General features: G+C 71.9%; 39 protein-coding genes, 2 pseudogenes and 1 other annotated feature (1 of these 42 cut by a window edge). Of the genes and pseudogenes, 20 read left to right on the top strand and 21 right to left on the bottom strand.

The features are described from left to right. Positions 1-549: the end of a hypothetical protein gene (locus EQG70_RS12505; RefSeq protein ID WP_138976476.1), read on the top strand. Its footprint begins 924 nt before the window's first position; 549 of the gene's 1,473 nt are visible here — the last part of the coding sequence; its start codon lies off the left edge, out of view; it ends in the stop codon at positions 547-549. 342 nt (positions 550-891) lie between these two features. Beyond that, positions 892-2,073 carry a lipopolysaccharide biosynthesis protein gene (locus EQG70_RS12500; RefSeq protein ID WP_138976475.1) on the top strand — a complete coding sequence of 394 codons (1,182 nt, stop codon included), beginning with the start codon at positions 892-894 and terminating at the stop codon, positions 2,071-2,073. 430 nt (positions 2,074-2,503) lie between these two features. Here EQG70_RS12500 and EQG70_RS12490 read toward each other — a convergent pair whose 3' ends face one another. The 3 genes from EQG70_RS12490 to EQG70_RS12480 all read right to left on the bottom strand — a co-directional run bounded on the left by EQG70_RS12490 (position 2,504) and on the right by EQG70_RS12480 (position 5,125). Continuing rightward, complete coding sequence (locus EQG70_RS12490; protein WP_126346459.1) at positions 2,504-3,514, bottom strand: IS481 family transposase; 1,011 nt, start codon at positions 3,512-3,514, stop codon at positions 2,504-2,506. A gap of 228 nt (positions 3,515-3,742) precedes the next feature. Continuing rightward, positions 3,743-4,572 (bottom strand): IS5 family transposase gene (locus tag EQG70_RS12485; RefSeq protein ID WP_109269537.1). Its coding sequence is split into 2 segments (ribosomal slippage): positions 3,743-4,230 and positions 4,230-4,572, totalling 831 coding nucleotides; the frame shifts between segments, so codons are not numbered across the junction. Positions 4,573-4,699: 127 nt separating this feature from the next. Continuing rightward, positions 4,700-5,125, bottom strand: coding sequence for an IS3 family transposase (locus EQG70_RS12480; protein WP_109269536.1), 426 nt, complete (start codon positions 5,123-5,125; stop codon positions 4,700-4,702). 155 nt (positions 5,126-5,280) lie between these two features. On the opposite strand from EQG70_RS12480, the pseudogene EQG70_RS12475 reads away from it, so the two are divergent. The 3 genes and pseudogenes from EQG70_RS12475 to EQG70_RS12465 all read left to right on the top strand — a co-directional run. Continuing rightward, positions 5,281-5,832: pseudogene (locus EQG70_RS12475) on the top strand (helix-turn-helix domain-containing protein); the annotation flags it as partial. A 2-nt stretch (positions 5,833-5,834) separates the two neighbouring features. Further along, complete coding sequence (locus EQG70_RS12470; RefSeq protein WP_208746208.1) at positions 5,835-6,125, top strand: helix-turn-helix domain-containing protein; 291 nt, start codon at positions 5,835-5,837, stop codon at positions 6,123-6,125. Positions 6,126-6,130: 5 nt separating this feature from the next. Next, a protein-coding gene (locus EQG70_RS12465; protein ID WP_244296552.1) for an IS3 family transposase occupies positions 6,131-7,365 on the top strand; the annotation gives its coding sequence in 2 pieces (ribosomal slippage) (positions 6,131-6,410 and positions 6,410-7,365; 1,236 coding nt in all). Continuing rightward, positions 6,409-6,522 (top strand) — a sequence feature (AL1L pseudoknot). Its footprint overlaps the gene before it by 114 nt. An 18-nt stretch (positions 7,366-7,383) precedes the next feature. On the opposite strand, the pseudogene EQG70_RS18340 reads toward EQG70_RS12465, so the two are convergent. Then, positions 7,384-7,853 (bottom strand): annotated as a pseudogene (locus EQG70_RS18340) (transposase); the annotation flags it as partial. Between the two features lie 385 nt (positions 7,854-8,238). Here EQG70_RS18340 and EQG70_RS12455 point away from each other — a divergent pair. Next, positions 8,239-9,147, top strand: a complete 909-nt coding sequence (locus EQG70_RS12455) for a PIG-L deacetylase family protein (protein WP_109268652.1) — start codon at positions 8,239-8,241, stop codon at positions 9,145-9,147. A gap of 126 nt (positions 9,148-9,273) precedes the next feature. Here the strand turns inward: EQG70_RS12455 and EQG70_RS12450 are convergent, their stop codons facing one another. Further along, positions 9,274-9,771, bottom strand: coding sequence for a DUF2505 domain-containing protein (locus EQG70_RS12450; protein ID WP_109268653.1), 498 nt, complete (start codon positions 9,769-9,771; stop codon positions 9,274-9,276). Positions 9,772-9,979: 208 nt separating this feature from the next. Between EQG70_RS12450 and mfd the strand changes: the two genes are divergently transcribed. Further along, positions 9,980-13,699: a transcription-repair coupling factor gene (gene mfd / locus EQG70_RS12445; protein ID WP_109268654.1), complete on the top strand. Its 3,720-nt coding sequence runs from the start codon at positions 9,980-9,982 to the stop codon at positions 13,697-13,699. 122 nt (positions 13,700-13,821) lie between these two features. Here mfd and EQG70_RS12440 read toward each other — a convergent pair whose 3' ends face one another. The 5 genes from EQG70_RS12440 to cobA form a co-directional block, all read right to left on the bottom strand. Next, the gene (locus tag EQG70_RS12440) at positions 13,822-14,265 is read right to left on the bottom strand and encodes a hypothetical protein (protein WP_109268655.1); all 444 of its coding nucleotides are present in this window, start codon (positions 14,263-14,265) and stop codon (positions 13,822-13,824) included. A 177-nt stretch (positions 14,266-14,442) separates the two neighbouring features. Further along, entirely contained in the window at positions 14,443-14,883 is a 441-nt protein-coding gene (locus EQG70_RS12435) for a hypothetical protein (RefSeq protein WP_109268656.1), read from the bottom strand. Between the two features lie 219 nt (positions 14,884-15,102). Continuing rightward, positions 15,103-15,756 (bottom strand): deoxyribose-phosphate aldolase, encoded by a 654-nt coding sequence (gene deoC, locus EQG70_RS12430; RefSeq protein ID WP_109268657.1) that lies wholly within the window; start codon positions 15,754-15,756, stop codon positions 15,103-15,105. A gap of 375 nt (positions 15,757-16,131) precedes the next feature. Continuing rightward, entirely contained in the window at positions 16,132-16,983 is an 852-nt protein-coding gene (locus EQG70_RS12425; protein ID WP_109268658.1) for a uroporphyrinogen-III synthase, read from the bottom strand. After that, complete coding sequence (cobA, locus tag EQG70_RS12420; RefSeq protein WP_109268659.1) at positions 16,973-17,995, bottom strand: uroporphyrinogen-III C-methyltransferase; 1,023 nt, start codon at positions 17,993-17,995, stop codon at positions 16,973-16,975. Before cobA ends, EQG70_RS12425 begins: the two co-directional genes overlap by 11 nt. A gap of 143 nt (positions 17,996-18,138) precedes the next feature. On the opposite strand from cobA, the gene EQG70_RS12415 reads away from it, so the two are divergent. Further along, positions 18,139-18,861 carry a sirohydrochlorin chelatase gene (locus EQG70_RS12415; RefSeq protein WP_109268660.1) on the top strand — a complete coding sequence of 241 codons (723 nt, stop codon included), beginning with the start codon at positions 18,139-18,141 and terminating at the stop codon, positions 18,859-18,861. A 155-nt stretch (positions 18,862-19,016) separates the two neighbouring features. On the opposite strand, the gene EQG70_RS12410 is transcribed toward EQG70_RS12415, so the two are convergent. Then, positions 19,017-20,516: an amino acid permease gene (locus EQG70_RS12410; RefSeq protein WP_419095462.1), complete on the bottom strand. Its 1,500-nt coding sequence runs from the start codon at positions 20,514-20,516 to the stop codon at positions 19,017-19,019. A 155-nt stretch (positions 20,517-20,671) separates the two neighbouring features. Between EQG70_RS12410 and EQG70_RS12405 the strand changes: the two genes are divergently transcribed. The 7 genes from EQG70_RS12405 (at position 20,672) to EQG70_RS12375 (ending at position 34,254) form a co-directional block, all read left to right on the top strand. After that, entirely contained in the window at positions 20,672-21,712 is a 1,041-nt protein-coding gene (locus tag EQG70_RS12405; protein ID WP_244296550.1) for an alpha/beta hydrolase family protein, read from the top strand. A 430-nt stretch (positions 21,713-22,142) separates the two neighbouring features. Next, complete coding sequence (locus tag EQG70_RS12400) at positions 22,143-26,117, top strand: Pls/PosA family non-ribosomal peptide synthetase (RefSeq protein WP_109268662.1); 3,975 nt, start codon at positions 22,143-22,145, stop codon at positions 26,115-26,117. Then, positions 26,107-27,327: a heparan-alpha-glucosaminide N-acetyltransferase domain-containing protein gene (locus tag EQG70_RS12395; protein WP_109268663.1), complete on the top strand. Its 1,221-nt coding sequence runs from the start codon at positions 26,107-26,109 to the stop codon at positions 27,325-27,327. Before EQG70_RS12400 ends, EQG70_RS12395 begins: the two co-directional genes overlap by 11 nt. Positions 27,328-27,656: 329 nt before the next feature. Further along, positions 27,657-29,066, top strand: coding sequence for an MFS transporter (locus EQG70_RS12390; protein WP_109268664.1), 1,410 nt, complete (start codon positions 27,657-27,659; stop codon positions 29,064-29,066). A 47-nt stretch (positions 29,067-29,113) separates the two neighbouring features. Beyond that, positions 29,114-31,267 (top strand): molybdopterin oxidoreductase family protein, encoded by a 2,154-nt coding sequence (locus EQG70_RS12385; RefSeq protein ID WP_109268665.1) that lies wholly within the window; start codon positions 29,114-29,116, stop codon positions 31,265-31,267. After that, a complete protein-coding gene (locus tag EQG70_RS12380; protein WP_244296548.1) occupies positions 31,264-32,865 on the top strand; it encodes an FAD-dependent oxidoreductase in 1,602 nt (533 codons plus the stop codon). Before EQG70_RS12385 ends, EQG70_RS12380 begins: the two co-directional genes overlap by 4 nt. A 165-nt stretch (positions 32,866-33,030) precedes the next feature. Next, positions 33,031-34,254, top strand: a complete 1,224-nt coding sequence (locus tag EQG70_RS12375) for a heparan-alpha-glucosaminide N-acetyltransferase domain-containing protein (protein WP_109268666.1) — start codon at positions 33,031-33,033, stop codon at positions 34,252-34,254. Here the strand turns inward: EQG70_RS12375 and EQG70_RS12370 are convergent. Beyond that, a complete protein-coding gene (locus tag EQG70_RS12370; RefSeq protein WP_109268667.1) occupies positions 34,236-35,378 on the bottom strand; it encodes a uroporphyrinogen-III synthase in 1,143 nt (380 codons plus the stop codon). The genes EQG70_RS12375 and EQG70_RS12370 overlap by 19 nt on opposite strands. Before the next feature lie 284 nt (positions 35,379-35,662). Between EQG70_RS12370 and EQG70_RS12365 the strand changes: the two genes are divergently transcribed. After that, complete coding sequence (locus EQG70_RS12365; RefSeq protein WP_109268668.1) at positions 35,663-36,853, top strand: heparan-alpha-glucosaminide N-acetyltransferase domain-containing protein; 1,191 nt, start codon at positions 35,663-35,665, stop codon at positions 36,851-36,853. 82 nt (positions 36,854-36,935) lie between these two features. On the opposite strand, the gene nirB is transcribed toward EQG70_RS12365, so the two are convergent. Further along, positions 36,936-39,554 (bottom strand): nitrite reductase large subunit NirB, encoded by a 2,619-nt coding sequence (gene nirB, locus EQG70_RS12360; protein ID WP_109268669.1) that lies wholly within the window; start codon positions 39,552-39,554, stop codon positions 36,936-36,938. A 226-nt stretch (positions 39,555-39,780) separates the two neighbouring features. On the opposite strand from nirB, the gene nirD reads away from it, so the two are divergent. From nirD to EQG70_RS18780, 3 genes are all read left to right on the top strand, one after another. After that, on the top strand, positions 39,781-40,206 hold the full coding sequence (gene nirD, locus EQG70_RS12355) for a nitrite reductase small subunit NirD (RefSeq protein ID WP_109268670.1): 426 nt from the start codon (positions 39,781-39,783) through the stop codon (positions 40,204-40,206). A gap of 48 nt (positions 40,207-40,254) precedes the next feature. After that, complete coding sequence (locus EQG70_RS12350) at positions 40,255-41,292, top strand: alpha/beta hydrolase family protein (RefSeq protein WP_109268671.1); 1,038 nt, start codon at positions 40,255-40,257, stop codon at positions 41,290-41,292. A 203-nt stretch (positions 41,293-41,495) separates the two neighbouring features. Beyond that, entirely contained in the window at positions 41,496-42,761 is a 1,266-nt protein-coding gene (locus EQG70_RS18780; protein ID WP_109268722.1) for a heparan-alpha-glucosaminide N-acetyltransferase domain-containing protein, read from the top strand. Positions 42,762-42,773: 12 nt separating this feature from the next. Here EQG70_RS18780 and EQG70_RS12340 read toward each other — a convergent pair whose 3' ends face one another. Both EQG70_RS12340 and EQG70_RS12335 read right to left on the bottom strand, forming a co-directional pair. Beyond that, on the bottom strand, positions 42,774-44,531 hold the full coding sequence (locus EQG70_RS12340; RefSeq protein WP_109268672.1) for a phospho-sugar mutase: 1,758 nt from the start codon (positions 44,529-44,531) through the stop codon (positions 42,774-42,776). Between the two features lie 70 nt (positions 44,532-44,601). Then, positions 44,602-45,423, bottom strand: coding sequence for a purine-nucleoside phosphorylase (locus EQG70_RS12335; RefSeq protein ID WP_109268673.1), 822 nt, complete (start codon positions 45,421-45,423; stop codon positions 44,602-44,604). An 86-nt stretch (positions 45,424-45,509) separates the two neighbouring features. Here EQG70_RS12335 and EQG70_RS12330 point away from each other — a divergent pair, with 86 nt between their 5' ends. Further along, positions 45,510-46,934, top strand: a complete 1,425-nt coding sequence (locus EQG70_RS12330) for an NAD(P)H-quinone dehydrogenase (protein WP_109268674.1) — start codon at positions 45,510-45,512, stop codon at positions 46,932-46,934. Positions 46,935-47,013: 79 nt separating this feature from the next. Here the strand turns inward: EQG70_RS12330 and EQG70_RS12325 are convergent, their stop codons facing one another. The 6 genes from EQG70_RS12325 to sbnA all read right to left on the bottom strand — a co-directional run bounded on the left by EQG70_RS12325 (position 47,014) and on the right by sbnA (position 57,174). Further along, complete coding sequence (locus EQG70_RS12325; protein WP_109268675.1) at positions 47,014-48,426, bottom strand: MFS transporter; 1,413 nt, start codon at positions 48,424-48,426, stop codon at positions 47,014-47,016. 187 nt (positions 48,427-48,613) lie between these two features. Next, positions 48,614-49,693, bottom strand: coding sequence for a 2,3-diaminopropionate biosynthesis protein SbnB (gene sbnB, locus EQG70_RS12320; protein ID WP_109268676.1), 1,080 nt, complete (start codon positions 49,691-49,693; stop codon positions 48,614-48,616). Continuing rightward, the gene (locus tag EQG70_RS12315) at positions 49,690-50,688 is read right to left on the bottom strand and encodes a TauD/TfdA family dioxygenase (protein WP_109268677.1); all 999 of its coding nucleotides are present in this window, start codon (positions 50,686-50,688) and stop codon (positions 49,690-49,692) included. Before EQG70_RS12315 ends, sbnB begins: the two co-directional genes overlap by 4 nt. A 20-nt stretch (positions 50,689-50,708) precedes the next feature. Beyond that, the gene (locus tag EQG70_RS12310; RefSeq protein WP_109268678.1) at positions 50,709-53,234 is read right to left on the bottom strand and encodes a non-ribosomal peptide synthetase; all 2,526 of its coding nucleotides are present in this window, start codon (positions 53,232-53,234) and stop codon (positions 50,709-50,711) included. Beyond that, positions 53,231-56,104 carry a Pls/PosA family non-ribosomal peptide synthetase gene (locus EQG70_RS12305; protein ID WP_232035326.1) on the bottom strand — a complete coding sequence of 958 codons (2,874 nt, stop codon included), beginning with the start codon at positions 56,102-56,104 and terminating at the stop codon, positions 53,231-53,233. Before EQG70_RS12305 ends, EQG70_RS12310 begins: the two co-directional genes overlap by 4 nt. Next, complete coding sequence (gene sbnA / locus EQG70_RS12300; RefSeq protein WP_109268680.1) at positions 56,101-57,174, bottom strand: 2,3-diaminopropionate biosynthesis protein SbnA; 1,074 nt, start codon at positions 57,172-57,174, stop codon at positions 56,101-56,103. The genes EQG70_RS12305 and sbnA overlap by 4 nt, the downstream gene beginning before the upstream one ends. Positions 57,175-57,671: the final 497 nt, after the last annotated feature.

Genomic DNA, 57,671 nt, shown 5'->3' with positions numbered 1-57,671 from the left:
CCGGACGGCACGGCACGTACCATGATGACCCGTGACGCGGCGCTCATTGCCGTGAGCTATTTTCCCTTAGGCGCTGGTTTGGGACGATATGGGTCCTATCCAGCTCGACAGGACTACAGCCCCGAATATTCCGATAGAGGCTACCAGTTCGTGTATGGCATGGGCCCAGGGGAAGATGGCATGTTCCTCACAGACACGTTCTGGCCGGCGGTATTGGGGGAATCTGGGTTCATTGGTCTTACCTGCTATATGGCCGGGATGCTTTTACTGGCCCGCCCCGCGTGGCAACTGATGCGCCGTGAGACCGAACCCTATGTGCGATGGATTGGAGCCGTCGGTGTAGCATGGCTTGCGGCTTTGCTTATAGAGTCATGGGTGGCGCCGGTCTTTTCGTCACCTCCTATGTTCGGATTGTTTCCCGTTGTCGCAGGTATCTGCAGCGCACTCATTTTGTCCGGCCACGTAGCAGGAAGGCGCCCGGATGAACAAGTTGATAGGCATGTTCCTGCCTCGAAATCACCACATGCTGTTTGGGGTGGATGGCGGTGAGACGGACGAGGATGCGCCCGGAGATTGCCGTTGCGTGTACAACAAACCACGGTCTATTTGGTGCACTGGTACGAGTAATGGTTATGTCACCACATTCGGCGAATTTGAATAGTTGCGCATCAACGCTGTCTGAATCGATGTGCCTAAACACTGTACGTCCATTAAACGTTGCCGGTTTAAGGCTGGGGGTCATAAATTTGGAATGTAAGACCCAGCCTTGTTCGCCGATCGTCGGATGCTGCCGTGCGTAAGGGGAGATTGCGCGACGTTGGTCGATCCTCAGCGGCATCTTCCGTTGTCTTGGTGATTCGCGTCGGTGGGGCTCTTCTACAAATGAGTCTGGTGGCAACAGTCGCGTTGCGTTTTTCGCCGTACGAAGTAGGGCTGAATGGCGTCCTCTGGTCTGTCGCTTTGGTGGCTCGCATGACCGGAGCTATGGGCCTGGAAACGCTGGGCCTCAAAATGCAGGCCCCTCTTTGGGCAAAGGGCAACAGTCAAGCCGCCTCATCCCTTGCATTGAGGGATTTTCGCGTACTTTTCATCGGCTGGAGTTGCCTTGCCCTTCTTGTCGGGCTCGTGGCATTGGCAGGTGGGCTCGCTTACGGCTGGCCCGGGTGGTGGATGGTGGCTCTTGTTCTAGTGGCCGCCAATTCGGGGGTTCATCGTTTGTTAGTGCTCCAACTGCAAGCTAAAGACCAGCCGATATTTGGCCAGTTCACGGAATCCATAGTTCTTCCGGGTCTGGCCTTGGTTGCTGCCCTTTTAGCCGCGACATTTGTGCCAGAACATTTTATCACCCTGCAAGTAGTGCCTTTCGTCTTGGTGTCAATATTGTTATATTTTGCCTCACCCTGCTTTCGGTGTCGGGAAGATCCTTCGGGGGAGCGCATTGTGTGGCGAACGGCGCTTGTCATGGCCGCGGGTTCCCTGTTGACGTCCCTGACATCCCGTGCTCCAATCTTTTTTCTGGGAATGAACTCGCTAGCCATTGCAGGAACCTATGACATAGCCTTGAGAATACAGTCCGTCGGTACATTGGGGACAAGCGCGGTTACAACCGTATATTTGGCCAAAATATCTGTGGCCCTACACCAGGCACGCACACTGGTGCGATTTATTGTCGAAGCGGCGATACTTTCACTCCCCATTCCGGCATTTCTACTCGTCTTTTTCGTCGCGGTCGGCCAGGATGGCCTTGTTTCCATTCTGGGGCCAGAGTACTCGGGCGCTTGGTCGGCAGCGATTTTGCTGGTCGTGGCCTCGATTATCAATGCGGTAACATCTGCGATGAGTCATGTGCTTATACTTGCAGAGCGAGAGCGGATGTATCTTTGTATATGCGCCGCCCAAATTTTCTTGGTGATAGGCGGGGCGGTCTTGTTTGATGCGAATACAGCTGCAGAGATGGCTGTTTGGGTCCTCATGGGAGAAATGCTCCGAAGTATGGCGATGGTGGTTGGTTTTATTGTTTACTGGCGTGTCCTTTCTACCCAGTCAAGGCAAAAGATGCGCGTTCGAACATGACGCACGCCGATTACCGGTCCATCGGAGGATTCCCCGTGACGGGTTCAAAAAAGGTTCTGCATTGATGCTATGGCGGTCGCTGTGCGGCGTGGTGACGATAGTGGGTATTCGCGTACTCGGCCGGGGCCACAGGCCAGATTTCGCCGTGCAGGCGCTGGTGACTGAACGAGTCGATGTACTCTGCCAGCGCGAGCTCCAGGTCGTTGATCGTCTTCCAAGGATCCCTCCTGCGGATCACGTCGGCACTGAATAGCGAGTGGAAGGCCTTGGCTTCGTGAAAGATGTCACATGAAGCTCCGGTAGAGCCCACCGAGGCCACCGCTCCGGCCGCCTCCAATCGCGGATCTAGCGCGCGGCGACGTACTGGGCGGATTCAACTCGTTGTCGTAGCACCGCCTTATTGGAGACGCTTTAGCTGCCGGTCGAAGGCCTAGGTGTAAGAGGGCATGACGTTATTGGCACGGGCCGGGGTGCGTGAGGCCGGGGGCTGATCGCCGCAGGCGGTATGGGGCCGATGGTAGTTGAAGTGGTTCACCCAGACCCCGATGGCGTACCGGCGGGCCTGCTCGCTGGCGTAGGGGCGGGCGTAGAGCACCTCGTCGGCCAGCAGGCGGTTGTACCGCTCCACCTTCCCGTTGTGCCGCGGCGTGTAGGGGCGGATGCGCTGGTGGCGGCCGGCCAGGGCTTCCACGCAGCGGGTGAAGTCCTTGGCCCGGTAGTTGGCGCCGTTGTCGGTCACGACGCGGTTCAATCGGGTGATGCCGTGGGCGGCGAAGAAGGCTCTCGCCCGGCAGAAGAACCCGATGGTGGTCACCGCCTTCTCGTCCTCGAGGGCCTCGGTGTAGGCCAACCGCGAGAAGCCGTCCACGGCCGAGTGCAGGTAGGTGTAGCCGACCTTGGCCCCGGCCCCGCGCTTGGCCGCCTTCGCGGCGGTGGAGCCGCGGCCGTGGGCCCGCCAGCCGCCGCCGTCGGGGATCCTGCCCACCTTCTTCACATCCAGGTGGACCATGTGCCCGGGCCAGGCGGCGCGGATCCGTCCCGGGGTCCTGCGGGTGTTCTCGCCGGCGGGGGTGAGGTCGCGCAGGCGGGAGATCCCGAGCCGGTGCAGCCAGCGGCCGACGGTGCGCAGGCTGATCGCCACGGCGCGGTCGACCAGGTGGCGGTGGATGCGCCGCGCTGACCACTTGTGCTTGCGGCGCCAGCGCTCGATGAGGTCCACGACCGCCGCCGGGGTGCGGGTGCTGCTGTGCCGCGGGGTCGAGGGACGGTCGGTGAGCCCGGCTTCGCCGGACTCGAGGTAGCGGGCCACCCAGGTCGCCACGGTGGGCCGGCTGACGCGGAACTCCGCGGCCACGTGGGCCTTGGGGATGCCGTCGTCGAGGTGGCGCAACACCATGCGCAGCCGGCCGGTCGGGGTCAGGGGTGCGTTAACGTGGGTCATGAACGGGCTCTCTCGCGCGGACGGACGGTGTAGGAACTTCCATCCTGTGACGAGGAGCCCGTTCCTCATCTCATCGACGCACCCACGCCAAGAACCTCATGACCCACAACACCTAGGCGGTTGTCTTCCAGCCGAGGACCTCCCTCGGTCTGTTGTTCAGGGCCAGAGCGAGGGCTTGAAGTGACCCCCGTCATGTGGATGCCTCGTTCTCTGTCATAAGACCTGGTCTCATAACTCCACTGCCTGACGCAGTCGGCGGAGGTTGATGAGCGTGACGGCAAGCAGGAGCAGCGGCAACAGCGTGGCTTCGGTGCGGTCATAGCGCAGCCCGAGTCGCTTGAACCGCAGGACCCAGGAGATGGTGCGCTCCACGACCCAGCGGTGTCGACCCAGGTGAGTCTTGGACTCGGTCCCGCGGCGGGCGATATGCACCTTGATGCCCCGCCGGTGCAGGTAACGCCGGCGCCTCGGATAGTCGTAGCCCTTGTCCGCGTGCAGCTTCTCCGGCCTGCGACGGGGCCGTCCCGGACGCCCTCGACGGCCACGCACAGCCGGATTGGTCTCCAACAGCGGCTCGAAGAGTTTGCTGTCATGCGTGTTCGCCGCCGAAGCCAGGATGTGCAGGGGCAGGCCGTTCCCATCGGTGAGCAGGTGGTACTTCGTGCCCGATTTCCCGCGGTCGGTGGGGTTGGGGCCGGTCAGCTCGCCCCCCTTTTGGCCCGGACCGACACCGCGTCGATGCTGGCTCGCGACCAGTCGAGGATCTCCTGCTCGGAGAGCTCCTCGAGCACGGCCCGGTGCAGCTTCTCCCACACCCCGGCCTCCTGCCAGTACCGCAGCCGGCGCCAGGCGGTGTGCCCGGATCCGCACCCCAAGGCCGGGGGCAGGTCCCGCCACCGGCACCCGGTGTGAAGCACGAACAGGATGCCTTCCAAGGCGGCGCGGTCGTCGATCCGGGGCCGCCCACCGGGCCCCCGAGGCGGTGGCTGAGCCGGGATCAGCGGGGCGATCAGCTCCCACAGACGGTCATCGACCATCCACGACTGCTTCCTCGTCATGCAGGCACTGTGAACCAACAGCAGAAGGGCCGGCAACGACAGATCAGGTTTTGAGACCAGGTCTAAGCTGCTGCTCGTACTCGGTGGGGCTGAGGTTACCGCGCCGGGAGTGGCGTCGGCGAGGGTATTAGAAGCCTTGGAGGTAGGAGAAGACCTTCATCTCGAGCTCGTGCCGTGTGGGCCAGGAGCGGCGGTGGACGAGCTCGGTCGTCAGGGTGGCGAAGATCGTCTCGGCCATCGCGTTATCAAAGGCCGAGCCGACCCGGTCCATCGAGGCCAGGATGCCTGAGGTGCGCAGCGTCCGGCCGAACTCGTAGGCCGTGTACTGGGACCCTCGGTCGGTGTGGTGGATCAGTCCAGGATCGGGTTTCCGAGTGAAGATGGCCATGCCGACCGCGTCCAGTACCAGCTCGGTGCGCAGGTGGTCGGCCCCGGCCCACCCGACGACCTTGCGGGAACAGGCATCGATCACCACGGCGAGGTACAGGACTCCCTCCCGGGTCCGCAGATACGTGATGTCAGCGACCCACTGCTTGTTCGGCGCCCCGGCGATGAACTGTCGCTCAACGAGGTTCGGGGCGGTGGCCGTCTAGGTGTGATGTCCAGGGAGGTTGTGCCGCCTCGCGGCGGTGAGTCGGGCTGACAGGTGAGGACCTCCGGTTGTGAAGTGGAGCTGTCTAGGAACCGCTTCACCGACCGGAGGTCCTCGTGTCCCACGCTAACGCCGCCCTGACCCCACGCGCCCGTCTGCGGCTCGCACAACTCATCGTTGATCGTGGATGGAGCTGTGCCACGGCCGCCAGGATGTTCATGGTCGCCCCACGCACCGCGAGGAAATGGGCCGACCGGTACCGGGCCGAAGGCCGGGCCGGGATGGCCGATCGCAGCTCGCGTCCGCGCACCAGCCCGACCCGGACCACGCCCGCGGTGGTTCGTCGGATCGTGGCCCTGCGCTGGCGGCACCGGCTGGGCCCGGTCCAGATCGCCGGCCGGCTGGGCATGCCGGCCTCGACCGTGCACGCGGTGCTGGTGCGCTGTCGGATCAACCGGCTCTCCCGTATCGACCGGGTCACCGGCGAACCTCTGCGCCGCTACGAGCACCCGCACCCCGGTGCGCTGATCCACGTCGACGTGACCAAGTTCGGCAACATCCCCGATGGCGGCGGGTGGCGTTATCTCGGTAAGCAGCAAGGCGATTGTCGACGCCGGGCGAATACTGAGCAGATGCGACGGTCGAAAAGTGAGCACTCGACGATTGGAGTGTGATCACTGTGGAAGATTGGGCGTTGATCCGTCGGCTGCATGCCGAGGGGGTGCCGAAGTCCCAGATCGCGTCGCGGCTGGGGATCTCGCGGAATACGGTCGCCAAGGCGGTGGCCGCCTCCCGGCCACCGCGCTACGAGAGGTCTGCGGGGCCCAACGCGTTCACCGATGTCGAGCCGGTCGTGCGGGCGCTGCTGGCCGAGCACCCGTCCATGCCGGCCACGGTGCTGGCCGAGCGGGTGGTGTCCCGTGACGGGTCTGTTGGAGGCTTTCATTCCACGGAAGGATGAGAGTCATGGGAGCACCGAGGAAGTACCCGGATGAGTTGCGTGAGCGCGCCACCCGGATGGCGGTGGAGGCCCGACGGGACCCAGCGACGAAGGCCGGGGCGCTGGCGCGGATCGGGCAGCAGCTGGGGATCAACCCGGAGACGCTGCGGAACTGGGTCAGACAGGCCGAGGTCGACGAGGGATACCGGCCGGGCACCACCACTGATGACGCCCAGCGGCTGGCCGAGCTCGAAAGAGAAGTTCGGGAGCTCCGCAGGGCCAACGCCATCCTGCGGTCGGCCTCGGCTTTCTTCGCGGCGGAGCTCGACCGCCCACACCACAGGTAGTGGCCTACATCGACGCCCACAAGGGCGAGTACGGGGTCGAGCCGATCTGCAAGGTTCTGCAGGTCGCCCCGAGCACCTATTACGCCGCCAAGACCCGCCCGCCCTCAGCGCGATCGGTCAGCGACGCGGCCACGACCGCGGTCATCGCCAAGGTGCATGCGGAGAACTACGGGGTGTACGGGGTCACCAAGGTCCACGCCGAGCTGCGCCGGAACGGCCATCAGGTGGCCAGGTGCACGGTGCACCGGCTCATGAGGGCGGCGGGTCTGCGTGGGGTCATTCGGGCCAAGGGCCCGCGCACCACGGTGGCCGGCACCGGACCGGAGACCCGCCCGGACCTGGTGGAACGATCTTTCACCGCCGCCGCCCCGGACCGGCTGTGGGTCGCCGACATCACGTATTGCAGAACGTTCGCCGGCTGGGTATACGCCGCCTTCGTCATTGACGTGTTCTCCCGGCGGGTGGTGGGGTGGCAGCTGTCGACCTCCCTGCGCACGGACCTGGCTCTGGACGCCCTCGAGATGGGGTTGTGGACCCGATCCCATGACGGCCATGACACCAGCGGGGTCGTGCATCATTCGGATAAGGGCGTTCAGTATGTCGCGGTGCGCTACACCCAGCGCCTGGCCGAGGCGGGGGCGGTGGCCTCGGTGGGATCCACTGGCGATTCGTACGACAACGCCCTCGCTGAGGCGTTCAACTCGCTGTTCAAGGCCGAGCTGATTCGCAACAAGGGCCCCTGGAAGTCGATCGAGGACCTGGAGATCGCGGTGGCCGAGTACGTCGACTGGTTCAATTACCGGCGCCTGCACGGAGAGATCGGGCTCGTGCCCCCGGCCGAGTTCGAGGACGCCTACTATCGTCACCACACCGCCCCGGCGACCGCCGGAGCGGCACTATCAAGCCTCCACTGAACCCGTCACGGGACACTTGGGGTCGTCCCGGTGGGCGTCGAACAGGGCGTTCGCCCGGTATGCCTCGGCCAGCTCGGCAGCGGTGACCGGGTCCGCCAGCCAGCGGTAGTAGGGCTGGCGGGAGAGCTTGAGCACCCGGCACGTCACCGCGACGGGGACCCCGTCGGCGGCGAGCTCACTCACGAGCGGGTAGAGCCTTTTCCCGGCAGGTTCGCCTGCGAGAGGTAGGCGGCCGCCCGGCGCAGGACCTCGTTCTCCTGCTCGAGCAGGCGGATCCGCTTCTTCAGCTCACGATTCTCCGCGGAGTCGGCTCTCGTCACGCCGGGCCTCTCACCGTCCTCGACGTCGGCCTGGCGCATCCACTTCGACAGCGTCATCTCGTGGATGCCGAAGTCTTTGGCGATCTGCGCGAGCGTCACACCCTCTTCGCGGGTGCGGGCCACGCGCACGACGTCGTCTCGGAACTCTTGGGGATAGGGAGCGGGCACAGCAACATCCTTCCAGGCCGCCCTAGGGGCAAGCCAGATCAGGTGTCACCTATTCGTGCGGCAGTCCCGTGAATCACGATCCGGTCGAGAGAGGAACGGCGATCGGTGCGGCGGCCGTGGACGCCCCGAAGTGCTTTGCGTCCCTGGCGGATCCTGCCGCCTCGTGATCATTACTCCTGACCTCTGTCCTCGCGCCTTCGATGTACCCGTCGGATCGATGGTGTGAACGGGGCAATGTTACCTCGGACAGACGCCAACGTTCGCGGGAAGTGTCGATTGCTGGTGATATTGACTCGTTGGTCATAGTTGCAGCGGCGCCTTGGGGGACCGCGGAACAAGAACTGCAGTCATTTCGACACCGACCTCGGCCGTCTTTGGGGGAAACATGTTGCTGTCCATGGCGGGCGTGCTACTGAGCGTGATCGTTCTCGGATACATCGTTGTGGGTGCGCGGCCAGGGCAGCACACACGATTGGTACGTGGGGCCAAGCGGTTGCGCAATGCCATCATCGTCACTTACGTGATCCTGCTTGGGCTCAACCTGTGGTGTGTACTGTCGCCTCCGGGTGAGTTCGCGGAGGACGTAGTGGCGCTCATGACTTTGACCGCCACCGGGGCATGGGGATTGGTAGTCACCAAACGCCGCATCCCCATCGCAGTTCGTGCCCGGAGGCGCAAGATCCTGGCAGTGGGCGCCCACCCGGACGACCTCGAACTCGCCTGTGGCGGAACCTTGGCCAAGTTGGTCGATGCGGGCCATGAGGTGCGGGGTCTGGTCATGAGCTCCGGGGAAGTCGGCGGAAATTCCGGTATGCGTCCAGATGAAGCTCGGCAGGGCGCGTCGTTCCTGGGACTGAGCGACATGTGCGTGTTGAATTTCCCCGATACCAAGCTGGAAACAGTCAACAACGACATGGTGAAGGCAATTGAAACCGCCGTGACCGAGTTCGGTCCGGACGTGATCTTCACCCACTCCGCCCACGACCAGCACCAGGACCACTATGCGGTGCACCAGGCCACCCTGCGCGCCGCGAGGGCCCACCACTCGATCCTGTGCTTCGAGTCCCCGTCGGTGACCCGCGACTTCGACCCATCCGTGTTCGTGGACATCGACGGCTACGTCGACGTCAAGGTCGAGGCCGTGCTTACACATCGCAATCAGGCGGGCAAGCCCTACATGACCCCGCAACGGGTCAGAGCCATGGCTGCCTTCCGCGGGGCGCAGGCCAAAAACACCAACGCGGAGGCCTTCGAACCGGTCCGCCTGCTCGGCTCCGCGATCGGCGACCTCTGACCCCACGGGCACTCGCAGTCCAGGAGATAGTCCGGCAAGGGCTGGTCGAGGCGGCCCGCTTCCGGGAGCGCCTCCGGCGACGTGAAGACGCCGGGATCGCTCCGTGCTCTCGGCGGCCTGGTGAGCTCAGCGGTTTGCGAGCCAGGCCTCGGCCTCCTGGGACTGCAGGGACAGGGCCTTGCCGATGAACGGCTCGGCGGCCTCGGCGACCATCTTGCCCACGAACGGGATGTTGGCCTTGACCACGCAGTGCACGTGCACGTCGGTGGTCTCGCCCTTTGGGGTGAGGGTCTGGGTGGCGGAGCCTGAGACCGGCAGGGCGCCCACGGAGATCTCGGTGCGCACGATCCGGATCCCGTCGGCGTCCGGGGTGTGGTAGGTGTCCACCTGGGTGAGCTGCACCGAGGAGCCCACGAACTTCCGGGCCATCTCCGGCAGCCGGTCCGCGGCCATGGTCCGCACCGTGGTCACGGCGAACCGTGCCTCCACGTCTCCGGCGACCTCCACCGAGTCCAGGGTGGCCCCGGCGCGGTGGGTCACGTGCCGGATGAACTCCTCGTCGGTGAAGGTCACCACGACCTGGTCGAGGGGAGCGGGGACGGTGGTGGAGGCGGTGACGGCCATGGAGGACTCCTCGGTAGCGGCGGATCGGCAGCGGCGGTTGCGTGCTCCCATGGTAGGCGGGGCCCGGGGTCCGGGCTGTGGCGAGAGCTGTGGGTCCGGACGGGGCCCTGTCGGGGCCCGGGAGTAAGCTGGGACCCGCGAACGTTGGCTCCGACAGCCTCTGTGCTCCACCAGCACCCCACTCAGCGTCCCAGGAGACTGCTCACCCATGACCTTGTCCGGACTGCTCGCCGCCCTCGGGGCGGAGCGCTCCTTCGCCAATCTCCGCACCCAGGCCGGCCTGGCGCCGGGGGAGCGCAGCGCCGAGACCGTGATCAGCGCCCCGGACGGGATGCGCGCGGTGCTCACGGCTCAGCTGTGCGGCGCCCTCGACGACGCCCCCGCGCCGGCGGACTCCCGCGCCCCGGTGCTGCTGGCCGTCACCGCGACCGGCCGCGAGTCCGAGGACCTCGCCGCGGCCCTGGGCGCGTACCTGCCGGCTCAGGAGGTCGCGGAGTTCCCGGCCTGGGAGACCCTGCCGCACGAGCGGCTCTCGCCCCGCTCGGACACTGTGGGCCGCCGCCTGGACGTGCTGCGCCGGCTGGCCGGCAAGGATGCCGAGCGCCCGCTGCGAGTGGTCACGGCCCCGGTCCGCTCCGTGCTCCAGCCCGTCGTCGAAGGCCTGGGGGACATGGCCCCGGTGCGCTTCGCCCGGGGCGAGGAGCTCGACTTCGACGCCGCCGTGACCTCGCTCGCCGAGGCCGCCTACGCTCGGGTGGACATGGTCACCCGGCGCGGGGAGTTCGCCGTGCGCGGCGGGATCATCGACGTCTTCTCGCCGGTCGAGGACCACCCGGTGCGCATCGAGTTCTTCGGGGACGAGGTCGACGAGCTGCGCTGGTTCGCCGTGGCCGACCAGCGCACCCTGACCACCGGGGACCACCCGGAGCGGCTCGTGGCCCCGCCGTGCCGCGAGGTGCTCATCACCCCGTCCGTGATGTCCCGGGCCGCGAAGCTCAAGAACTCCCTGCCGGGCGCGGAGTCCATGCTCGAGCGGATCGCCGGCGGCATCTACGTGGAGGGCATGGAGTCCCTCGCGCCCCTGCTGGTGGACGGCCTGGTGCCCATGCTGTCCCTGCTCCCGCCCGGTTCGCTCGTGGTGGTCATGGAGCCGGAGAAGGTCCGCACCCGCGCCCACGACCTCGTGGCCACCAACGAGGAGTTCCTCCTCGCCGCGTGGGACTCCGCCTCGGACGGGCAGTCCGCGCCCATCGACATCACCTCCGCCGAGCACGTCGTCCGGAACGACGACGGCGAGGGTCGCACCCTGGCCTCCGGGTCCTTCCAGACCCTCGCCGAGGCCCGGGCCACCGCGCTGGGGACCGGCCTCGGCTGGTGGGCCGTCACCGCGCTCAACGTCAACGCGGTGGCGGGTCAGGACGTGGACGCGGACACCGCCGCGGAGGACATCGCCCTCATCGACTCGGACGCGGACACCCTCACCGTGGCCGCCCGGGACCCGCTGGGCTTCCACGGGGACGTCGAGGCGATGCTCGAGTTCCTGCAGGGGCGGGTGGCCGACGGCTGGCGCGTCGTCGCCGTCACGGAAGGGCCCGGTCCGCTGGCCCGGATCGCGGAGCTGCTGCACGAGGCCGGGGTCCCCGCCGCCCGCCGCGAGACCCTCGCCGAGCAGCCGCAGCCCGGGATCGTGGAGCTCACCACCGCCGTGGCCGGCAAGGGCTTCGCCCTGGACGGGCCGCGGATCGTCCTGCTCACCGAGGCGGACCTGCTGGGCAAGGCCAGCCCCTACACCACCAAGGACATGCGCAAGCTCCCGGTGCGGCGCAAGCGCAACGCCGTGGACCCCCTGGCGCTGAGCCAGGGCGACTTCGTGGTGCACGAGCAGCACGGCATCGGCCAGTTCGTGGAGCTCATCCAGCGGCCCATCGCCGGGGCGATGATCAAGCCCGGCCAGCCGAAGCCCGTGCGCGAGTACCTGGTGCTCGAGTACGCGCCCTCCAAGCGCAACGGCCCGCGGGACCGCCTGTTCGTGCCCACCGACCAGCTGGACCAGGTCACCAACTACGTGGGTGGCGAGACCCCCACCCTGTCCAAGATGGGTGGCACGGACTGGAACAAGACCAAGCGCGCCGCCAAGAAGGCCGTCCGGGACATCGCCAACGAGCTGATCCGCCTGTACTCGGCGCGGATGGCCTCCCGCGGGCACGCCTTCGCGGAGGACACCCCGTGGCAGCGCGAGCTCGAGGAGGCGTTCCCCTACATCGAGACGCCGGACCAGCTGACCACCATCGACGAGGTCAAGGCGGACATGGAGCGGGAGGTCCCCATGGACCGGCTGATCTCCGGGGACGTGGGCTACGGCAAGACCGAGGTGGCGGTGCGCGCGGCGTTCAAGGCCGTGCAGGACGGCAAGCAGGTCGCCGTGCTCGTGCCCACCACGCTGCTCGCCCAGCAGCACGCCGAGACGTTCACCGAGCGCTTCTCCGGCTTCCCGGTGCGCCTGGCCGCGCTCTCCCGGTTCCAGACCGCCAAGGAGACCAAGGAGACGCTCGCCGGTCTGAAGGACGGGACCGTGGACGTGGTGATCGGCACCCACCGGCTGCTGTCCAAGGAGGTCCAGTTCAAGGACCTCGGCCTCGTGGTCATCGACGAGGAGCAGCGCTTCGGCGTGGAGCACAAGGAGAAGCTCAAGGCGATGCGCACCAACGTGGACGTCCTGGCGATGTCCGCGACCCCTATCCCGCGCACCCTGGAGATGTCCCTGACCGGCATCCGCGAGACCTCCACCCTGGCCACCCCGCCGGAGGAGCGCCACCCCGTGCTCACCTACGTGGGCGCCTACACCGACAAGCAGGTCTCCGCCGCCGTCCGGCGCGAGCTCATGCGCGAGGGCCAGGTCTTCTACATCCACAACCGGGTCTCCTCGATCGAGCGCAAGGCCAAGGAGCTCGCCGAGCTCGTGCCCGAGGCGCGGATCGCCGTGGCGCACGGGCAGATGTCCGAGTCCCGGCTCGAGCAGATCATCGTGGACTTCTGGGAGAAGAAGTTCGACGTCCTGGTCTGCACCACCATCGTGGAGACCGGTCTGGACATCGCCAACGCCAACACCCTGATCGTCGACGGCGCGGACCGCTACGGCCTCTCGCAGCTCCACCAGCTGCGCGGGCGCGTGGGTCGCGGCCGGGAGCGGGCCTACGCCTACTTCCTGTACCAGGCCGAGAAGCCGCTCTCCGAGACGGCGCTGGAGCGGCTCAAGGCCGTCGCCGCCCACAACGAGCTCGGCGCCGGCATGCAGCTGGCCGTCAAGGACCTCGAGATCCGCGGCGCCGGCAACCTGCTGGGCGGTGAGCAGTCCGGGCACATCGCCGGGGTGGGCTTCGACATGTACCTGCGCCTGGTCGGCGAGGCCGTCGCCGAGTACCGCGGCGAGGAGGACGAGCGGCCCACCGAGATGAAGATCGAGCTGCCCGTCAACGCCTACCTGCCGCACGACTACGTCCCGGGGGAGCGGCTGCGCCTGGAGGCCTACCGCAACCTCGCCAACGCCGCCACGGAGGAGTCGATCCAGGAGGTCGCCGACGAGCTCGTGGACCGCTACGGCGAGGTGCCCGAACCCGTGCAGAACCTGCTCGAGGTCGCCCGCTTCCGGGTGACCGCCCGCGCCGCCGGCCTCACCGACGTCGCGGCGCAGGGCAACATGGTCCGCTTCGCCCCGGCCGACCTCCCCGAGTCCCGGCAGATGCGGCTCACCCGCCTCTACCCTGGCGCGCAGGTCAAGGCGGTGCCCGGCACCGACACCTTCCAGGTGCTCATCCCCAAGCCCAAGACCGAGCGGATCGGCGGCAAGGACCTCGTGGACGGCGCCGTGCTCGCCTGGGCCCGCGGCGTGGTCGAGGCCGTCTTCGCGAAGGAGCCGGCCACGGCCTGATCCGTCAGCCCAGCCTCCGCAGTCCGGTCCACCGGGCACGGAAAAGGTCCCCTCCCGCGGTGGGAGGGGACCTTTGCGGTGCGAGCGGTCGTCGGGTCGTCGTCGTCGGACCCGGCGCGGCCCTACTCGACGTTCTTGCCGTACTTGTCGCCGTGGTGGACGGCCGCGGTCTTGGCGTCGCGCTCGCGGGCGTCGCGGGGGCCGTCGTCGAACGCGGCGGCGGTGCGGCCGCGGCCCAACTCGGGGACCTCGGTGGTCGACGGGACGTCCATGAGGACCGTGCGCCCGCCGAAGGCCTTCTTGGCGGTGCTGTTCTGCAGGATGCCCACCGGGATGAGCAGTGCCAGAGCGTAGAGGCCCAGGCCGAGGATCCAGATCAGCGGGCTGTTCGGGTAGCTGGCGAAGGCGATGAAGCTGCCGATCATGATGGCCATGCACAGCGCGAGGAACACGAAGTTGTTGACCGTGCGTCCCTGACCGGAGTGCGAGCGCACGGTGGCGCCGCCGCTGCGGCCGGTCGACGCGTCCGCCGAGGCGCTGGTGGAGGACTGGGCTCTGTTGGCCATGGATCTAACCCTTCTGGCGGTGGGAGGCGGCCGGTCACGGGCGGCCGCGAAGCATTCCCGGCCAGTCTAGTCGCACCGACCGACGCCCGGATGCTCCTCGCGACCGCCCCCTCCGGAACGACGACGGCCCCCTGCCGCGGATGCGGGAGGGGGCCGTCGGTCGTTGTGCGGGACGGGCTACTGGGTCGCCTTGCCCAGGGTGTCGTCTTTGTGCTCGGCGCGGACCTCGGCGTCCCGGGTGCCGATGTTGCGGGGCGGGTCCGGGAAGGCCGCCGCGGTGGTCGGCTCGCCGGCGACCTCCGTGCTCGGCGGGACGTGCATGAGAATGGTGTGCCCGCCCTCGGCCTTCTTCGCGGTGCTGTTCTGCAGGAGGCTCACGGGGATCAGCAGCGCCAGGGCGTAGAGGCCCAGGCCGACGATCCAGATCAGCGGGCTGTTCGGGTAGCTGGCGAAGGCGATGAAGCTGCCGATCATGATCGCCATGCACAGCGCGAGGAACACGAAGTTGTTGACCGTGCGTCCCTGGCCCGAGTGGGAGCGGACGGTGGCGCCGCCGCTGCGGCCGCTGGGCGTCGCGTCCGCCGCGGTGCTGGTGGACGACTGGGCTCGGTTGGCCATGGATCCAATCCTTCTGACGGTGGGAGCGGCCGGCCACGGCGGCCGCGGGGCGTTCGGGGCCAGTCTAGTCGCTCGGACGCGGCCCGCGGCGGTGCCCGGCGGAGGGCGCGGCGGGCCCCGATGAGGACGCGATAAAGCCCGGTCGCTGCGGCCGGGCGGCGCCTGGAGCGCTCCGCCGGGGAGGACCGGGCGCGCTCCGTCGACCAGTGGGCGGTGCACTCAGCCGAGGAGGGCGGGACCGCTGCTGGCGCCGATCCGGGAGGCGCCGGCCTCGATCATCGCCAGGGCGTCCTCGCGGGTGCGAATCCCCCCGGAGGCCTTGACCCCGATGTCCGGGCCCACGGTGGCGCGCATCAGCCGGACGTCCGCCACGGTGGCCCCGGCGGTCGAGAAGCCCGTGGAGGTCTTCACGTAGTCCGCGCCGGCGGCCACGGCGGCCTCGCAGGCGAGGACCTTCTGCTCGTCGGTCAGCAGGCACGTCTCGATGATCACCTTGAGCCGGGCCCCGCCCTGGTGGGCGGCCTCGGCGACGGCGCGCACGTCCGCCTCGACCCGCTCGCGCTCGCCGGCGCGGGCGGCGGCGATGTTGATGACCATGTCGATCTCGTCGGCCCCGGCGGCCACGGCCGTGGCGGTCTCGAACGCCTTGACCTCCGTGGCGGACGCGCCCAGCGGGAAGCCGACCACGGCGCAGGTCAGCACGTCGCTGCCCGCGAGCTGCTCCCGCACGAACGGCGTCCACAGCGGGTTGGTGCACACCGAGGCGAAGCCGTACTGCCTGGCCTCCGCGCACAGCGTGGCGATCTGCTCGCGGGACGCCTCCGGCTTGAGCAGCGTGTGGTCGACGTAGGGGGCGAGCTGGGGGGTGGTCACGGGCGGCCTTTCGACAGGACGGGCGGGTCGCGCCCAGCCTACCGGCCGCCGCCGGGAGACCCCGATGATGCCCCCGCGGCGGACCCGGCTCACGGCTCGGTGGAAGATCCTGCGGGGAGGCGGCGGCACCGTCGAACCGGGGGCCGTGACCGTTCCGACACAATTACATCAGGAAAGTGTTCGCTAATCCGGTGTGATCTGCTACATTCGGTGCACGGCGAACAAAATGTCCGCCTGACCTGCGGCCTTGGCGGTTGCCGAGCGGTCGCAGGGGTGCGTCGGGATACCCCCGGTTCCCCTGACCCCCGTCCTGGCGCGCCCCCGCAATCGTCCCGCGCTCGCCCAGGGGCGGGGTGCGCCCGCGGTCGGTGGCGCCTACTGCCCGTCGTCGTCGGGCTGTCCGCCGGACAGTGCGTCGGTGAGCTGCTTGAGCATCGCGCCCATCCGGAAGCGCTCCGGCACGAGCGGCTCGATCCCGAGCTCCAGCAGCGGCGCGGCCGTCACGGGCCCCACGGTCGCGGCGAGCATCCCGCCGCGGAACGCCGCCAGCAGCTCCTCGTGCAGCCCCAGCTCCTCGGCCGTGCTGAACAGCGCGTCCACGGCCGGGGCGGCGGTGAACGTCACGGCGTCCACCCGCCCGGCCGCGGCCTCGCGCACGAGCACCGGCACCTGCCCGGCGTCGTCGGCGGAGGCCCACCGGTAGGGGGTCACGGTGAGCACGCGGGCCCCGGCGTCGGTGAGCCGGCGGCGCTGGACCACGTCGGCGATCCCGTGCAGTTGCAGGCCGATCGTGCGCCCGGTGAGGTCCCCGCCGTGCTCGGCCAGGACGAGGTCCACGAGCCCGGCGGTGGTCTCGTCCGCGGACATCCCGGCGTCCTCCAGGCCCAGCCCGCGCACCGCGCCCCGGCCCTTGGGCCCGCGCACGTAGACGGCGGCCTCGCGCAGGCACAGCAGCAGATCGGCGTCGAAGCCCTGGGCCACGGCGGCGTCGTGCCAGCGGCGCAGACCGTAGCCGGTGGTCAGCAGCACGAGGTCCGGGCGGGCCTCGAACATCGCCCGGGAGGCGGCCGCGAGCCCGGCGTCCTCGTCGACCGGCTCCACGCGCAGGGCGGGGGCGTGCAGCACACGGGCGCCGCGGCGCTCGAGGGCGGCGATCTGGTCCTCGGAGCGGCGGTGCGCGGTCACGCCGACCACCCGGCCGGCCAGGGGCAGGTCCTCAGCAGCCATGGGCGGTGACCTCCGCGAGGAACGCGTCCCGCTCGGCGGTCGCCAGGCGGACCACGGGACCGACGACGACGACGGCGGGCGAGCCGCAGCCCGCCGCCGCGGTGTCCGCGACCGCCGTGGCAAGCGTGGTGATGGTGGAGCGCTGCCGGTCGGTGAACCCGCGCTCGACGACAGCGAGCGGGGTCTTCGGATCGGCGCCGTTGCGGACCAGGCCGGCCACGAGGTGGGGGAGGGTGGCCACCCCCATGAGCACCACCAGCGTGCCGCCGCCGGCGCCGAGGCCGGCGAAGTGGGCGAGCTCCGCCTCGGAGAACGGCACGTGCCCGGAGGCGACCGTGAACATCCGGGAGACCTCGCGGAAGGTCACGGGGATCCCGGCCGCGCCCGGCACCGAGACCGCGCTGGTGATCCCCGGGACCACGTCCACGGGAATGCCGTGGGCGGCGCACGCGGCGAGCTCCTCGGCGCCGCGGCCGAAGACGTAGGGGTCCCCGCCCTTGAGTCGCACCACCGAGCGGCCGGCCAGGGCGTGCTCCACCATGAGGTCCTGGATCTGCGACTGCGGGACCGGGTGGTGGCCGGGGGTCTTGCCGACCGGGACGATCTCGGCGCCGGGGGCCGCGGCGGCCACCGCGCCCGCGGGGGCGAGCCGGTCGACGAACACCACGTCGGCGTCCTGCAGGGCCGCCACGGCGCGCACGGTGAGCAGGTCGTCAGCGCCGGGGCCGCCGCCGACCAGGGTCACCCGGCCGCCGGTGCGGGCCGCGGGCTCCTGCACCACGGGCACGCGGGCGCCGGCCGCGGCCAGGGCCTCGCGCCAGCGCTGCGCCGCCGGGCCCACGACCACGGCGAGCGCGACGCCCGCGAGGTCGGCCGCGCCGAGCAGTGCGGGCTCGGCCACGGAGCGCACGGCGGCGCCGGCCGCCTCGTAGCGGCGCCGGGCGCGGCGGGCGTCGTCCGGGGCGCCGAGGACGAGCACCGGGACTCCGGTGAGGTCGGCGGTCAACAGCATGCGGTCCTCCAGGGGGAGAGCGGGGGTCGTGGCGGGCCGGCCGCCACTACCAGGATGCGGCACGCGTGTTACAGCACGGTTGCCCCCGTGACGTCGCGTGACGCCGGCGGCCGCTGCGGGCCGTGTTTCGTAGGCTGGGATCCATGACGACCTCCGACGCCCCCGTCCTGCTCGCCTGCGCCCACGGCACCAGCTCCCCGTCCGGGCGCACCGCCGTGCAGCGCCTCGTGGACGCCGTGGCCGCCGAGCTGCCGGACGTCGAGGTGGTGCCCACCTGGGTGGATGTGCAGACCCCCGACCTGGCCGAGCGCACCGAGCAGTACGCCGGACGCCCCGCGGTGGTGGTGCCGCTGCTGCTCTCCGCCGGCTACCACGTCTACGTGGACGTGGCCGAGGCGGTCGCCGCCGACGACCTCCACCGGGTCTCGGCAGCCCTGGGCCCGGACCGCGCGCTCGCCCGGCTGCTCGCCCGGCGGGTGCACGAGGCCTGCACGGCCGCCGGGGCCCCGCTGGCGGAGCACGACGCCGTGGTGCTGGCCACCGCCGGGTCCTCCGACCGCCGCGCGGTGGTGGACTGCGCCGCGGTGGCGGACCTGCTGGCCGAGGAGCTGGGCCGGCCCGTGACCGTGTCCTACTTGGCCGCCGCCCGTCCGCGCGTGGCCGAGGCGGTGTCCTCCGCCCGGGCCGGCCTGGCGGACGGGGGGCGCGTCGTCGTCGCCAACTACCTGCTGGCGCCCGGCTACTTCCTGGACCTCTCCCGGAAGGCCGGCGCGGACGTGGACACCGACCCCCTGGCCGTGCCGGAGGGAGAGGTCCCCGCCGAGCTGGTGGACGTGGTCGTCTCCCGCTACCGCTCGGTGGCCTGAGCGCTCAGCTCGAGCAGTCCACCCGGTGCGCCGAGCCCCCAATGCGGGCGCGTTTTCCCACATCAAGTCTGGGGAATTGCACCCGCATTGGGGGCTCGGCGGAAATGTCGCCCGGAGTGTGGGGGCTCGGCGGGGTGAGTGGCGCAGGGCGGGGGTCAGTCGCGGGGGCGGGTGAGGTCGGCGTCCTCGTAGCGGACCATCGTCGAGCCGGTGACCAGCTTGTGGCCGAACCACAGGGCCAGGAACAGCGGCAGGCCGATGTAGGCGGTCAGGGCGGCCATGAGGTCCATGTCGCCGATGAAGGCCTGGTAGTTCTGCCCGAGGATCACCACGGCGCACAGCACGAGCGCCACCAGGGGCCCCAGCGGGAAGAACCGTGCCCGGTAGGGGAGGTCGGCCAGGTCGTGGCCCTGGACGGTGTACGCCTTGCGGAAGCGGTAGTGGCTCCACGCGATGCCCATCCACACGATGAACCCGGCCAGCCCCGAGGCGCTGACCAGCCACACGTAGGCGTCACCGTCCCCGATGAAGGTGGTGAGGAAGGACGCCCCACCCACCAGGGTGGTGGCGATCAGCGCGTTCATGGGCACGCCGCGGCGGTTCACCTTGGCGAGGAAGCGCGGGGCCTTGCCGCTGTCGGCCAGGGCCCAGAGCATGCGGGTGGAGGCGTAGAGCCCGGAGTTGCCGGCCGAGAGGATGGCGGTGAGGATCACCGCGTTCATCACCGAGGCGGCCGCCAGCACGCCCGCGTTCTGGAAGACCAGGGTGAACGGGGAGATGGAGATGTCCTCCACGCCGCTCGTGAGCAGGTTGGGGCTGGTGTAGGGGATGAGGAAGCCGATCACGGTGATCGCGCCCACGTAGAAGAGCAGGATGCGCACGAACACGGTGCGGATGGCGCGCGGGACGTTCTTCTCGGGGTTCTCCGCCTCGCCGGCGGCGACGCCGACGAGCTCGGTGCCCTGGAAGGAGAAGCCGGCCACCATGAAGATCGCCAGGATGCCGAGGCCGCCGCCCACGAAGGGCGCCTCCCCGGTGGTCCAGTTCTCGAAGCCGGGCGACTCCCCGCCCAGGATGCCGACGATCATGAGGATGCCGAGCCCCAGGAAGAGCACGATCGTGACGACCTTGACGAGGGAGAACCAGAACTCGCTCTCGCCGTAGGCCCGGGCGCTCAGGGCATTGAGGGCGAACAGGATGGCCAGGAAGGCCCCGGACCAGATCCAGGAGGGCGAGTCGGGGAACCAGTAGCGCATGATCAGCGCGGCGGCCACGAGCTCGGCGGCCACGGTGATCGCCCAGTTGTACCAGTAGTTCCAGCCGATGGCGAAGCCGAAGGACGGGCTGACGAAGCGGGTCGAGTACTCCTCGAAGGCGCCCGAGACCGGCAGGTAGGTGGCCATCTCGCCGAGGCTCTGCATCAGCAGGAAGACCATGAAGCCGATGACCACGTAGGCCAGGAGCGCCCCTCCCGGGCCGGCGGTGGCGATGGTGTTGCCCGAGGCCACGAACAGGCCGGTGCCGATGGCCCCGCCCATCGCGATCATGGTCAGGTGGCGGGGCTTGAGGCTGCGGCGCAGCCTGTCCTGGGCCGGCGGCTGCTCCTGGATCTCAGGAGCGCTCTGCTCGGCCTGCGAGCGTGCGGTGATGGTCACGCGGAATCTTCTCCTCTGCTGCGGTGGACGGACCACGGAAGGAGGAAGTGGGGGGCGCCGTCCCCCCGAACGGTCCTGGCCGATTATGGGGGAACGATTGCAAAACCGAAATTCGGCGGGAAGCCGCCGGTCGTGCTTCCGCCTAGGATGGACGGGTGAAAACGCATCCGGATCCGGGCCAGGCCGCGCCGCGCCGCGGATCCCGCCCGATCGTGGATGTGGCCATTCTCACCGGCGCCCTCCTGGCCCTGGTCGCCGCGACGCTCGCCGCCCGGTGGGCGTGGACGCCGGCCCCGGGGCCGCAGGAGCAGGTCTCCTGCGCCCCCTACGGCCTCGAGGACGTGAGCACCGCCCCGCGCGGCGGAGCCCGCCCGCTCAGCACCGGCCCGGTGCTCTCCGGCGGACTGCGCTGGGCGGAGGGGACCTCGGACCGGCTCGACGTGCCCTTCGAGCACGAGGGCACGACGAGCAGCTACCACGTCTTCGCCGACGGCATCGACTGGAGCGAGCCGGTCGGCGTGGTCTTCCGCCTGCACGGGGACGGGGCCTACGAGTACGAGCACCCGGGGCACAAGGTGTCCTGCCTCGCGGAGGTGGCGCGCTCGCACAACGCGGTGCTCGTGGCCCCCCGCACCCCGGACCGGCAGGGCGAGCCCACCTGGTGGGAGGACCTCGACGGCAACGCCGAGTGGTTCCTGGCCCTGGCCGAGCAGCGGATCTTCGCCGAGTACGACCTCGACCGCTCCCGCACGTGGCTGCACGGCTACTCCGGGGGCGCCGAGTTCATCAGCTACGAGCTGCTGGCCGACCGCGCGGACTTCCTGCAGGGCGGCGGCACGGTGCTCTCCGGCGGCGGCGGGGCGCCGTCCAGCGGGACCTCGGAGCCGACTCAGGAGCAGCTCGAGCAGCTGGTCCTGCACTGGGACGTGGGCCTCGAGGACGACGGCACCGACCCCTACGCCCCGTTCGACGCGCTCTCCGCGGCGGCCGCCGGGCACGCCTGGTACGAGGACGCCGGCTGGGCGCGGACCAGCGTGCGCTACCGCGAGGGCGTGGACCACTTCGAGCTGCCCGAGGCCCGGGTGCTCGACGCCGCGATGACCGCCGGGGAGTCCCCGGAAGAGCGCTCGGCGGAGCTCTCGCCCGCCCCCTCCGCAGAGCCACCGAGGGGGCCCGCGGCAGACGGACGTGACTGATCTCTCGTCGTCGTCCCAGGTCAGTGGGAGATCGGCGGAATGGCGGGGCGCAGTGGCCGGGGCGGGGACCCGGGGCGGCGCCGCGACACCCCGTTCGGCTTGCATATGCAATGGCACCGACCGTACGGTGCAGTAAGCAAAGCTGGCAGGGGAGCCGGCTCAGGGGGAAGGCCGATGCGGGGGCATCACGGCCGAACACTCACTCTCGGCACCGCGCTGATCCGGCGCGCGTGCTCCCGGGTGCCTTCCGTCCGGTCCGTCCGGTCCCTGGGCCCGTCCTTCCTGTCGGCACCGGCCGCTGTGCAGATCCGCAGCGGCAGTGAAGTCGATGGGGGATTCAATGACAGTGCGCCCAACCACGCGCAGCGGCTCGACCCGCCAGGGAGGCGGTCGGCACCTGTTCGAGGACCGCTACCCGGAGCAGGACCCGATGGAGGACGGCGAGGTCCTCGACCGCGCCCTGCACACGCAGCCCATGCCGCAGGTCCCGGGCCGCGCCGTCTTCCCCGTCTCGCCCGCGCCGGCCCCGCGCACGCTCGTGGACATCGTCATGGACACCGTCTCGCGCCACCCGGACGCGGTGGCCCTCGACGACGGGACCACGGTGCTCAGCTACGCCGAGTTCCTCGAGCGCGTCGAGGCCCAGGCCCAGCGCCTGTGGGACCTCGACATCGGCCGCGGGGACCGCGTGGGCATCCGCGTCCCCTCCGGGACCGTGGACCTCTACGTGGCCGTCCTCGGCACGATCTTCGCCGGCGCCGCCTACGTCCCGGTCGACTTCGACGACCCGGACGAGCGGGCGAACACGGTCTGGGAGGAGGCCTCGGTGTGCGCCGTCTACGGCGCGGACCTGTCCCTCCGGCCCCGCCCCGGCGTCCGCGCGGGCGCGGACTGCCAGCAGCCCGGCACGGGCGACGACGCCTGGATCATCTTCACCTCCGGGTCCACCGGCAAGCCCAAGGGCGTGGCGATCAGCCACCTCTCGGCCGCCGCTCTCGTGGACGCCGAGGCCGAGCTCTACCTGCCCCGGCGCCCCCTGGGCCCGGGCGACCGCGTGATGGCGGGGCTCTCCGTGGCCTTCGACGCCTCGTGCGAGGAGATGTGGCTGGCCTGGCGCTCCGGCGCCGCCCTGGTCCCCGCCCCCCGCGCCGTGGTGCGCTCTGGCACCGACCTCGGCCCGTGGCTCGTCGAGCGGGACATCACCGCCGTCTCCACGGTGCCGACGCTCGCTTCGATGTGGCCGGCCGAGGCGCTGAGCCGCATCCGCCTGCTCATCTTCGGCGGGGAGGCGTGCCCCAACGAGCTCGCCGCCCGCCTGGTGCACCCCGGCCGCGAGGTCTGGAACACCTACGGCCCCACCGAGGCCACGGTCATCGCGACCGGCGCCGTGCTCACCGGCGAGCCGCCGGTGCGCATCGGCCTGCCGCTGCCCGGGTGGGAGCTGGCGATCGTCGACACCTCCGGCAACCCCGTGCGCTGGGGCGAGGAGGGCGAGCTGATCATCGGCGGCGTGGGCCTGGGCCGCTACCTGGACCCCGCCAAGGACGCCGAGAAGTTCGCGCCCATGGACACCCTGGGCTGGGAGCGGGCCTACCGCTCCGGGGACCTCGTGCGCGCCGACCCCGAGGGCATCGTCTTCGTGGGCCGCGCCGACGACCAGGTCAAGATCTCCGGCCGGCGCGTGGAGATGGGCGAGATCGACGAGCAGATGTCGCGGCTGCCCGGCGTGCAGGCCGGCGCCGCCGCCGTGCACACCACCCCGGCCGGCAACCAGGTCCTCGTGGGCTACCTCGTGGCCGAGGCCCCGGGCTCGGTGGACCTCGCCGACGCCCGCCGCCTCCTCGCCGACCGGCTGCCGGGCCAGATGGTGCCCGCGCTGACCCTGATGGACGAGCTGCCCCTGAAGACCTCCGGCAAGGTGGACCGCAAGGCCCTGCCCTGGCCGCTGCCCTCCGCCGGCGCCGCCGCGGAGGCCTCGCAGATCGACGCCGAGCTCGAGTGGCTCGCCGCCCTGTGGGCGGACCAGCTCGGCCCCCTGCCCATCGACGAGGACAGCGACTTCTTCGTCCTCGGCGGCACGTCCGTGGCGGTGGCCAAGCTCGTCTCCGAGATCCGCCGCACCTACCCGGACGCCGCGATCGCCGAGATCTACCGGCACCCCACGCTCGCCGGGATGCACGAGTACCTGACCACGCTGGCGCCCGTCGACGTCGTCGCCCAGGACGCCGCGCGCGAGCGCCGGGTGGCGGACGTCCCCCGCTGGAACGGCCTCGTGCAGATCCCCTTCCTCACGGCCCTCTACGCCGTCTCGGGGCTGCGCTACGTCCTGGGCGCCTCGATCGTCGTGTGGCTGCTCTTCAACGTGCTCGGTGCGGGCTGGGTCCCGAACCCGCCGCTGCTGCCCCTGGTTCTCGGCTGGCTCGTGCTCTTCGCGCTGCCCGGCCGGCTGGTGCTCACCGCGCTGTTCATCCGGCTGCTGACCTTCCGGCTGCGCCCCGGCGCCCACGCCCGCGGCTCCTGGACCCACCTGCGGGTCTGGATGGCCGAGCGGGTCCTGATCTTCAACAAGTTCGAGCCCCTCATGGGCGCCCCCGTGATGGTGCTGTTCTTCCGGCTGCTCGGCAACCGGGTGGGCCGCCACGCCCACCTCGACACGATGCCCCCCGTCAGCGGCATGGCCCGCATCGGCGACGGCGCGGCGATCGAGCACGAGGTGGACCTCTCCGGCTACTGGCTCGAGGGCGATGTCTTCCACCTCGGCGGCGTGACCGTGGGCGAGAACGCCCGGGTCGGCACCCGCACGCTCCTGAGCCCGGGCGCGGTGGTCGAGGCCGGCGCGGAGGTCGACCCCGGCTCCCACGTCACCGGCACCGTCCCCGCCGGCCGCCTGCAGGGCGGCTCCCCGCTCGTGGACCTCGGCCCCGCCGGGGAGTCCTGGCTCGAGTGGGCCCCCGGCCGCAGCAACCGGTTCCTCACCGGGCTGCTGTACGCCCTGGGTCTCGGCGCGGTCGGCATCCTGCCCGTGCTGGCCGTGGTCCCCGGCGCGCTGATCGTCTTCACCCAGGTGCGCGGGCTCGAGCTCTACGAGCTCGTCTTCCCCGTCATGGCCCTGTGGGTGCCCGTCTTCGCCGTGCTCACGGTCCTCGTCTACCTCGCCCTGCTCGTGCTGGTCGTGCGCGCGCTCGCCCTGCTGATCCGTCCCGGCCACCACCCCGCCGACGGCACCGTGGGCTGGGCCGTGTGGCTCACGGGCGTGCTGCTGCAGAAGAGCCTGGTCTCCACCTACCCGGTCTACGCCTCGATCGCCACGCCGTTCTTCCTGCGGCTGCTGGGCGCCCGGGTGGGCAGCCAGGTGGAGATCTCCACCGTGGAGACCCTGCCGCACCTCACCACCTTCGAGTCCGGCTCCTTCATGGCCGACCACTCGATGGTCAGCTCTGCCCGGACCGGCTTCGGCTGGATCCACGTGGGCCCCTCGACCGTGGGTGAGCGCTCCTTCGTGGGCAACTCCGCGATCGTGGGCCCGGACCGGGACGTGCCTAAGGACTCCCTGGTCGCCGTGCTCTCCTCCGCCCCGGCCGACGCCGAGCGCGGCACCTCCTGGCTGGGCCGGCTGCCCGAGCCGATCAGCCGCGTCACCGACACCGCGGACGAGGCCGTCACCTACCGGCCACGCCGGCGCCTGGTCGTGGCCCGCACGCTCGTCGAGTCCCTGCGCGCCGTGCCCTTCATGGTCACCGCGTGGATCGACCTCGCGATCGTCTTCGTGCTCACCACCGTGTACATGCGGGCCGGGGGAGGCCTCGACGGCATCGTCTCGGCGCTGCTGTGGGCCACGCCCGTGGTGCTCGCCGCCGGCGTGGTGGCCGCCCTCCTCCCCGTGCTGGTCAAGTGGGCCCTCATGGGCCGCTTCCGCGAGGGCGAGCGTCCGCTGTTCAGCTCCTTCGTGTGGCGCAACGAGCTGGCCGACACCTTCGCGGAGTCCCTGGCCGTGCCCGGCCTGATCCGGCTGGCCGTCGGCTCCCCGGTGTTCAACGCCTGGGCCCGGCTCATGGGCGCGAAGATCGAGCGCGGCGTGTGGTGCGAGACCTGGTGGCTGCCCGAGTTCGACCTGGTGCACCTGGGCCGCGGCGTGTCCGTCAACCGCGGGACCGTGCTCCAGACCCACCTGTTCCACGACCGCATCATGCGGCTGCAGCCGGTGTCGATGGAGGCGGGCTCCACCCTGGGGCCCAACAGCTTCGTCCTGCCCGGCAGCACGGTGGAGGCCGGCGCCACGGTGGGCCCCGGCTCCCTGGTCATGGCCCAGGAGACCGTGCCCGCCGGCAGCACCTGGGGCGGCAACCCGATCCGCCCGCTGCACGCCGAGGCCCTTCCCGCCGGAGGTGCCACCCGTGAGCGCTGAGCACGCGGCCGCCACGCGTGGCGGGGGCACCGCGGTGCTCAACGTCCCCGGCGCCTCCGGGCGGCGCACCCGGCGGCGGCTGGTCGGCGTGGACGCCGCCCGGGGCTTCGCCCTGCTCGGGATGGTCGCCGTGCACACCCTGCCGTTCTGGGACGCGGAGAACGAGCGCGCCTCCCTGAGCTGGTCCCTGTTCGCCGGGCACTCGGCCGCCCTCTTCGCGACCCTCGCCGGGGTGAGCCTCGCGTTCCTCTCCGGCGGGCGCACCCCGCACTCGGGACGGCGGCTGGCCGGAGACCGGGCGGGACTGGTGGGCCGCGCCGCGGTGATCGCCCTCGTCGGGTTCCTCGTGGGCTTCGTGGCCCTGCCGGTGGACAACATCCTCATCTACTACGGGATGTTCTTCCTGCTCGCCATCCCGTTCCTGGGCCTGCGCATCCGGCACCTGCTGATCAGCGCGGCGGCGTTCACCGTGCTGGCCCCGTTCCTGATGCAGTGGGCCGTGGACGTCCTGCCCGCCCACGTGTACGGCAACCCCACCCTGTGGAACCTGGTCACCGACCCGGTCACCGTGCTCTCCCAGCTGCTGCTGACGGGCACCTACCCGGCGCTGCCGTACATGGCCTACCTGTGCGCGGGGATCGCCCTGGGCCGAATGAACCTCACCAGCCGGCGGGTGCAGCTGTGGCTCGTGGGCGCCGGCGCGGCGCTGGCCCTGCTCTCCTGGACGGTGTCCATGGGGGCGCTGCTGGCCCTCGGCGTCTACGACCGGATCTGGGAGGCCACCCCGTGGCTGACCGAGGAGCAGATCGACGAGATCCTCGTCTTCGGCCCGGACCCGTCCCTGCCGACCACCACCCTGTGGTGGCTCATGGTGCCCGCCCCGCACAGCAACACGCCCGTGGCGCTGCTCCTGAGCCTCGGCATGGCCGCGTTCGCGCTCGGGGCGTTCCTGCTCCTGGCCCGGCTCATCGGCAAGACGCTCACGCCGCTGGCGGCCGCCGGGTCCATGACGTTCACGCTCTACACCCTGCACCTGCTGTTCCTCGGCACCGGGGTCTACGAGCTGCACCCGGGGTTCTGGTTCTGGATGCAGGTGGCCGTGTTCGGCCTCCTGGCCGTCGCGTGGCAGCGCGCCGTGGGCCAGGGCCCGCTCGAGAAGCTGGTGGCCCGCACCTCGAAGCGCATCGCCGAAAGCGTCGCCGCCCGCTGACCTGTGACCCCGGCCCCCTCGCGGCGCCGGCCCCGCGGCCCAGCCGTGACCGTCGAGTCCCCCATGCGTGCGCAGATCCCCAGTTCGATCCTGGGGAAACGCGCACACATGGGGGACTCGGTGCGTGAGAGGGCCGGGGGCTGGGGACTCGGCGTGGCACGGGGCGCATGAGGGCGCCCGGGGACCTCACACGGGCGTCCCGGTGCTGTGAGTGGAAGTGCATCGAGGTGTTACTCCCGCCGTCGGGGACCGAAACACGGGGTTCGTAGCGTGGGAGCACCGCACGCCGCCGTCGCCGTGCTCCGCCCCGCTCGCCCAGGAGGTCACCCGTGAGCTCAGAACTGCATCCCGACCCGGCCACCACGGCAACCGGCACCCCGGCGCCCCCGCCGCTCGCGCTGCGGGAGCGGCCCGGCCGCTGGCTGGACGGCTACCGGCCCGAGGACCCCGACTTCTGGGAGTCCACCGGCCGCCCGATCGCGCGCACCAACCTCAAGTGGTCCATCTTCGCGGAGTTCCTCGGCTTCGCCGTCTGGCAGCTGTGGGCCATCACGGTGATCTACCTGCCGGCGGCGGGCTTCGCCTTCAGCGACTCCCAGATCTTCTGGCTGATCTCCATCCCGTCCCTGGTGGGCGCCACGCTGCGCATCCCGTACACGTTCATGGTGGGCCGGTTCGGCGGCCGGAACTGGACCATCGTCTCGGCCCTGCTGCTGCTGGTCCCCACGGTGGGCCTGGCCCTGGCTGTCGGCAACCCGGAGACGCCGTTCGCGGTCATGCTGCTCCTGGCGGCCACGGCCGGCTTCGGCGGCGGCAACTTCGCCTCCTCGATGGCCAACATCACCTTCTTCTACCCCGTGCGGGAGAAGGGGTGGGCGCTGGGGCTCAACGCCGCCGGCGGCAACCTCGGCACGGCCGTGGCCCAGCTGCTCGTCCCGATCGCGGTCACCGTTCTCGCGGCCGGGGCCCTGGACCTCCCGCTGGCCGGGTGGATCTGGGTGCCGTTCATCCTGCTCGCGGCGTGGGGCGCCCGGAAGCACATGCACAACCTCTCCCACGCCAAGGGGGACGTCGCGGGGTCCCTGGCCACGGTCCGGGAGCCGCACTTCTGGATCATGTCCTTCCTCTACGTGGGCACCTTCGGCTCCTTCATCGGCTTCTCCAGCGTGTTCCCCAAGCTGATCGCCGACACCTTCCCGGAGTTCTCGTCCTTCGGCGTGGGCGCCGCGGCGCTGTCCCTGGCGTTCCTCGGCCCCCTGGTCGGCTCGGTCTCCCGCCCCTACGGCGGCCGGCTCGCGGACCGCTTCGGCGGCGCCCCCATGACGGTCGCCGTGTTCGCCGTGATGGCGCTGCTCGCGCTCGCCGTGGTGCTCACCCTGCCGCTGGCCAACTTCTGGCTGTTCCTCGGCCTGTTCCTGCTGCTGTTCACCGCGGCGGGCATGGGCAACGGCTCCACCTACCGGATGATCCCCTCGATCTACCGGGTGCTGGGACTGCGGCAGCAGCAGGACGCGGCGGTCTCCACCGAGCGCAAGGCCTCGGCCGCCCTCGGGCTGATCGGTGCGGTCGGCGCGTACGGCGGCTTCCTGATCCCGCAGGCGCTGAACCTCTCGAACAGCACCACCGGGGCCTACAGCGCGGCGTTCTACGGCTTCGTGGCCTTCTACGTGGTGGCGCTCGCGGTCACCTGGTGCTGCTACCTCCGCCGGGGCACGGAGATGGGCGACAGCCACATCTGAGCCCGCAGCCCCGCCCCGTCCCGCCGACCCCAGGAGGAACCGCCCGCATGAGCACCACGGCCACCCACTGCCCGTACTGCGCCCTCCAGTGCGCCATGACCCTGGACACCGGTTCGGTGGCCGCCGCGGCGCAGGGCTACCCGGAGGTCGCCGCCCGGCAGTTCCCCACCAACCGGGGCGGGATGTGCCGGAAGGGCTGGACGTCGGCGGAGCTGCTCGCCGACCCCGCACGGCTCACCGCACCGCTGCTGCGCGGGGCGGACGGCGTCTTCCAGGAGGTGTCCTGGGCCGCGGCCCTGGACCGGATGGCCGCGGAGCTCCGGGCCGCCCAGGAGCGGCACGGCCGGGACGGGGTGGGGATCTTCGGCGGCGGGTCGCTGACCAACGAGAAGGCCTACCAGCTGGGGAAGTTCGCGCGGGTGGCCCTGCGGACCTCGCGGATCGACTACAACGGCCGGTTCTGCATGTCCTCCGCCGCGGCCGCCGCCAACCGGTCGCTGGGGATGGACCGGGGCCTGCCGTTCCCCGTGACCGACCTCGACGACGCCCACACCGTCCTGCTGCTGGGCACGAACCCCGCCGAGACCATGCCCCCGTTCGTCCAGCACCTGCAGCACGCCCGCCAGCACGGGGGCCTCGTCGTCGTCGACCCCCGCCGTTCCGCCACGGCCCGGATGACCGACGACGACGGCGGACTGCACCTGCAGCCCACCCCCGGCTCCGACCTCGTGCTGCTGCTGGGGCTGGCCCACGTGGTCCTGCACGAGGGCCTCGCCGACCGGGAGTACCTCGAGCGGCGCACCACCGGCTCGGAGGCCTTCACGACGAGCGTCAGCGCGTGGTGGCCCGAGCGGGTCGAGCAGGTCACCGGCGTCCCGGCGGAGCGGATCCGCCGGGCCGCCCGCCTGCTGGCCCGGGCACGGAAGGGGACCTACGTGCTGACCGGGCGCGGGGTGGAGCAGCACGTCGACGGCACCGACACCGCGACCGCCGCGATCAACCTGGCCCTGCTCCTCGGCCTGCCCGGGCGCGAGGGCTCCGGCTGGGGCACCCTCACCGGGCAGGGCAACGGGCAGGGCGGCCGGGAGCACGGCCAGAAGGCCGACCAGCTGCCCGGCTACCGCAGCATCACGGACCCCGCCGCCCGCGCGCACGTGGCCGGGGTGTGGGGCGTGGACCCCGCCGGGCTGCCCGGCCCCGGGATCCCGGCCGCGGAGATGCTGACCACCCTCGGCACCACCGGCGGCGTCCGCTGCCTGTGGGTCAACGGCTCCAACGTGGTGATCGGCGCCCCGGACACCGACGCCGTGGTCCGCGGGCTGCAGGCCCTGGACTTCCTGGTGGTCTGCGACTTCTTCTTCTCCGAGACCGCCGAGTTCGCCGACCTCGTCCTGCCGGTGCTGCAGTGGGCCGAGGAGGAGGGCACCATGACCAACCTCGAGGGCCGGGTGCTGCGCCGCCGCCGCGCGCTCGACCCGCCGCCCGGGGCGCGGGACGAGCTGTGGATCATGGCCGAGCTCGCCCGGCGGCTCGAGGCCCCCGGCACGTTCAGCCCCGACCCGGAGGAGGTGTTCGAGGAGCTGCGCCGGGCCTCGGCCGGCGGGAAGGCCGACTACTCGGGGATCGGCTGGGCCGCCCTGGACGCGGGCGAGGCCTGCTGGTGGCCGCACCCCGCCGGGGCGTCCGCGGGCACGCCGCGGGTCTTCCTCGACCGCTTCGGCCACCCGGACGGACGGGCCGTGCTCGTCCCGGTCCGCCCGCGCGCCGCCGGCCGGGCCGTGGACACCAGCCCGCGCGGGCACCGGCGGGAGCCGCTGCACACCGCGGGGACCCTCACGCTGACCACCGGCCGCTGGCTGGAGCACTACCAGTCCGGCAACCAGACCCGCCGCGTGCCCTCGCTGCACGCGGCCCGGCCCGAGTCGATGATGCAGATCCATCCCGCGACCGCCGCCGCCCACGGGATCCGCGACGGCGCGGCGGTGGAGCTGACCAGCGCCCGCGGCCGGGCCGTGGCCCGCGCCGAGCTGAGCACCGACATCCGCCCGGACACGGTGTTCCTGCCCTTCCACTACGCCGGGACCCAGACCGCCAACCGGCTCGTCTCCTCGACGGCCGTGGACCCGGTCTCGGCCATGCCCGAGTTCAAGGCCGGCTCCGTGACCGTCCGGGCGATCGACGCCGAGGAGACGACCCGATGACCGTGCACCGCCCCACCCGTGCCCACGGCACCCCGATGCGGCCCGGCGAGCACGTCGTCGTCATCGGCTTCGGCCCCGTGGCCGCCCGCTTCGTCGACGACGTCGCCGACCTCGCCGCCGCGGGCACGATCCGCCTCACCGTGATCGGCGGGGAGACCGACCCCGCCTACAACCGGGTGCTCATCGGCGAGCACGCCATGGGCCGCACCGAGCGCGCCACGATGGCCCTGGCCGACCCCGAACTCCTGGCCCGCTCCGGGATCGACGTGCTGCTCGGCACGCAGGTCACCCGGATCGACCGCTTCCGCCGGGTCCTGCGGCTCACCGACGGGCCGACGGGGGAGACCCGGGAGCTCGGCTACGACCGCCTGGTCCTGGCCACCGGGGCCCGCCCGAACCTGCCCGTGCTGCGCGGGATCAACCCGGACCCCGGCGCCTACGAGCACCTGCCCGCCGGGGTCACGGCGCTGCGCGACCTGCGCGACGCCCGGGCCGTGCGCGCCGTCGTCGAACGGCGGGGCCGCGTGGTGGTCCTGGGCGGCGGCGTGCTCGGGCTCGAGGCCGCGCTCGCGGCGAGCGAGGCCGGGTGCCCGGTCACCGTGGTCCACCACGCGGCGTGGGTGCTGACCCGCTCCCTCGACGCCCCCGGCGGCGCGCTGCTGGGCCGCGCGCTCGCCGACGCCGGCGTGGAGGTGGTCTCCGGCGCGCAGGCGCGCGAGGTCTCCCTCGACGAGGACCGGGCCTTCCGGGGGCTCGTGCTCGAGGACGGCCGGACCCTGCCGGGCGAGCTGCTGCTGCTGTCGATCGGCGTCACGGCGCGCACGGAGCTCGCCGAGGGCGCCGGGCTGCGCACGGCCCGCGGGATCGTGGTCAACCACGAGCTCGAGGCCGACGTGGAGCAGCGGGTCTTCGCGGTGGGGGACTGCGCCGAGGTGCTGTGCAAGGACCCGTCCTGCCGGGTCTGCCCCGGCCGGGACGGCATGGGCCCGTCCGGTCTGATCGGTCCCGGCTGGCGGCAGGCCGAGTGGCTGGCCGCCCGGATCCGGGCCGAACTGGACGCCGTGGCCGAGGGCGGGACGGCCGTGCTCGCCCCCCTCACCACCGGTCCCGCCGGCGCGGTGCGGCTCAAGGCCCACCAGGTGGAGCTCGCCTGCGCCGGGACGGTCGGGGGCCTGCCCTGGGAGCCCCGCCCGGACGGCGGGACCGTGGTGCAGTGGGCGGACGGTTCGGCCGGGACCTACGCCCAGCTCGTGCTGCGCCCCGACCGCACGCTCGAGGGCTACATCGTGCTCGGCCTGCCCCGCGCCGCCGCCGAGATCGGGCTCCTCCACGACCGCGGCGAGCCCGTGCCCGAGGACCCCGGCGTCCTGCTGCGCCTCGACGGCCCGGACGCCGGGGCGCAGCAGGAGACCCGGCTGACGCCCGAGTCCAAGGTCTGCCACTGCGCCGGCGTCACGATGGGCCGGATCACCGACGCCGTGGGGCAGGGCGCCGCCACCCTCGAGGAGGTCAGCTGCGCCACCCGCGCCTCGACCGGCTGCGGGGGCTGCGCGGACACGGTGCGCCGGCTCGTCGAGGAGCACGTCGCCGCGGCATGAGGGGTCCCCGTGCCGCCGGAGGCCACCGCACCGGCGTGTGCTCTCGCACAAGGGTGGACAGGGTCACCGGTCCGTCACGATTGGCCGGGGTGCCCCGGGGTGCGAAGATGGTCGCGCCCGCCGCCCGCCCGCGCGGGCCTGCACCGACGAACAGGACGACCATCCATGAGGGAGCGCCCCACCGAGCACCGGCCCGCGGCGGCCGCGTCCCGCGGCGCCGCACCGCGGTCCTCGAGGCGCCTGGTGGGCCTCGACGCCGCCCGCGGGCTGGCGCTCGTGGCCATCATGTGCGTGCACATCCTGCCCGTGTCCTACGCCGCCACGGGCCGGCCCACGGTGACGTGGATCCTGTTCCCCGGCGACTCCCCGGCCCTGTTCGCCCTGCTGGCCGGCACGGGGCTGGCGCTCACCTCCGGCGGGCGCCGCCCGCTCCGCGGCCGCGAGATGACGGCCGCCCGGGCCGGCATCGCGGTGCGCGCGCTGCTGCTGCTGGTCCTGGGACTGGTCATCGGCCACCTCATGCCGCCGGAGCCCCCGGCCTACAACATCCTGATCTACTTCGCCGCGTACTTCCTGCTCGCCCTGCCCTTCCTGGGGCTCGGGCCGCGGGTCCTGTTCCTCGGCGCGGGCGCAGCCCTGGTGGCCGGCCCGCTGCTGCTCCACTTCGCCGGGGAGTCGCTGCCGGGCTTCTCCTCCTACAACCCGACCTTCGTCACGCTGGTCACCGAACCGCTCGCGGTGCTCGGCCAGCTGCTCCTGACGGGGACCTACCCCGCCCTGCCGTACCTGGCCTACCTGCTGGCGGGGCTGGCCATCGGCCGGCTCAACCTGCGCCGCCGCGACGTCCAGGTCCGGCTGGTCGTGGTGGGCACGGTCCTCGCGGTGACCGCGAAGCTGGTCTCGCGGCAGCTGCTCTACGCCGGGGACGTCTACACCAGGCTGCTGTTCAGCGACCCGGACCTCACCGTGGCGCAGCTCGAGAGCCTGCTCACCTACGGCCCCGAGGACACGCTGCCGACGACCACGCCGTGGTGGCTCGTGCTCACCACCCCGGACGTCAACACCCCGTTCTCCGTGGCGTGGAGCCTCGGGGTGAGCCTGGCCGTCGTCGGGACCTGCCTGCTCCTGGCCCGCCGGCACAGCTCCTGGCTGCTGCCCGTGACGGCCCTGGGCGCGATGAGCCTCACCCTGTACACGGCGCACCTCGTGTTCCTGTCCTTCGAGCTCTTCCACACCGCGCCCCTGCTCTGGCTGATCGCGAGCCTGGTGCTCTCCGTGCTGTTCGCCCTCGCCTGGCAGCGAGCCTTCGGACGGGGCCCACTGGAACGGGCGATGAACGCGGCGGTCCGGCCGGTCCGCCGGGCCGTGGCTCAGGGGTCCAGCCGGTAGCCGCGCTTGATCACGGTGGCGACCAGGGGAGCGGGCAGGATCCGGCGCAGCCGGGAGATCACCATCTCCAGGGCGTGCTCGGTCTCCAGGCCCGGCACCGCGGACAGCAGCTGCCCCCGGGAGACCACCGCCCCGGGGTGCGCCGCGAGCGCCCGCAGCACCGCGACCTGGGCGTCGGAGAGCGGGACGAACACGCCCTCCAGAGCGGCGCCGGTGCTCATCAGCCGCAGCGTCCCGTGCCGAGTGGGCACCACCAGGGTGCGCTCCTCGACCGCGTGGGTGCACACCGCCCGGACCAGGGCCCCCAGCCGGTAGCGCTCCGGCACGAGCGGCTCCACCCCGACCTCCAGCAGGGGCCCGGCGCACACGGGTCCCACCGCGGCGGCCGTGACGTCCGTGCGCAGGGCGTCCACGAGGTCCTCGTAGCGGCCCATCTCCTGCGCGGTGCTGAACAGGGAGTCCACGGCCGGGGCGGCGGTGAAGGTCAGCACGTCCAGGCGGCGCTCGCAGACGTCGCGGATCAGGCCGGGCAGGCGCTCGCCGTCGTCGGCGGAGAGCCACCGGTAGGGGGAGACGGTGTCCACCTGCGCCCCGGCGGCCACGAGGCGCTCCAGCTGGATCTGGTCCGTCAGCCCGTGCAGCTGGACGGCCACGCGGGCGCCGGCCACGCCGTCGGCCAGGAGCCGGTCGACCACCGAGGAGGTCCGCTCGTCCTCGGAGACCTCCGCGTCCTCGAGCTCCAGGGAGAGCACCTGGCCCCGGGCCTTCGCCCCGCGGGTGAGCACCCGGGCGGCGCGGAAGGCGTCCCGCAGGTCCTCCCCGAGACCCGCGGCGTCGGCGGCCTCGAACCACCGGCGCAGCCCGTAGGCGGTGGTCACCACGATGATCCCGGGCCGGTGGGCGAGCATCGTGCGCGTGTCCTCGACCACCCGGGTGTCCTCGGCCACGGGGGAGATCATCAGGGCGGGCGCGTGCACCACCTGCGCGCCGCGGCGCTCCAGGGCGGCGATGAAGTCCGTGGCGCGGCGGTGGGCCGTCACGCCGACGCGGAACCCGGTGAGTTCCCCGAGCGCGCCGGGCGCGCCGTGGTCACCGGGTGCGGGGGCGGTGGGTGCGGCCGTCATGCCCCGAGCATAGGTCGGTCCTGTGACCACGGTGTTACCCCAGGTTTCCGATTCCGCACCACCTGCCCCACGGACACCGTGCGGCGACAGCGGCGTGCCGGAGGTCCCGCTGGCGTGCACGGCGGGGCCCGCGGACTTCACGAAATCGTGAGGTCCGCGCAACGGGAGCGCCACGTGCAGCAGAGATCCTGGATCCGGAAAGGTCCCGGAGCACTGGGACCTCGGATGCGGCTCGGGTCCGGACCCTGGGAGGGCCGGGGCGGGTGCGGGAGGACGGGGGAGTCATGAGGTGGACGTCCGGAACGGAGCGTTCCGCCCTGGCCGATGCCACGGGCGGTGCCCGCAGGTCCCCGGCGTGGTGGGCGGGCCTCGACGCGGCCCGCGGGCTGGCGCTGATCGGGCTGATGGCGGTGCAGGTCCTGCCCGGCCACCACGCCGTGACCCCGGCACCGGCCTGGCCGCACCTCCTCCTCTCGCAGACCTCGGCGGCACTGTTCATCCTGCTGGCCGGGGTGGGACTGGCACTCGGATCCGGGGGACGGTTCCCGCACCGGGGCCGATGGCTGGCCGCCGACCGGGTGGGGCTGGCCGTGCGGGCGGTGCTGATCGCCGTGGTGGGCCTGGGGCTCGGGGCGCTGATGCCCGAGGACGCCCCGGGGGACGACCTCCTGGTCTGCTGCGGGGTGCTCTTCGTGCTGGCCATCCCGTTCCTGCGCCTGTCCGCGACGGCGCTGTTCGTCTGCGCGGCGGTCCTCTGGATGGTGGGCCCGCTGCTGGTGCAGGGCCTGACGGACGTCCTCCCGGCACCCGCCTCCGCCCACCCCGCGTTCGCCGACGTGCCGGCGGAGCCGGGCGGGACGGTCTCCCGGCTGCTGGTGACCGGCACCTACCCGGTCCTGCCGTACCTGAGCTGTCTGCTGGTCGGGCTGGGGGTGGGGCGGATGAACCTGCGCGACACGGGGATCCAGATCCGTCTGCTGGCGGCGGGGGCGGGTCTGGTCGTCCTCGCACGGACCGCCGCCCTCTTCTTCCCCCACGCCTTCGACGGTCACTACCGGGTGCCGGCGACCGGCGGGACGGGCGCGGACGAGCTGGCCGAGGTGCTGGTGCGGGGCCCGGACCCGTGGCCCGTCGACGGGGTGTGGGCGATCGCCGCCGGCCTGGGCGTGGCACTGCTGGTGCTGGGGGGCTGTCTGCTGGTCTCCCGCAGGTCCGGGGTGTGGTCGCTGCGGCTGTCGGCCGTGGGGGCGATGGGCCTGAGCGTGTACACCGCCCACCTGGTGGCGCTGTCCGTCGAGGTCCGGTACGACCTCCCCGTCATCTGGTCCGTCGCCCACCTGGGGGCGGCGGTCCTGCTCGCCGTCGGCTGGCACCGGGCGCTGGGCCGGGGACCGTTGGAGCGGGTCCTCGACGCCGGCGGGGACGCCGCCCGCCGCACCGTGCTACACCGGCAGGGCCGGCTCCACCGGACGTGACCCCCGGCGCCGCGGCCACCTCCGGCCCGGTTCCGGCTGGGAGCTCGAGCCGGGCGCATCCCGTCGGCGGTCCGGGGCCGCGTCAGGCCCCGGGGGTCGCGGCGCCCTCGCGCACCGGGATGCGCGGACCGGTCAGCAGCACGGGGCCGTCGCCTGCCTCGGCGGCGGCGCGCTCGGCGTCGGTCGCGGGGCGGCGCTGACCGCGCTCGAGCACGTAGTCCTGGGAGTCGTCCGGGGCGGCGTCGTTGACGAAGGAGCGGAAGCGGCGCAGCCGCTCGGGGTCCTTCAGCGTCGCGGCCCACTCGTCCTCGTAGCGGTCCACGTGCCGGGCCATCGCGGCCTCGAGCTCCTCGCCGATGCCCAGGGAGTCCTCGACGACGACGGCGCGCGCGTGGTCGATCCCGCCGTCGAGTTCCTCCTGCCACCGGGCCGTGCGCTGCATCCGGTCCGCGGTGCGGATGTAGTACATGAGGTACCGGTCGATGTATCGGACCAGGGTCTCGTCGTCCAGACCCTGGGCCAGCAGCTGGGCGTGGGCGGGGTTCGCGCCGCCGTTGCCGCCGGTGTAGAGGTTCCAGCCGTCGGTCGTGGAGATGATGCCCACGTCCTTGCCGCGGGCCTCGGCGCACTCGCGGGCGCAGCCCGAGACGCCCATCTTGAACTTGTGGGGCGAGCGCAGCCCCCGGTAGCGCAGCTCCAGCCGCACGGCCATGCCCACGGAGTCCTGCACCCCGTAGCGGCACCACGTGGAGCCCACGCAGGACTTCACGTTGCGCAGCGCCTTGCCGTAGGCCTGCCCGGACTCGAAGCCGGCGTCCACGAGCTCCCGCCAGATCTCCGGCAGCTGCTCGAGCCGGGCCCCGAACATGTCCACGCGCAGGGCCCCGGTGATCTTGGTGTAGAGCCCGTACTTCCGGGCCACCTCGCCGAGCACGATGAGCTTCTCCGGGGTGATCTCCCCGGCCGGCACGCGCGGGACCACGGAGTACGTGCCGTCCTTCTGCATGTTGGCCAGCGCCCGGTCGTTGGTGTCCTGCAGGGCGCCCCGGCCGGAGTCGAGCACGTACTCGTCCCGCTGGGAGGCGAGCACGGAGGCGACCACGGGCTTGCAGATGTCGCAGCCCAGGCCGGTGCCGAAGCGGGCGACCACCTCGTCCCAGGAGGACAGGTCCAGGGCGCGCACGGCCTCGAAGAGCTCGGCGCGGGAGAGCTCGAAGTGCTCGCACAGGGCCCTGGAGACCTCCACGCCGGCCTTCGCCAGCTCCAGGTCCAGGGTCTTCTTGAGCATCGGCACGCAGGACCCGCACTGTGTGCCGGCCCGGGAGCACTTCTTGAGCTCGCCGATCTCGTGCACGCCGCAGGAGATCTGCTCCCGCACGGCCCCGGTCGTGACGTTGTTGCAGGAGCAGATCACGGCGTCGTCGGGCAGGTCCCCGGCCGGGGCGTCCACGCCGGAGGCGGAGAGGTAGGCGCCGGGCTCGCCGGGCAACTCCCGGCCCAGCAGCGGGCGCAGGGCGTTGTACGGCTCGGCGTCCCCCACGAACACCCCGCCGAGCAGGGTCCGCGCGTCCTGGGTGACCACGACCTTCTGGTACATCCCGCGGGCGGGGTCCGCGTAGACGACCTCGAGGCAGTCCTCGGTCTCGCCGTAGGCGTCGCCGAAGGACGCCACGTCCACGCCGGAGAGCTTGAGCTTGGTCGCGGTGTCGAAGCCGTCGAACGTGGAGCGCCCGCCGGCCAGCCGGTCGGCGACGATCTCCGCCATGGTGTTCGCGGGGGCCACGAGCCCCAGGCACTCCCCGTTCCAGGAGGCGACCTCGCCGATCGCCCACACGTGCTCCGCGGAGGTGCGGCAGGCCTCGTCGATGACCACGCCGCCGCGCGGGGCCGTCGCGACGCCCGCGTTGAAGGCCAGCCGGTCCCGGGCCCGGATGCCGGTGGCCACGATGACCAGGTCCGCCTCGAGGTCGGCGGAGTCCCGGAACTCGACGGCGCACACCTCGCCGTCGGACTTGCGCAGCCCCACGCCGGAGGGGCGCTCGCCCAGGTGCAGGCGCACGCCGCGCGCGGTGATGAGGGCGTTGAGGGAGCGGCCGGCGCCCTCGTCGAGCTGCGCGTTCATCAGCCACTTGCGGGAGTGCACCACCGTGGCCTCCGCGCCGAGCTCCTGGAGCCCGCCCGCGGCCTCGAGGCCCAGCAGACCACCGCCGATGACCACGCCGCGCGGGGTGCGCCCGTAGCGGGCGCGCAGCCGCTCGACCTCGGCGCGGATGGCCGCGACGTCGTCGAGGGTGCGGTAGACGAAGGCGTGGTGGGCGCCGGGGACGTCCAGGCGCGCGGCGTCGGAGCCGGTGGCCAGGACGAGCTCGTCGTAGCCGGTCACGGTCCCGTCCGCCGCGGCGACCGTGCGGGCCGCGGGGTCGATCTCCCGGGCCTTCACGCCCTGGCGCAGGTCCACCCGCGGGTCCTGCCACACCGTGCCCCCGCCCAGGGTGAGGTCGACCGCGCCCGCGGGGCCCGTCAGCGCCTTGGACAGCTGGACGCGGTCGTAGGGGACCCACGGCTCGTCGGCGAACACGGTGAGGCGCACGTGGTGGTCCTCCGCGGACAGCACCGCCTCCGCGAAGCGGTGGGCGGCGGGGCCGCCGCCGACCACGACGACGTGCTGGGGGGACTGCGGGGAGAAGGGGGAGCGCGGCACGGGGACCTCCGGGAGCTGGCGGGCGGCTGGGGCGTTGCCCCGACTCTAGGGAGACGGGATTGCCCCTCCGTTGCCCCGCCGTTCCGGTCGCTTTTCGCTTCCCTCACCGGGGCCCCGGCTCCGTGTGAGCGGGCTTTGACCGGGGCGAAACGGCCCCGGAGCGCGCCCGTCATCCGCCCGGCCTAACGTCGAGCACGACGTTCCGCCGAGCCGCAGGAGGCCCCCCATGACGACCCTCACCCCGACCACGACCGCGACCCCGACCCCGACCCCGACAGCGATCACGACCGCGACCGCGGTGGACGCGGCGAGCCGTGCTGCCGGCACCGAGTGGCACGACGTGTGCGCCCTGACGGACCTCGAGCCCCTGTGGGGCGAGGCCGCCCGGGTGGCGGGCCGCCAGGTGGCGCTGTACCGGGTGGACGCCACCACGGTGCTCGCGGCCGACCACCGCGATCCCCGCACCGGGGCCTGCGTCATGGCCCGCGGCATCCTCGGCTCCCGCGGCCCGGCCGTCACGGTCGCCTCGCCGCTGCACAAGGAGGTCTACGACCTCGCGACCGGGCTGTGCCTCAGCGGGGACGGCCCCGCCCTGCCGGTGCACCCGGCCGAGGTGCGCGACGGGCGGGTGCTCGTCGGGCTGCCCCGCTGACGGCACGTCGTCGGGGTTCTCCCAGGTACTCCTTCGTAAAATGACCGGGTGACACGACAACACCCTCGGAGCGGTCCCCGGTGGCCCTGGTCCTGGCTGCCGCACCGGCACCGCCACCGCGGTGCGACGTCCCGGGGTACTCGGCGGCGGCTGCGCCTGCTCGGGGCCGGCGCCCTGGCGCTGGTGCTCCTGCTCGTCACGACCGTGGCGCTCCTGGTCGGCCGGGACGAGGAGACCCCGGAGGCCGAGGCCCCCGAGACGGTCTCGTGCGCCCGCTACGGACTCGACGGCGTCCGGGTCACGGCCCGCGGCCCCGGCGGGCCCACGGACGGGGCCGTGCTGGACGCCCGCGTGTTCGGCCCGGGGGAGGAGCGGGAGGACCGCTTCCAGCTCGAGCACGAGCACGACGGGATCACCAGCTCCTACCACGTCTTCGCCGAGGACCTGGACTGGGACCGGCCGGTGGGCGTCGTGTACCACTTCCACGGGGACGGCGCCTTCGAGTATGAGAGCCCCCAGTACACCGCTTCCTGCCTGGCGGAGGTCGCGCGGGAGCACAACATGCTGCTGGTGGTTCCGCGGACTCCCGATCGTGCGGGGGAGATCACCTGGTGGGAGGAGCGGGACCTCAACGCGCAGTGGTTCCTCTCGCTCGTCGAGGAGCGGCTCGAGCCCGAGTACGACATCGACCGCTCCCGCACCTGGCTGACCGGGTACTCCGGCGGGGCCCAGTTCATCAGCCAGGAGCTGCTGGCGGACCACGTGGACCTCGTCCCGGGCGGCGGCGCGATCATGATGGGCGGCGGACAGGCCCCGGACCGGCCCTCCGCGGAGCCCACCTCCGAGCAGCTGCAGGAGCTGCGCCTGCGCTGGGACGTGGGCACGGAGGACGACGGGACCGACCCGCAGGCAGAGTTCGACGCCCTGTCCGCGGCGTGGGACGGGCACCACTGGTACGAGGAGCAGGGCTTCGAGCGCGCCCGCATCCGGTACCGGGACGGCGTGGACCACTTCGGGCTGCCGTATGCCCGCATCCTCCAGCGCGCGCTGAACGCCGCCGAGGAGGACGCTCAGGACGCGTCCTAGCCCTGCTCCCTGCCCGGGTTCCTCGAATTCTCCGCGGCTGGGGACCCGCTCCGCGTTTGCTCTAGTAAGCTCAGGCGTGCACCAGTGCGCCGCGAGCCCGTCGTCCACGACAGGCGGACGCGCGCCGGGCACCGTGCCGGGGGGCGCGGACGGGGCCGGGAGCGGCACGGGTGCACGAGCCGATCGATCCCTGGGGGAACCGCATGTCCGCAGAACGCACGCCGCCGGCCGGGACGGCCACCGCCACCGGTGTCCCGACGGAAGGACCCGGGCGCGACGCTGCCGGGGCCCCCCGGACGACCCGCCGGCTCACCGGCGTCGACGCCGCCCGCGGCCTGGCCCTGTTCGGCATGGTCGCCGTGCACACGCTGCCCTCGTGGGACGAGCAGACGGGCGAGGCGAACCTGTCCTGGACCCTGTTCGCCGGCCACTCGGCCGCACTGTTCGCCACCCTGGCCGGGGTCAGCCTGGCCTTCGCCTCCGGCGGGCGCACCCCCCGCACGGGGCTGCGGATGACGGCCTCCCGGTGGGCCCTGGCCGCACGGGCGGGGGTGATCGCCCTGGTCGGCTTCCTCCTCGGCTTCCTCGAGCTGCCGGTGAGCAACATCCTCATCTACTACGGGATGCTCTTCCTGCTCGCTGTGCCCTTCCTGCGCCTGCGGACCCGGTCCCTCCTGGTGTGCGCCGCGCTCTTCGCGCTCGTCGCGCCCTTCCTCATGCAGTGGTCCGTCGACGTGCTGCCCGGCCTCGAGTACGAGAACCCGAGCCTCGTGGACCTGGTCGTCGACCCGGGCACCGTGCTCTCCCAGCTGCTCCTGACGGGCGTCTACCCCGCCCTGCCCTGGATGGCGTTCCTGCTGGCCGGACTCGCCGTGGGACGCACGGACCTCACCAGCCGGAAGGTGCAGACCCTGCTCGCGACGGTCGGGGCGGCGGTCGCGCTGCTCGTGTGGTCGTCCTCCGCCCTCGCGCTGCGGGTGCTCGGCGGCTACGAGGCCATCGCCGAGGGCACGCCCTGGATGGACGAGTCGGAGATCGACGAGGTGCTCGTCTTCGGCGGGGACCCCACGCTGCCCACCGACACCCTGTGGTGGCTGCTGATCTCGACCCCGCACACGAACACGCCGTTCTTCCTGGCGCTCAACGTGGGCCTGGCACTGTCCGTCCTCGGCATCTGCCTGCTCCTGGAGCGTGTGGCCGGCAGAGTCCTCGCGCCGCTCGCCGCGGCGGGCGCGATGACGTTCACGCTCTACACGGCCCACCTGCTCATCCTCTGGCCCGAGTACTACGACCTCGCGCCCGCCGCGTGGACCGCGGGCCAGATCGTGGCGTTCACCGTGTTCGCCCTGCTGTGGCGGCGGGCCCTGGGCCAGGGCCCGCTGGAGAAGGTGGTCACCCGGTCGACCAAGGCCGTCTCGCGCCGGGTCCTCGCCCGGGGCGAAGACCGGGCGCGGCCGCCGGCCGCCTGAGCCCGTGCGCCGTCAGAGGCCCAGCGCGGCCTCGAGCTCGGCGCGGATCCGGCCGAGCCGCTCCTGCGCCTCGTCCCGGGCTGCGGGCAGCGCTGCCTGGCCGGCCACCGGGGCGACCACCTCGAGGTAGCACTTGAGCTTCGGCTCCGTGCCGGAGGGGCGGACGATCACCCGGGTGCCGTCCGCGGTGAGCAGGCGCAGGCCCTCGGTGGGCGGCAGCCCCGTGCTCGGGGCGGCGAGGTCCGCGGCCTCGACGACCTCGGAGCCGCCCAGGTCCGCGGGCGGGGCGTCCCGCAGGGCGGCCGCCATCACCGGGATGCGGCCCAGGTCCGCCACCCGGACGCTCAGCTGGTCGGTCGCGTACAGTCCGTGGGCCAGGGCGAGGTCGTCCAGCACATCCAGCAGGGTCCGGCCCTGCGCGCGCAGCTCGTCGGCGAGCACCGCCACCGCCACGGCCGCACTGATCCCGTCCTTGTCCCTGACCACCTCCGGCGCCACGCAGTAGCCCAGCGCCTCCTCGTAGCCGAACGCGAGCCCCGGGACGCGGGCGATCCACTTGAAGCCGGTGAGCGTCTCCTGGTGCGCGATCCCCGCTGCGGCGGCGATCCGCCCCAGCAGGCGGGAGGAGACGATGGAGTTCGCGAACACGGCGCCTTCGCGGTCCGCGCACCGGGCCGCCGCGGCGTGGCCGAGCAGCGCGCCGACCTCGTCGCCGCGCAGCATCCGCCAGTCCTGCCCTGTGTCCCCGGCGCCGGGCACCGGGACGGCCACGGCCACACGGTCCGCGTCGGGGTCGTTGGCCAGGACGAGGTCCGCGCCCACGGCGCGGGCGGTGGCCAGGGCCAGGTCTAGGGCGCCGGGCTCCTCGGGGTTGGGGAAGGCGACCGTGGGGAAGTCCGGGTCCGGCTCCGCCTGCTCCGGGACCACGTGCACGTCGGCGAGGCCGGCCCGCCGCAGGGCCTCCGTCGTCGTGCGCCCGCCCACCCCGTGCAGCGGGGTGAGGACGATCCGCAGGGGACGTTCCCCGTCCGCGGCCGCGGGGACCACGGCGGGGAGCACGGCGTCGAGGTAGTCCTGCTCGACGCTCGAGGGCAGGACGGTCCACCCGTCCTGCGCCCGGGGGATGTCCTCGACGGGTCCGACGGCCGCGATCCGCTCGGCGATCATCCGGTCGTGCGGGGCCACGATCTGGCAGCCGCGGGCCTCCGGCTCCACGGCCCGGCCGCCGAGGTAGACCTTGTAGCCGTTGTCCGCCGGCGGGTTGTGGCTGGCGGTGACCATGACGCCCACCTCCGCCTCGAGGGCCCGCACCGCCCAGGCCAGGACGGGGGTGGGCAGCGGCGCGGGCAGCAGCAGCGTCTCGATGCCGGCGGCCGTGAACACCGCGGCGGTGTCCCGTGCGAAGACCTCGGAGCCGTGCCGGGCGTCGTAGCCGACCACCGCGCGGGGGCGCCGGGCGGAGCCCGCCGCACCGTCCGCCGGGGTGTGCACGGCCAGGACGTGGGCGGCCAGCCCCGCCGCGGCGCGCAGCACCACCACCCGGTTCATCCGCATCGGCCCGGCGCCCAGGGCCGCCCGCAGTCCGGCGGTGCCGAACTGGAGGGTGCCCGAGAAGCGGTCGGCCAGCTCCGCCCGTGCTGCGGCGTCACCGGCGGCGGCGGCCTCGACGAGCGCTGCCAGCTCGGCGCGGGTGGCGGGGTCCGGGTCGGCGGCGCCCCACGCGCGCGCGGCGTCGAGCAGCTGCGGGTCGGTGCGGGGGTCGGTGGTCATGGCGCGGCCTCCTGGGGGCGTCCGGTGCGCCGGGGTGCCGGGCCTGGAACCCGTCCCGGCCCGGGGCCGGTCAGAGCTGGGCGACGATGCGGGCGAGCAGTCCGGAGATCCGGGCGCCCGCGGCGCGGCCGGCCTCGAGGACCTCCTCGTGGGAGAGCGGGGTCGCGGAGATCCCGGCGGCCTGGTTGGTCACGAGGGAGATCCCGAAGACCTCCATCCCCGCGTGCCGGGCAGCGATGGCCTCCAGGGCGGTGGACATCCCGACGAGGTCGGCGCCGAGCACCCCGGCCATCCGGACCTCGGCCGGGGTCTCGTAGTGCGGGCCGGGGAACTGCGCGTAGACCCCCTCGTCGAGGGTGGGGTCCACCCTGCGGGCCAGCTCGCGCAGCCGCGGGGAGTACAGGTCGGTGAGGTCCACGAACGTGGCGCCCTCGAGCGGGGACCGGCCCGTGAGGTTGAGGTGGTCGCTGATGAGCACCGGGGTGCCGGGGCCCCAGGACGGGTTCAGCCCGCCGCAGCCGTTGGTGAGGATCATGGTGCGCGCCCCGGTGGCGGCCGCGGTGCGCACGCCGTGGACCACGGGGCGCACGCCCCGGCCCTCGTAGTAGTGGGTGCGGGCGCCGATCACCAGCGCGTGCCGGCCCGCGGCGGTGCGCACCGAGCGGAGCGTGCCCACGTGGCCCTCGAGGGCGGGCGGGGTGAAGCCGGGGATCTCCGCGGCCGGGATCTCGGCGACGGTCTCGCCGAGCAGATCGGCGGCCTGGCCCCAGCCGGAGCCGAGGGTCAGGGCGATCTCGTGCGTGTCGACCCCGGTGGCCCGGCGGAGGGCGTCCGCGGCCTCCTGGGCGAGCTCGAAGGGGTCGGCCCGGTCGGCGCTGTGCTCTGTGTCCACCCGCCCCAAGCTACCGCATGGTCCCGGGCCGTCCGGTGCGGCCGGGCCGGTTCCGCCGCCGGAGCGGCACCTGCAAGAATGGCCGGGTGACTGCACACAGCGAATTCTCCATCCAGAAGCTCGTCATCATCGGGGGCGGTCCGGGCGGCTACGAGGCCGCCCTGGTCGCCGCCAGCCTCGGGGCGGACGTGACCATCGTCGAGCGCCAGGGCCTGGGCGGCTCCGCGGTGCTGACGGACGTGGTCCCCTCCAAGACGCTCATCGCCTCCGCCGACGCGATGACCCGCTTCGCCGAGGCCGCGGACCTGGGGGTGCACGTGCGCGGGGGCAGCAAGGACGGGGACGAGATCAACGACCTCGCCGTGGACCTGGAGAAGGTCAACACCCGTCTCCTGCGCCTCGCGGCGTCCCAGTCCCGGGACATCAAGCGCGGGCTCGAGCGGGTGGGGGTGCGCGTGATCGCGGGCACCGGACGGCTGCTCAGCCCCACCTGCGTGCAGGTCACCACCGACGACGGGCTGGAGTACACCCTCGACGCGCAGGCCGTGCTGCTCGCCGTCGGGGCCTACCCCCGGGAGCTGCCGTCCGCGAAGCCGGACGGGGAGCGGATCTTCAACTGGAAGCAGGTCTACCACCTCACCGAGGTCCCCGAGCACATGATCGTGGTGGGCTCCGGCGTGACCGGCGCGGAGTTCGCCTCGGCCTACCGGGGCCTCGGGGCCGAGGTCACGCTCGTCTCCTCCCGGGACCAGGTGCTGCCCGGCGAGGACGAGGACGCCGCGGCCGTGCTCGAGAGCGTCTTCGAGCGCCGCGGCATGAACGTGCTCAGCCGCTCCCGCGCCGACTCCGTGGAGCGCAGCGAGAAGGGGGTGGTCGTCACGCTGTCCGACGGGCGCAAGATCGCCGGCTCGCACTGCCTGGTCGCGGTCGGCGCGATCCCGGCCACCGACGACCTCGGGCTCGAGGAGGTCGGGGTGGCCCGCGCCGAGTCCGGGCACATCAAGGTGGACGGCGTCTCCCGCACCACGGTGCCGGGCGTCTACGCCGTGGGTGACTGCACGGGCGTGCTCCCGCTCGCCTCGGTGGCGGCGATGCAGGGCCGGATCGCCGTGGCGCACCTCATGGGCGACGCCGTCAAGCCGCTGCGCACCCACCTGGTGGCCTCCAACATCTTCACCTCACCGGAGATCGCGTCCGTGGGCGTGAGCGAGAAGGCCATCGAGGACGGCACCTACCAGGCGGACACCATCATGCTGAAGCTCTCCACCAACCCGCGCGCCAAGATGATGGCGGTCGAGGACGGGTTCGTGAAGATCTTCTCCCGCAAGGGCTCCGGCACGGTGATCGGGGGAGTGGTGGTGGGTCCCCGCGCGTCCGAGCTGATCTTCCCGATCTCCCTGGCCGTCACCCACAAGCTGCACGTCGACGACCTCGCCGACACCTTCACGATCTACCCGTCCCTCACGGGGTCGATCTCGGAGGCGGCCCGGCGCCTGCACGTGCACGTCTGATCCCCGCCGGCACGCACAACGGCCGCATCCCCGCTGCGGGGATGCGGCCGTTGTGCGAGCCGGCGCCGAGGGGAGCGGGTCAGCGGCGGGTGACGACGTTCTCCATGTCGACGTCCTTGGTCTCCGGGGAGAACCAGAGGGCCACGAGGGTCAGCACGGCGCCGAACGCCAGGTAGAGGCCGACGGAGCCCACGCCGTAGCTCGCGTTGAGGGTGACGGCGACGTACGGGGTGATGGCGGCACCGAGGATCGACGCCGTGTTGTACGCGACGCCGGAGCCGGTGTAGCGCACGTTCGTGGGGAACAGCTCGGGCAGGATCGCCGACATCGAGCCGAAGGTCAGGCCCATCAGGGTCATGCCGACCACGAGGAAGAACAGCACGCGGCCCGTGCTGACGTCCGCACCGGTGCCGACCGCGGCCGGGTCCATGAGCAGGCCGAAGCTCAGCCCGAAGAGCAGGATCACCGAGGTGATGACCAGCTGCGAGCTGCGCCGGCCGAAGCGGTCAGCGACCCACCCGGAGACGGGCACCATGGCGGCGAACAGCAGCACGGCGAGCAGCTGCAGCACCAGGAAGTCCCGGTAGGGGATGCCGAGGCCGCCGTTGGCGGGGCTGCCGATGCCGTAGGAGAGGATCCACGCGGTCATCAGGTAGAAGAGCATGTAGGTGGCGAGCATGATGAAGGTGCCCTGGATCATCTGCAGCCACGAGCCCCGGAACGCCTCGACGAGCGGGGTCTGGACCTTCTCGCCCTGGTCCAGCGCCTTCTGGAAGACCGGGGTCTCCTCGAGCTTGAACCGCACGTACAGGCCGACGACCACCATCACCACGGACGCCAGGAACGGCACGCGCCAGCCCCAGGTGAGGAACGGGTGGTCGGTGCCCTGCTCGGCGACCGAGACGAAACCCATCACCACGGTCAGCACCAGGAAGAAGCCGTTGGCCAGGATGAAGCCGAACGGGGCGCCGAGCTGCGGCCACATGGCGGCGCGCGCCCGCTTGCCCTCCTCGGCGTACTCGGTGGCCAGCAGGGCCGCGCCGGACCACTCGCCGCCCAGGCCCAGGCCCTGGCAGAAGCGCAGGATCGTCAGGATGAGCGGGGCCCAGATGCCGATCGAGTAGTAGGTGGGCAGCAGGCCGATGAGGAACGTGGCGACGCCCATGGTCAGCAGGGCGCCGATCAGGGTGGCCTTGCGGCCGATCCGGTCGCCGAAGTGCCCGAAGATCACGGAGCCGATCGGGCGGGCCACGAAGGCCGCGGCGAAGGTCGCCATGGAGGCGAGCAGCTTGGCCGTCTCGTCCTCGCCCGTGAAGAACAGGGCCGGGAACACGGCCACGGCCGCGGTGGCGTAGACGTAGAAGTCGTAGAACTCGATCGTGGTGCCCACGAGGGAGGCCAGGATCACCCGGCTGCGGGGCACGCGGTCGGACAGGGGGAGCGAGGGGGAGGACGCGCCGGCGGCGTCCTGCCCGGTCACCGGAGAGGACATGGGGAAACCTCGGTCGTAGCAGTGGGTGGGGACAAGATCCCGATAGTACGCCCGGCCGTCCGTATAGCGGGTGGCCCGTCTCACATCCTGGAACGACGACGAGGTCGGGGACGCGCTCGACGACGACGCCCCTCCTGGGTGTCGACCGGTCCGGCGGACCGGCCGGTCGACACCCGGGAGGCGGCCGTCACCCGTACCGACGCACCTCGTGGAAGAAGGAGTCGATGGTGTGCAGACCGCCGGTGCCGGCGACCGTGTCGTAGACGTGCATGCCCACCGCGAGGTCGAGAACGCCCAGGCCGAACGGCGAGAAGACCACGGTCCGGTCCGCCGGCACCTCCACGGTGCCGGTCATGACGTCGTACAGCGTGCCGGCGAGGAAGTCCCGCGAGCCGGTGAGCTGCTCGGTCAGGTGCACGGACGTCTGGGCCTTGAGGCAGTGCTCCACGTCGTCGACGATGTTCGTGGCGGCGAGGATGACCTCGGGCCCGAGGTCGCGCAGCGAGATGTGGAGCACGAGCGGGTGGTGCTCGAACCACGACGGGTCGGTGACGTGCGGCTCTCCCGCCGTGGTCGCGAACACGACCAGGTCGCTCGAGCGGATCAGCGACTCGGCGTCCTCGTGGACGGTGACCGTGCTCTCGGGCGCGGAGCGCTCGAGGTAGCCGCGGAAGCCCTCGCAGCTGCCCGGCAGCAGGTCGAACACCCCCACCTCGTCGAAGCCCCACCCGGTGTCCGCCAGGAACGCGTGGACGAAGCGGGCGATGAGCCCGACGCCGAAGAAGCCCACCCGCGTGGGGCGCCCCCGCTCCCGGCTGAGCCAGTCCGCGGCCAGGGCCGCGGAGGCGGCGGTCCGGGAGGCGCTGATGATGGAGCTCTCCAGGCAGGCGAAAGGGTAGCCGGTGTCCGGATCGTTGAGGATCAGCACGGCGGAGGCCCTCGGGATGCCGAACTCCACGTTGGTGGGGAAGCTGGAGATCCACTTCAGGCCGTCCACGGCACGGGGTCCCCCCAGGGAGGCGGGCAGCGCGATGATCCGTCCGGTCGGGCGGTCCGGGAATCGCAGGAAGTACGACGGCGGGTTCACCGTCTGTCCGGCGCCGTGCAGCCGGTAGGTGTCCTCCACCAGCGCGACGATCTCGGCCCGGTGCCCCTGCAGCACCTGGTCGACCTCCGCGCCGGAGACGACCGCGAAGGACGGGATGGTCGGTTGCCGTCCGGGGGCGTCCTGCCTGTGGTCCGTGCCGGGTCCGCTTGTCAGTGTCATCGTCCCTCCTCCTCCGAGGCCGTGCCCTGGAGCGACACCGGGTCGCTCATGGCGACGAGGATCTCCCGCTCGCCCTCGTACGGTTCGCGGCTGTGCGCCGTCCGGACGTTGTCCACGAGCATCAGGTCGCCGGCGCGCCACGGTTCCCGCAGCGTGTGCGACTCGTAGATCTCGTTCAGCATGGCCACGACGTCCTCGCCGATGGGGTCGCCGTTGCCGAACGCCGTGGTGAACGGGAGGCCGTCCTCCTCGTACATGTCCACGAGGTACTCGCGGACCTCCGGGTCGATCGTCCACTCGCTGAGGAAGGCGACCTGGTTGAACCAGCAGCGCTCCCCGGTGACGGGGTGACGGACGATCGCGGCGCGGCGCTGACGCGTGCGCAGGCCGCCGTCGGGCTGCCACTCGAGCTCGATCCGGTTCTCCGCGCAGTAGCGCTCGACCGCGGCGCGGTCGTCCGTGCCGAAGGCGTCCGCGACGGAGGCGCCGATCTCGTCGTTGTAGTTGCGGATCAGCATCCAGCCGTCGCGCTCGAACCGCGCGACCAGGTCCGCGGGAAGGGCGCGCAGCACCGCCTGGGAGTCCGCGACACCGGTCACGCCGCCGGCGGCCGGGGCGGTGAGGCAGGCGAGGAGCAGCAGCCCGGGGGCGTGGAGCGTGTAGCTCAGCTCGTGGTGCATGCACATGGGCTGGTTCGCCGGCCAAGTGGCCGAGGAGTACACGCCGGGCGCATAGGAACTGCGGGCGGCGAAGGCCTCCCGCTCGGTCATCAGCTCCGGGCTGACGGCCCGGAACACGGCGGCGACCTGGTCGGAGTGGGACAGCCCGAGGCCGCGCACGAGGACGGCCCCGTGCCGGGCGACGGTCGCCCGCAGCGCGTCACGGTGCTGCTGGGCCCAGGACACCGGGTCGCCCGGGGGAGAGACCAGGGCGGTGGCCGGCGCACCCGGGCGCGCGTCGACGTCGAGCTCCGGAGGTGCGGAGGTGGCGGACATGGTGGTTCCTTCCGGTGGGATCACGGTTGGGCGGGTGAGCCGGCCGCGGCGGACCTGGAGTCCAGCTCCGTGGCGAGGTCGGTGAGGACCGGGTGGCTGAGGAGGTCCTTGAGCGAGACCTTCCGGTCCAGGGCGATGGCGAGCCGGACGGCGGTGAGCGACGTGCCGCCGCGCTCGAAGAAGTGGTCACGGCGGTCGATCCCGTCCTCCGGCACGGCGAGCACGCGCGACCACGCCGCCGCCAGCCACTGCTCGGTGGGGGTGCGCGGACGCTCGAGGGAGCGGCCCTCGGGCTCGACGTCCGCCGCCAGCGCGGTGAGGCGCTTGCGGTCGATCTTGCCGTTGGCCGTCAGCGGGAGGGCGGGCTGCCACTGGAACACCTGCGGGACCATGTACCCGGGCAGCGACTGCGCCAGCCGCTCGCGCAGCGTGCCGGAGTCCAGCGGCTCGGGGGCGTGGTAGAAGGCGACCAGGTGCTTGCCCCGGTCCGGTCGCTCCGCCACGACGACCGCCCCGTCGCGGACTCCGGGAACCCGCAGGAGGGCGTTCTCGATGTCGCCGATCTCGATCCGGAACCCGGAGATCTTGACCTGGTTGTCCCGCCGGCCCAGGTACTCCAGCCTGCCGTCCGGCGACCAGCGGCCGAAGTCGCCCGCCCGGTAGAGCCGCGCGCCGTCCACATGGGGATCGGCGGAGTACGCCTGTGCCGTCCGCTCCGGGTCGTTGACGTACCCGCGGCCCACGCACACTCCGGAGAAGGCGATCTCGCCCGGTGCGCCGAGCGGCACGAGCCGCTGCCGCTCGTCGAGGAGGTGGATCCGCACGTTCGGGACCGGCCGGCCCAGCGGCACGTGATCGCCCGCCGGCGCGGCGCTCATCACCTCGTGGTTCGTGTCGTCCGAGGTCTCCGTCAGCCCGTAGGCGTTGACGAGCTTGACGTCGGGCAGCACGTCGAACCAGCGGCGGACCAGCTCCTGCTTCAGGGCCTCCCCGGTCGCCGAGACGCTGCGAAGGGAGGGCAGGTCGCGGGGCCTGCCCTCCAGGTAGGCCACCACCGCGTCCAGGTACGAGGGGACGACCTGGAAGACCGCGACCTGGCCCTGTTCCAGCGTGTCGACGAACCGCTCGACGTCGAGGATCCGGTCCTGGCCGACGATGAGGGTGCGGCCGCCGACGAGCAGGGCCGAGACCAGCTGCCACAGGGAGATGTCGAAGCACTGGGGGGCGCTCTGGGCCACGACGTCGCCGGGACCGATCCCCAGGTCCTCGATCTTGGCGTACAGGTGGTTCAGCATCCCGTCGTGCTCGCACATCGCGCCTTTCGGCTCACCCGTGGAGCCCGAGGTGAAGTAGATGTACGCGAGCTGGTCCGGACGCACCGCCAGGCCGAGGTCGTGGGCGGCGTGCCCTTCGGCCTCGACGTCCTCGACGCGGAGTGTCGTCACGGCCGGCATCCCGGCGAGCGCCCCGTCCAGCGAGGTGGTGCTGCCCTCCTCGGTCAGCACCGTCCGGCACCCGGCCCGGGTGAGCGTCTTTGCGATCCGGTCGGAGGGGAAGTGCGGTTCGAGCGGCAGGTACGCGCCGCCGGCCTTGAGGATGCCGATGACGGCGGCCATCCACTCCAGGTTCCGCTCGGCGACGACCGCCACGACGTCCTCCGCCTGCAGGCCGCGCGCGAGCAGGGCGCGGGCGATCCGGTTGGCGCGGGCGTTGAGCTCGGCGTACGTCCACTGCCGCGTGTCCTGGACGGCCGCGAGGCGCTCGGGATGCTGCCGGACGCGATCCTCGAAGAGCTCGTGGAAGCGTCGCCGGGGCCGGGGCCGCACGGGCCCGGCCAGCTGCTCGAGCTGGAGGCGCCGCTCGTCCGGGGCGACCAGGTCGGCGTCCGCGGGCTCCGCCTCGGGGTCGGCCGTCAGGTGGCGAAGTGCGGTCAGGTGGTAGCCGGCGATCCTCAGGGCCGCACCGGCGTCGAGGACGTCCTGCCGGTACCGCAGGCGGAGCACCTCGCCCCCGGTCACCTGCCGGGGGGAGACGCCGAGCACGACGCCCTCCGACAGCTCGGCACCAGCGTCCTGGTCGGTGTCGAGGACCACCTCGTATCCCGCATGAGCCGCCTGATGCGGATCCTGTCCCTGCCCGGACTGCCCGGACTGCTCGGCGCGGGCCTGGGTCTGCCTGACGTGCGTCTCGCGGACCAGGGCCCGCCAGGACGGCCGGCCCAGGTCCAGGGTGCACGGCCAGGTGCCCGCCGAGTCCCTGCAGCCGGTGGTGATCTCCTGCTCGCCGGACAGGGCCTGGAGGACTCTCGCGTGGGCCGCCAGCCAGATCGAGCCCGGTGGCACCTCCCAGTCGCGGGCCAGGGACCGCACGGCGGCGCGCAGGTCCTCGGGCACCGCCACCTCGATCTGTGCCCGGTCCGGCCGGCAGTCCTGTGTCCACCGGGGGATCTGCGTCGGTGCGGTCCCGGGGAGGGCGGGACGGTCGTGGGGCGGTTCCGGCGAGTGCTCGGCGACGGCCCGGCAGGTGAGCGCACGGGTGGTGGTCATGACAGGGGCCTTTCCAGGGCGACGGGGGACGTGGTGGCGGCCCGGGCCTCGACGGCCGGGTTGCCGCCCCACAGGGATCCCCGGGTGAGGGTCTCCCCTTTCATCACGAAGGTGTCGGCGGCGATGACCACACCGTCCTCGATGGTCACGCCGTAGTGGAGGAGGGCGCCGACGCCGAGCGTGATGTCGTCACCGATGACGTCGTGGTCGGACTTGAACATGCCGTCCTCCTGGGAGTGGCACATGATCGAGGTGCCGGTGTTCAGCGTGCAGCGGGAGCCGATGGTCACCAGGCTCCGCTCGACGAACTCGCAGCCGTCGTCGAAGACCCGGCTCCCGATCCGCACGCCGAGCAGACGCCAGACCAGCGGTTTGAACGGCGTCCCGTTGAGGAGGGTCATGCGCCGGCTCTGGACCTGGAGCTTCCAGTACCGCTCGTGCCACCAGAAGTAGGGGTTGTAGATCGAGCAGAGCTGGGGCCGGAGCCCCCGGAACCCCGTCACGAGGTGCTCGATGCCGATGGGGACCAGGAATCCCACCAGCAGCATCACGACGAACGCCGCGGAGAGGGCGAGGAAACCGAACCGGTCGGACAGCTCGAGGGCGGAGAACAGGGCCAGCAGGCCCAGCGACGCCTCGAGCCACCGGACGAGCATCAGGAGGGCCATCGTGCGCAGGTTGTGCTTGTTCTTGGCCGAGAGGACCCGGCGGAACCGGGCGGGGTCCGCATGCTCCTCGAGCGGGGCGTCCCGCAGGACCGAGCGGGGGATCTCGAACGCCGGTGACCCGAGCAGACCCACGTCGTGGCGCACCGGTCCGTCGAGGGGGACCATCACCTTGGTGGCGAGCAGACAGTTGTCCCCGGTCCTCGCCCTGGCCGGGTAGAGCACATGGTTCCCGAGGAAGTTGTGCGCGCCGATCGCCACGCGGCTGACCCGGAACGACGTCGGCGAGTAGTCGGTGTTCATGAACGACACCCCGTCGGCGATCATCGTGCCGGTGCCGATCGTCGACAGGAACGGGTTGTCGTGCTTGAAGTTCGTGCCCAGGTTCGAGCCGGTCTGCTGGAGGTGCGGCTGGTCGTACCCGAGGGCCCGCGCATAGTTCACGACGTACGAGCTGTCGCCGAACAGCTGTCCCATCAACTGGCTGTTGGTCAGCCGCTCCACCGCGCGCTCCGCCGCGTGCCGCATCCCGAACAGGGGATACACCGTGTCAGGTTTCAGCAAGAGCTGGAGCACCCGCGGCACGGTTGTCATGACGACCAGTCCCACGACCGTTCCGCCGAAAACGCCCACGCCGGCGAACGCGACGGCGTCGGCGTAGAAGACCCAGTTGGTGAACGCGTGCGGATGCGACTCCAGGAGCGCGGCCACGCGCGGGAACGCCAGGACGGTCAGGATGATCGCGAGGCTCAGGATGATGCGCCCCAGCCCGAGCACGGCCACGAGCTCGTACACGGCGAACAGTCCTCGACGCCACGGCCGGTAGGATGTGGCGTCGACCTCGCTGAAGTCCGTCTCCGTGCGCCTGCCCGGCGAACCGTGCCAGTGCTCGCCCTCGGGCACGACCTGGCCGGTGTACAGACTGGACCGGTGGCCCAGCTGCGCGCCGTCGCCCATCGTGGTGCCGATGTCCAGGACGCTGCCCTCGCCGACGATCACGTCCCGGCCGAGCGTCACCGTATCGAGCTGGATCACACCGCCGTAGGCGCGATAGCCGTTGGCCAGCGCCTCCTTGCGGATCACCGTCCCCTCCCCGATCGTGATCAGGTCGGTGCAGACCGGCAGGTGAGTGGTCAGGATCGTGACGTTGCGGCCCACCTTGGCCCCCATGGCCCGGAGGTAGAAGGGCGTCAGCGGCGAACCGGTCATCCGCGAGAGCGGTGAGGTCCGCATGAGGGTCTTGACCAGCCAGAACCGGAAGTAGCCCATGCTCCAGATGCGGATCTCCCCGGGCCGGAAGCGCCCGATGAGGATCCACTTCCCCACCACGGGCAGGATGCACAGCAGCACGAACGTCGCCGCGGCGAGGACGACCGACCGCAGGTAGAGCTCCCCGAAGCCCATCCCGTGGCCCACCCAGTGGTGGTTGCCCGGCCCGGCGGCCGGGAACACCCACTGGTAGCCGACGACCGCGACCGCGCCGGCGAGCAGGCCGTAGCCGAGATAGACGAGCACCTGCAGGACTCCACAGGTGACGTACTCCCACGTCCGCGCGTCCATGGGTGGCGGCGTCCCCGGCACGGAGGCCACGAGCGGATCCGGCTCCTGCGGTTGGTCCTGCTGCGGTCGGTCCTGCTGCGAGGCGCCGTTCAGCGCCGCGGCGAGGGCGGAGACACTCGGATTGCTGTAGACGTCCTTCATGGACACCGCCGGCAGACCCGGCTGCTTGCGCACCCGTGCGCAGAACCGTGCCATGACCATCGAGTCCGCGCCCAGGTCGGCGAAGAAGTCGGCGTCCACCGGCACCCGGTCCACGCCCAGCACCCCGGTCAGCACCTCGGCCAGCCGGTCCTGCACCGACACTGTCAGCGGTTCCACCGGGGCGAGAGCCCCGGCCAGCGAGGTGATCGTCGGGTGCTGGTAGACGTCCTTCATGGACACGGCCGGCAGGTCCGGCTGCTTGCGCACCCGGGCGCAGAACCGCGCCATCACCATCGAGTCCGCGCCCAGGTCGGCGAAGAAGTCGGCGTCCACGGGGACGTCGTCCTGCTGCACCACCGAGGCGAGGAGATCCGCCAGCCGGCGCTCGAGCGGCAGTTCCGCGCCGGTCCCTTCGAGGGCCGTTGCGGACGGAGGTTCGCGCCTGGTGGGGACCGAGATCGGGGGGAGGGGAGACGCCGGGAGGGCGTCGGCGAGCTTCTTCACTGCGAGAGACTCCTCGGGGAGGAGGTGGCCGCGGAACCGGTCACCGGTGTGGTTGCCGCCTGCCGACGCCATGACACCTGGTGGTGCGGTCGGCCCAGAGCGGCTGTCGAGTCGGAGCCGGCGAGCGCCTCGGCACCGAAGTGGTCGAGGACCCAGTCCCGCTGATAGATGGTGTCCAGGTAGGGGCGGCCCATGTCCGGGGAGATGGCCACCGCGGTGACGTCCTCGGCGTGGTGGTCCGCGAGCCACGTCATGGCGCCGTGGACGACGGTCCCGGTGGAGCCGCCGAGCAGGAACCCGCGCCCGGCCAGGCGGTGGCAGGTGCGCACCGTGTCCAGCTCCTCGACCATCACCACGTCGTCGATCAGGGACTCGTCGAGCTGGGGCGGCCGCACGCTCATGCCGAGCCCGGGGATCAGACGGGTGGCCGGCGGGCGACCGAAGGAGACCGAGCCGACGGCGTCCACCGCGACGATCCGGACGTCGGGCCGGTGCTCCTTGAAGTACCGCGCGCAGCCCATCAGCGTGCCCGTGGTCCCGGCCCCCACGAACAGCACCTCGAGCTCGGGGAACTGGGCCTCGATCTCGGGGGCGGTCCAGCGGTAGTGCGCTCCCCAGTTGCCGGGGCTGGTGTACTGGTTGAGCCAGACGTACCGCTCGTCGGACCTGCACAACTCCCGGACGTGGTTGAGCCGGGCGCCGAGGAAGCCGTCGACGGGGTCCGGCTCGGTGACCAGGTCGACGTGCGCCCCGAGCGACTCCATGAGCTGCCGGGTCGCGGGATTGCAGCGCGGGTCGATCACGCACACGAAGCTGTATCCCTTGCTGGCGGCGATCATGCTGAGCGCGACGCCGAGGTTCCCGGAGGAGGACTCCACGAGCACGGAGCCGGGGCCGACCCGTCCTTCCCGCTCGGCCCGCTCGACCATCTCCCTGGCGGGCTTGAGCTTGATCGAGCCGGCGAAGTTGAACCCCTCGATCTTCAGGTAGAGGTGGCGGCTCAGCACGCCCTCCAGATCGATGAACAGACTCTCCTCGTTGAACAGGTGCGGAGCCTTGATGATGGACATAGTGTTCCTCGTTCTCTCGCCGTGCGCTCGATCCGTGAGGAGGGCGCGGGGACGGCTTTCTGCATTCGGGTCGGCTCGTAGCTCGGCTGACGGGCACCGCAAGGACCCTCTTCTCGGCATGCCGGTCGACGAGGGCTCCGTCCTGCGGGGCGCGGTCCCGACGAATCGGTGCAACGCTGCGCTGTGAGCCCGGAGCGATCGACGGCTGTGAGTCCCCCACTCGCGGCAGGAGCCGCAGGACAGTGGTGCCAGCCGCGAAGGCGGCGGTCGTGACTGCTCAGGTGGTTCTTCTCATGGGTCTGTCCCATCCGGTGGAGAAGCGAGATCCGCTTCGCGACTGGTGCCGGCCGGTGGCGCGTTCCCCCGAACGCCCGTTGGGCCCTGTGTATGGTTCGACGTCACCAAAGTAATCCCAGGTCAGGGGGCCTCGACCAACATTTGCGAAGATGACGGACACGATTCGGACACGGCCCCGCTCGGGGTCCGGATGATCGCGG

It is taken from the genome of Kocuria rosea, assembly GCF_006094695.1.
Classification (GTDB): domain Bacteria; phylum Actinomycetota; class Actinomycetes; order Actinomycetales; family Micrococcaceae; genus Kocuria; species Kocuria rosea.
The sequence above is the reverse complement of the archived record's forward strand: the minus strand, read 5'-3'. Positions and strand labels throughout refer to the sequence as shown.

Excerpts from the sequence above, each read along its gene's own strand:
- EQG70_RS12490 (WP_126346459.1), bottom strand. The coding sequence starts at position 3,514 with ATGACCCACGTTAACGCACCCCTGACCCCGACCGGCCGGCTGCGCATG.
- EQG70_RS12455 (WP_109268652.1), top strand. The coding sequence starts at position 8,239 with ATGTTGCTGTCCATGGCGGGCGTGCTACTGAGCGTGATCGTTCTCGGA.
- EQG70_RS12450 (WP_109268653.1), bottom strand. The coding sequence starts at position 9,771 with ATGGCCGTCACCGCCTCCACCACCGTCCCCGCTCCCCTCGACCAGGTC.
- mfd (WP_109268654.1), top strand. The coding sequence starts at position 9,980 with ATGACCTTGTCCGGACTGCTCGCCGCCCTCGGGGCGGAGCGCTCCTTC.
- EQG70_RS12440 (WP_109268655.1), bottom strand. The coding sequence starts at position 14,265 with ATGGCCAACAGAGCCCAGTCCTCCACCAGCGCCTCGGCGGACGCGTCG.
- EQG70_RS12435 (WP_109268656.1), bottom strand. The coding sequence starts at position 14,883 with ATGGCCAACCGAGCCCAGTCGTCCACCAGCACCGCGGCGGACGCGACG.
- EQG70_RS12425 (WP_109268658.1), bottom strand. The coding sequence starts at position 16,983 with ATGGCTGCTGAGGACCTGCCCCTGGCCGGCCGGGTGGTCGGCGTGACC.
- cobA (WP_109268659.1), bottom strand. The coding sequence starts at position 17,995 with ATGCTGTTGACCGCCGACCTCACCGGAGTCCCGGTGCTCGTCCTCGGC.
- EQG70_RS12415 (WP_109268660.1), top strand. The coding sequence starts at position 18,139 with ATGACGACCTCCGACGCCCCCGTCCTGCTCGCCTGCGCCCACGGCACC.
- EQG70_RS12400 (WP_109268662.1), top strand. The coding sequence starts at position 22,143 with ATGGAGGACGGCGAGGTCCTCGACCGCGCCCTGCACACGCAGCCCATG.
- EQG70_RS12385 (WP_109268665.1), top strand. The coding sequence starts at position 29,114 with ATGAGCACCACGGCCACCCACTGCCCGTACTGCGCCCTCCAGTGCGCC.
- EQG70_RS12380 (WP_244296548.1), top strand. The coding sequence starts at position 31,264 with ATGACCGTGCACCGCCCCACCCGTGCCCACGGCACCCCGATGCGGCCC.
- EQG70_RS12375 (WP_109268666.1), top strand. The coding sequence starts at position 33,031 with ATGAGGGAGCGCCCCACCGAGCACCGGCCCGCGGCGGCCGCGTCCCGC.
- EQG70_RS12370 (WP_109268667.1), bottom strand. The coding sequence starts at position 35,378 with ATGACGGCCGCACCCACCGCCCCCGCACCCGGTGACCACGGCGCGCCC.
- EQG70_RS12365 (WP_109268668.1), top strand. The coding sequence starts at position 35,663 with ATGAGGTGGACGTCCGGAACGGAGCGTTCCGCCCTGGCCGATGCCACG.
- nirD (WP_109268670.1), top strand. The coding sequence starts at position 39,781 with ATGACGACCCTCACCCCGACCACGACCGCGACCCCGACCCCGACCCCG.
- EQG70_RS18780 (WP_109268722.1), top strand. The coding sequence starts at position 41,496 with ATGTCCGCAGAACGCACGCCGCCGGCCGGGACGGCCACCGCCACCGGT.
- EQG70_RS12340 (WP_109268672.1), bottom strand. The coding sequence starts at position 44,531 with ATGACCACCGACCCCCGCACCGACCCGCAGCTGCTCGACGCCGCGCGC.
- EQG70_RS12325 (WP_109268675.1), bottom strand. The coding sequence starts at position 48,426 with ATGTCCTCTCCGGTGACCGGGCAGGACGCCGCCGGCGCGTCCTCCCCC.
- sbnB (WP_109268676.1), bottom strand. The coding sequence starts at position 49,693 with ATGACACTGACAAGCGGACCCGGCACGGACCACAGGCAGGACGCCCCC.
- EQG70_RS12315 (WP_109268677.1), bottom strand. The coding sequence starts at position 50,688 with ATGTCCGCCACCTCCGCACCTCCGGAGCTCGACGTCGACGCGCGCCCG.
- EQG70_RS12310 (WP_109268678.1), bottom strand. The coding sequence starts at position 53,234 with ATGACCACCACCCGTGCGCTCACCTGCCGGGCCGTCGCCGAGCACTCG.
- sbnA (WP_109268680.1), bottom strand. The coding sequence starts at position 57,174 with ATGTCCATCATCAAGGCTCCGCACCTGTTCAACGAGGAGAGTCTGTTC.